We start from the raw sequence: 55,749 nt of genomic DNA on the forward strand, positions 1-55,749 counted from the left end.
ATCGGCGCCTTCGATACCGAAGTCGTCGCGCCAGATCGCGCTGACCACATGCACCACGATGCCCGGGTGACACCGGTGAAAATCCAGCAGTCGCGGTGCCAACCATATCTGCTGCATGACCGGCGTGGCGCGCAATGTCACCGAGGCCTGCGGGTGCGATCCGAAGACTTCCGTCGTGCCCTCGAGCAGGCGTCCGAATGCTTCCTGCACGCTGGGCAGCCAGGCCTGGCCAGCCGGGGTCAAGGACAGGCTGCGCGGATGACGCACGAACAGCCGCTGGCCCAGACGATCCTCGAGAAGTCGGATACGCTGGCTCACCGCCGACTGGGTCACGCCCAGTTCACGACCTGCCCGGGTGAAACTCAAGGTACGGGCAGCGGCCTCGAAGGCCTGCAACCAGAGGATGGGCGGTAACGCATTCATGGGCAAGCGGGCCATAAGTCAGGCTTGGGCATAGCCCCCAGATTAATCGTTTGTCGCCATGACGTACAGGCGACATCCTCGGGGCACCGCGGCAGACAAGACTCACGATTCACCGGAGAAGACTTTGATGAACACGCCCGTTACCGAGCCAAGCACGAACCAGCCCAGCCTCGACATGGGCGAGCTGTCGCCCCATGCCGAAGGCCCGAGATTGATCGCCGCGACGTCGTCCGGCGATCACCTGGCGCTTCATTGGGTCGACGGCAGTCAGGCACACTTTCCCCTGCTGTGGCTGCGCGATCACTGCTCCTGCAGCGAATGTCGCCACCCCTTGACCCGGGAACGCCTCTTCGTGCCCCTGGAGGATATCGACGAAGCGCCACGATCGACCCTGGTCGAAGGGGGCCTGCGCCTGCAATGGGCCGATGGCCATGTCAGCCTGTACGACGCTGTCTGGTTGCACCAGCGCCGCCCGGGTGACGATGCCGATCCCAACGGCACACTGACACGCCTTCAGCGCCCCTGGCCCGAGGCGTTCGCTCCCGAGCATGTGAAATACAGCGATTTCATGACCACCGACGGTGAGCGCCACTGGCTGGAAGTGTTGTTGCGCGACGGCCTGGTCGTGCTCGACGACGGCCCGCTGATCGATGAGGAGGTCAGTCGTATCGCCGGTCGCATCGGCCCGATGCGCGCCACCAACTTCGGCGCGCGCTTCGATGTCTACTCCAAACCCAATCCCAACAATGCCGCCTACACGGCGATCGGCCTGGCGCTGCATTCCGATCTTCCCAACTGGCGCCAGCCACCGGATATCCAGCTGCTCTACTGCCTGCAGAACGAGGCGGAGGGTGGCGAATCGCTCTTCGCCGATGGTTTCGCCGTGGCCGAGCGTCTGCGCGTTGAAGCACCGGAGGCCTTCCGTGTACTGAGCGAGACGCCCATCGATTTTCGCTTTCAGGACGAGGAGCAGGACATCGCCGCGCGAGCCCCGGTCATTGCACTGGATGACAGGGGCCGGCTGAAGGAGATCCGCTTCAACAACTGGATTCGCGACACCCTGCGCCTGCCGCTGGACACGATCGATGCCTGGTACCGCGCCTACCGGCAATTCTGGCTGCTGTTGCATGATCCGCGCCACCAGATCGAATTCGCCCTCGAGCCCGGCCAGATGGTCGCCTTCGACAATCGTCGGGTGCTGCACGGGCGGCGTGCCTTCGACCCCTCTACCGGCAGGCGCCACCTCCAGGGCACCTACCTGGATATCGACATGATCGAATCGCGGCTGAGAGTGCTCCAACGCCGGACATGACGACTACAGGCATTGGCCGGCGCACCCGGCACGCGTATGCTAGGCGCGACTCCCATGAGCGGATTCGTCTATCGTCATGTCTCGTCCACTGGCTACCGTCATTGCGCTGCTGGCCGTACTGGCCGGCCTGGGTCTGCTGTGGCAATGGCTGGCCATGCAGGATGCGTTGAAGCCCGAGCGCCTGCTGGGGCTCATCGAGTACACCCTGGCCTGGCGCGATTCGCCGCTGGCGGTCCTGGTGGTGATCGCCGTCTACGTCGGCGCCTCGCTGGTGATGTTTCCCCTGAGCGTTCTCGTGGCGGCGACCGGGCTGATGTTCGGCCCGTGGTGGGGGTTCGGCTATGCGCTGATCGCCAGCATGGTGACCTCGGCAGTCACCTTCTGGCTGGGACGCAGGCTGGGGCGCGAGGCGTTGTTGCGCCATGGCGGCAAGCGGCTGAACGGGATCGCCCGGCTTCTGGCGGGCCGTGGCATTCGCACCATGACGTTGATCAACCTGCTGCCCCTGGCCCCCTTTACCCTCACCAACATGATGGCGGGCGCCTTTCATCTGCGCTTTCGCGACTACATGCTGGGGTCGTTCATCGGCATCATTCCCGGCCTGCTCGGGATCGCCCTGCTGGGCAGCCAGCTGGGGTCGTTGATCACCGCCGAGAATCAGACCGAACTGTGGGTCGCTTTGGGCGGAATCGCCCTGGCAGTGCTGGTACTGGCGGGGTTGAAGCGCTACAGCATGCGCAGGCAGCGCCTGCGCCGCTGACCCTGTTCACTTGCGGAAGGCCTCGGGCTCTTCGGGTTCGTCGGAACGCTCGATCAAGCCCCGCATGGGCTCGTCCTGAAAGACCGAACGCAGCACCCGGCCCCGGTGCCGCAACAGCTGCCATTCCGCTCCCAGACGGCCACGCACCCGCTCCCAGGCATCCTGATCGGCATGGCTTATCGGCCCACCGGCGGCAATGGCTCGGCGGTAGACCTCGATACAGCGTGCCGCGCAACAGCCCTCATCGAACGCCCTCGCGGTCTTCAATGCCCCTTCCCGCAACAGGTCGCGGTGGTCCTTGTCCTCGAGATTGTGCAGCGCACTGGCCAGGGCCTGGGCGTCGTTGCCGACGAGCAGATAGCCGTTTTCACCGCTTTCGACCACTTCGCGCACCCCCGGGGCCTCGATGGCGACCACCGGCAGGCCGGCGGCCATCGCCTCGACCAGCACCATGCCCTGGGTTTCGCTGTGGGAGGCGAAGGCGAACACGTCCATGGCGTGATAGGCATCGATCAGCGCCTGGTCGTGCAGCTTGCCCGTGAAATGGAAACGATCGGCGACGCCGGCGCTCGCCGCCGCCTCATGCATCGCCAGACGGGCATCGCCGTCGCCGACGATCAAAAAATGCGCCTTCGGTGCCGTGATCAACAGGCGCGTCACGGCCTCGGCGAGGAAAGGCAGGTTCTTCTCCCGGGCCAACCTGCCGACATGGCCGACCACGAAGGCCTCCCGGTCGAGCCCCAGGCGTCGGCGCAGCCATCTGCCATCGCCTCGAGAGAAGCGTCGGGTATCGACGCCGCTGGGCACGACATGGATGGCCTCGTTGGCCCCCCGCTGCAGCAGCAGCTCGCGCACGCTGTCGCTCGGGGCGATCACCGCATCGCACAGCTTGGTGTATTCGGTGGACAGCGCCACCGCGAAGCGCTGCATGCGCGGCGAGCTGCCCGGCACGTAATGCGTGTAATGCTCGTACAGCGTGTGGTGGGTGAAGATCAGCGGCAGACCGTAGGTCTCCGCCGCCCGGGCGGCGGTATCGCCAAGCAGGAACGGATGATGGGAATGCACGATATCCGGCTCGAAGGCCTCGATGGCTTCGTAGAGCTGGCCCGGGATCGGCACCGGGAGAGAGAAGTCGCTACCGTTGAAGTGCTGAACCGCCGCGACGCGAATGACGTCTGGCTCATGCCGTGGCTGCCCTTCCAGCTTGGGCGCCACCACCAACACCTGATGCCCTTCTGTCTGCAGGCGTGTCTTGAGCCGCTGCACGGACTCGCTCACGCCCCCCACGATGGGACGGTAGGTATTGGTAAACATGAGAATATTCAAGCCATCGTCTCCCTTGGCAATTCACGATATGCGCACTCGATGCCGCCATGATGCGCCTTGTCGTTCGCCCGCCCTGGCCATTTCCTTTGCCGTTCGCGATCATCACGTGAGCAGGCTCCCTCAGGATAGGCGACAAGGAACGTCGAAGCGTAGCCTCAGAGGCATCGATTACATCTGGCTATACAAAAAATGCCTTTACCCATCACCCTGCCCTGCCGGGAGGGTGGTGGCCGGCGAGAATGCTAGACTGCACACTATCTTATTACCAACCCGACGAGGACAGCTTCATGACTCACCGTATCGCGGTCATTCCCGGCGATGGCATCGGCACCGAAGTGATGCCGGAAGGAGTACGGGTGCTGGAAGCCGCCGCAGAGCGCTTCGGCGTCTCTCTGGCGTTCGAACATTTCGACTTCGCCAGCTGCGACTACTACCTGGAACATGGCCAGATGCTGCCGGACGACTGGTTCGATACGCTTTCCGGATTCGATGCCCTTTACTTCGGCGCGGTGGGCTGGCCGCAGAAGGTGCCGGATCATATCTCGCTGTGGGGCTCGCTGCTGCAGTTCCGCCGGGCCTTCGACCAGTACATCAACCTGCGCCCGTGCCGCCTGATGCCGGGCATCCGGAGTCCACTGGCCGACCGCCAGCCAGGGGACATCGATTTCTACGTGGTGCGCGAGAACACCGAAGGGGAATATTCCAGTGTCGGCGGCAAGATGTTCGAGGGGACCGAACGCGAAGTGGTGATCCAGGACACGGTCATGACTCGCGTGGGCATCGATCGGGTGCTCGAGTACGCCTTCGAACTGGCCTCGAGGCGCCCGCGCCGCTCCCTGACCTCGGCGACCAAGTCCAACGGCATCTCCATCACCATGCCCTACTGGGACGAGCGGGTGAAGGCCATGGCCAAGCGCTACCCGGACATCAGCGTCGACCAGTTCCATATCGACATCCTGGCCGCCAACTTCGTGATGCATCCCGACTGGTTCGACGTGGTGGTCGCCAGCAACCTGTTCGGTGACATCCTTTCCGACCTGGGACCGGCCTGCACCGGCACCATCGGCATCGCCCCCTCGGCCAACATCAACCCGGAGGGCCGCTTCCCGAGCCTGTTCGAACCCGTGCACGGCAGCGCGCCGGACATTGCCGGCAAGGGGCTGGCCAACCCCATCGGCCAGATCTGGTGCGGCGCCATGATGCTCGAGCATCTCGGTCACGAGGATGCCGGCAAGGCGATCATCCAGGCCATCGAGAACGTGCTCGCGGACAGTGCCCAAAAGGCAGCGCTGACCCCGGACATTCGTGGCGAAGGCACCACCCAGACTCTGGGCAAGGCGATCACCGAGGCGGTGTCATCGGCATGAAATCACCGGCCGTTCCGATCACGCGCACGAAGATGCCTTCCTCGATGCTACAGGACGCGCCTACTTGTACAATAATTATACAAGGGTATAATCCTAGTGTGACTGGATACCGCAAACGTTGCACGACAAGGAGATGACCATGACGCTATTCGAAGCCCTGCGTGGCGATCATGACACGCAACGCACGTTGCTCGACCTGCTGGTCAAGACCGAAGGAAACAGCGAAGGCCGTGACGAGTTGTTTCACAAGGTCAAGGCCGAGCTTCAACAGCACGCTGCCGCCGAAGAGCGTGCGCTCTACATCCCGATGATGGAGCACGACGCGACCCAGGAAAAGGCGCGCCACAGTATCGCCGAGCATCACGAGATCGACGAGCTGATCGAGGCCCTGGAAAGCACCGACTACAGTTCGCCGGGCTGGCTGGCCTCGGCCCAGAAGCTTCAGCACCTGGTGACCCATCACCTCGACGAGGAAGAACAGGAGGTCTTCCAGGCCGCCGGCAGAGTGCTCAGCGATGGCCAGAAGCAGGACCTGGCCGGGGTCTATCGCCAGGAAATGGACGACCAGCGCAAATGAACGATGCGCGATCCGATGCGCCTGGCACGGCAACGGCCAGGCGCTGCACCGCCCCGCGGGGCGCCGCGATACTCGTCGCCGCCTCCCTGGGCGCCGGTTGTACCGGCATTCCCGAGGGCACCCAGGCGGTGCGTGATTTCGAACTCGAGCCCTACCTGGGGCGCTGGTACGAGATCGCCCGGCTCGATCACTCCTTCGAGCGCGGCCTGGACTGTGTAACGGCAGAATACAGTCGCCGTGAGGATGGCGGGGTCAAGGTGATCAATCGTGGCGTGAATCTCGAAGAAGGCGAGCCGGACGTCGCCGAGGGCAAGGCCTACTTCGTCGAAGACGAGGACGTGGGACGCTTCAAGGTCAGCTTCTTCGGTCCCTTCTATGGCGGCTACAACATCCTCGAGCTGGATGCGGACTACCGTCACGCGCTGATTGCCGGCCCCAATCGTGACTATCTGTGGATACTGTCACGTACCCCAACCTTGGAGGACGACGTCTACCAGCGCCTGGTAGCGCGCGCAGACGAACTCGGCTTCGAGACCGACGCGTTGATCGAGGTCGAACAGGGCCACTCTTGTGCGCCTTATCGACGCTAGCCACCCTGCCGCCTCCTGACGAAAGACGCCTGAATTTCATCTTCGCACCGGCTTTTTTCATCCGCTCGACCTGGCCCCTTGCGGCCTGGCCCCGGGATGGGGATGGTGATCCGATCGGAATCACACCTCGATTTCACCCAAGGGCAAACAGCGAACATGGATATTCAGCAGTTCTTCGATCGGCTCTGGGACGACTACGTTTCCATGGCCCCGCAGGCGCAACGGATTCATGATGCGTTCGTCGCCGAAGGCGAGACGATCCTCAACGATCACGTGGCCTTTCGCACCTTCGACCGGGGCATGATCACCCTGGCCGATCTCGAACCGCACCTGCTGGCCCTGGGGTATACCCGTCTCGAACCCTACGAATTCAGTGCCAAGAAACTGCGCGCCTACGGCTATCTGCCACCGACCGACGACCAGCCCCGGGTGTTTCTCTCGGAACTCAAGTGCGACGAACTCTCTGCCGCCGCCCAGCACATTATCGACGGCCTCGTCGCCCAGATCGACGCAACGCGTGTCAGGACACCCGACGTGCTGTGGGCCGGTCGGCTGTGGAACGCACCGAGCTTCGAGGCGTATCAGGCATTGATGGCCGAGAGCGAGTATGCTGCCTGGCTGTCGATCGTCGGCCTGCGCGCCAACCACTTCACCATCAGCGTCAACCACTTTCATACCTTCGATAGCGTCGAGAAGGTGCTGGCCAAGGTCGAATCCCTGGGACTCGGCATCAATGCGTCCGGAGGCCGCATCAAGGGCTCGCCGCAGGTGTTGCTGGAACAGGGCTCGACCCTGGCGGATCGCGCAGAATTCACCTTCGCCGGCAGCCAGGTCGAGGAAATCCCCACCTGTTACTACGAGTTTGCCAAACGCTACCGCACGGTGGACGGCACGCTTTACCAGGGGTTCGTCGCGGCCAGCGCCGACAAGATCTTCGAGTCCACGGACATCCGGAACCCGTCTCATCGGAGCGTCCTGCATGCTGAGTGACTGGCTCAACCTGACGCTTGACGGCAGCGAGTCGGGCGCCCGCGAAGGACGCCTGGCCAGCGGCCGTTATGTGATCCATCGCCCAGGCATCCTCGAGCTTGTGCCGCAGGAAAGCCGGTCTCACGCCAACGCCTGTGTGATCTCGGCAGGCATTCACGGCAACGAGACGGCGCCCATCGAACTGGTGGGAGACCTGCTTGCGCGGCTGGAGGCCGGCCTGCTGGCCATCGGCGCGCCGGTACTGATCATCCTCGGCAACCTGCCGGCCATCCGCACCGGCCAGCGTTTCTGCACCACCAACCTGAACCGGCTGTTCCGACGCGACCTGGCGGAAGAGGGCGATGAGCCCCAGCGTGCCCGGGAGCTGATGGCGACGGTCGACGCCTTCTATGGACGTCATCCGCAACCGCGGCTGCATTACGATCTGCACACGGCGATTCGCGACAGCCGCTACCCGCGCTTCGCCGTCGAGCCGTTCGGCGACACGGCCACGCGTCCCGAACAATGGCGCTGGCTGGCTGCCGCCGACATTCAGGCCGTGCTGCATCAACATCAGCACAGCTGGACCTTCTCCCACTACTCGAAGCACTATCATCAGGCCCAGGCCTTCACCCTCGAACTGGGCAAGGTGCGCGCCTTCGGCGACAACGACCTGGCGACCTTGCAGCCGATGCGCGCGCTGCTCGAGGCGTTGATTGCCGGGACCGAGCCACCGGCGACGGATCCCGGTAACATGATCTTCTTTCGTGTGGCCCACGAGCTGATGCGTGAATCCGAGGATTTCGCCCTGTGCGTCCCGGACGAGACGCCCAACTTCACTCGCTTCGAGGTCGGCACCCGTCTGGCGCGGGATGGAAAGGCCGGCGACTGCATCGTGAGCGATGCACCGTTGGCGGTGGTCTTTCCCAATGCCAACGTTGAAATCGGCGCCAGGGCGGCCTTGCTGGCCCGGGAGACCCGGCCGCCGGACGACTGACCCGGCTTCGTTCCGGCTGCTTGCCCCCTGAACAACAAGTAAATAAAAAACAAAAAGTTAGAGGATTTACTCATGTATCACCCAGCCTCATCGAACTCCTTGTCACCGCTTCGTGTGGACAGTAATTCCTGAACGCAAGGCAAACGCCTGTTAGAATCGCTGCCTTTTCGCACCGACTGCTTTCGCAATCCTGGCACGCTCGCCACACCGGAGCCTACACATGGTCGATACCCCCTTACCCCTCGAAGTGCGCAATCTCAAGAAGCGCTTCGGCAGCAACGAAGTCCTCAAGGGCCTGTCGCTTCAGGCCCATCAGGGCGATGTCATCACCCTGATCGGCGCCTCGGGTTCCGGCAAGAGCACCTTCCTGCGCTGCATGAACCTGCTGGAACAACCCAACGAAGGCGAGCTGATCGTTCACGGCGAGACGATTCGCTTCAAGGAAACGCGTCACGGACGTGAACCCGCGGATTGGCAGCAGGTCGTCAACATGCGCGCCAAACTGTCGATGGTCTTTCAGAACTTCAATCTCTGGGCGCACATGACGCTGCTCGAGAACGTCATCGAGGCGCCGGTGCACGTGCTCAAGAAGCCGCGCAAGGAAGCCATCGAGCATGGCCGCGCCCTGCTCGACCGCGTCGGGCTGCTGGAACGCGCCGACTACTACCCCATGCAGATGTCCGGGGGGCAGCAGCAGCGCGGCGCCATTGCCCGGGCCCTGGCCATGGACCCGGAGGTCATGCTGTTCGACGAGCCCACCTCGGCGCTGGACCCCGAACTGGTCGGCGACGTGCTCAAGGTCATGCGGGACCTGGCCAAGGAAGGACGCACCATGATCGTGGTCACCCACGAGATGGCCTTTGCCAAGGATGTCTCCAGCCAGGTGATGTACCTGCACCAGGGTATGGTCGAGGAAGCGGGCCCGCCGGCCGAGGTGCTCGGCAACCCGCGTTCCGAACGCTTGAAGCAGTTCCTGGCCCCCAAGCATTGAGCGGGAGAGAGACATGATCGACCTGCAGGGTTACGGCCCGCGCCTGCTCGAAGGCGCCCTGGTCACCATCGAACTGGCGCTGCTCTCGCTGGTCGTGGCCATCTTCCTGGGCCTGTTGACCGCCAGTGCCAAGATGTCGCGCAGTTGGCTGCTGCATAAGATCGGCACCCTCTATACCACCGTCATTCGCGGCGTGCCGGACCTGGTACTGATGCTGCTGCTGTTCTTCGGTGGCCAGATCGGCATCAACATGGTGACCGACTGGCTCTACGACCGGTTCGGCATCGACATCTTCATCAACATCAACGAATTCGTGGCGGGGGTAATCACCATCGGCCTGATCTTCGGCGCCTACATGGGTGAAACCTTCCGTGGTGCCTTCCTCGCGGTGGACAGCGGCCAGATCGAGGCCGGGCGCGCCTACGGCATGTCCGAGGCCCTGATGTTCCGCCGCATCCGCTTCCCGCAGATGATGCGTCACGCCCTGCCCGGTCTTTCCAACAACTGGATGGTGCTGCTCAAGACCACGGCCCTGGTCTCGATCATCGGGCTGACGGACATGGTGCGGGTCGCCGCCGAGGCCTCCAAGGCGACCCACGAGCCGTTCACCTTCCTGATCCCGGTGGCGGTCATCTACCTGCTGATCGCCAGCGTCTCGGAATGGATCTTCGCGCGCCTGCAGAAACGCTACAACGTCGGATTCGGGGAGGCTGACGAATGGAACAACTAAGCGCCTGGTTCACCGAACTGCTCGCCGACAACAGCATCTTCACGGCACGGACCCTCGGCTATTACGGCGAAGGCCTGGTCACCACGGTGCAACTGGTGTTCCTGTCCCTGGTCATCGGCCTGGTGATCGCCGTGCCGCTTTCCATCGCCCGGGGCTCGAAACGCAAGTGGATCAAGATGCCGATCTTCTTCTACACCTACGTGTTCCGCGGCACACCGCTGCTGATCCAGCTCTACATCATCTACTACGGCGTGGTCTTCATCGAAGGCATCCAGGACACCTGGCTGTGGGTGATTCTCGAGGAACCCTTCTACCCGGCCCTGATCGCCTTCACCCTGAATACCGTGGCCTATACCACCGAGATCTTCCATGGCGCCATCAAGGCGACCTCCAAGGGGGAAATCGAGGCGGCCCGGGCCTACGGCATGTCGAAGAGCCTGATGATGCGACGCATCATCCTGCCCAGCGCCTTTCGCCGTGCCCTGCCGGCCTACGGCAACGAGGTGATCTTCATGCTGCACGCCAGCGCCATCGCCAGCGTGGTGACGATCATGGACCTGACCGGCGCCGCGCGTCTGGTGTATGCGCGCTTCTACGCGCCCTTCGATGCCTTCCTGTTCGTCGCCGCGCTCTATCTCTGCCTGACCTTCGCCATCCTCTATCTGTTCCGCTATCTGGAGAGGCGAATGCTGGCCCATCTCAAGCCACAGAGTTGACAAGGAGCAATCGTCAAACGATCGTTGGAAAGCGGTTCCATTCAGGTGCTTGCCCCTCTATCACCGAGGGGCAGGGTACGCTAATGTGACCCTGTGCTTACCCCCATCAGCGCCACGCGCGTAGAACAAACAAAAGGGATACTGACTCCATGAAGAAACTGCTGACCGTTACCCTGTTGAGCGCCACCATGCTGGCCGGTACCGCCCAGGCCCGCGACTACGAGACCGTACGCTTCGGTGTCGACGTCCCCTACGAACCGATGGAATACCGCACTCCGGATGGCGAACTGACCGGCTTCGACATCGACCTGGGCAATGCCCTGTGCGCCGAGATCGGCATCGAATGCGAATGGGTCGTGCAGGGCTGGGACGGCATCATCCCCGGCCTGATGGCGCGCAAGTACGACGCCATCATGTCCTCCATGACCATCAACGAGGAACGTCGCGAGCAGGTGCTGTTCTCGGACCCCTACTTCACCCCGCCCTCCGCCTGGTTCGTCCCCGCCGACAGCGAGATCGGCAAGCCGAACGAAGAGGCACTGAAGGACAGGAACATCGGCGTGCAGCGGGGTACCCTGCAGGACAACTATGCCACCGACATGTATGGCGACGTCGCCGACATCAACCGCTATGCCACCGCCGACGACATGGTGCTGGACATGGAAGCCGGTCGACTCGATGCCGTCTTCCTCGACTTCCCGGTCGGCAAGTCCACGCTGCTCGACAGCGAGGACAACGACTACAAGGTGATCGGCAACATGATCACCGAGCCCAAGGAATACTTCGGCGACGGCTTCGGCATCGCCTTCCGCAAGCGCGACGAGGATCTCGCCAAGAAATTCAACGAGGCCCTGGCCACGTTGAAGGAAAACGGCACCTACGACGAGATCTTCAACAAGTATTTCTGATCGACGCCCCATCGGAAAGAACCGCGTGCCTTGGCTCAAGGCACGCGGACGAGAACACTGCCAATGAGCCTTCTTTCACGTTTTTACCTCTTCCGGGTCGAGTATGCCCACGTCGTGCCCTTCTATCTCAGCGAATGGTTCGACGAATAAGACCACCCCCTTCCGTTGGTCACTACGCCCGATACGCTACAGCGCCTGGCCGATTGCCTCGGTTGGCGCATCCTGTGGCCCAGCCATGCTTCAAGAGGAGTCATCATGCAAGCTTCCCGACTGTTTTTCACCGCCGGCCTCCTGGCCATCAGCGCCTCGCTTCTGCCCGGGCAGGCATTCGCCCGGGATTACGACGAGGTACGCCTGGCCGTCGACGTGCCTTACGAACCCTTCGAGTACAGGACGCCCGAGGGCGAGCTGACCGGTTTCGAGATCGACCTGGGCAATGCGGTCTGCGCCGAGCTCGACATTCAGTGCACCTGGGTCGAGCAGGCCTGGGACGGCATCATCCCCGGCCTGATGGCGCGCAAGTACGATGCCATCATGTCGTCGATGGCGATCACCGAGGAACGCGCCCAGCAGGTGCTCTTCTCCGAGCCCTACTACACCACCCCGAGCGCCTGGATCACCTCCAAGGGACGTGACATCGACATCAGCGACAAGGAGAGCCTCGAGGGCCTGACCGTGGGCGTGCAGCGGGCCACGCTGCAGGACAACTACGTCACCGACCTCTATGGCGACGTCCTGGAGATTCGCCGCTACGCCAGTGCCGACGACGTGATCACGGACATGGAAACCGGCCGTCTCGACCTGACCTTCATGGACTACCCCATCGCCGAGGCAGCCATCGACATCGACACCGAGGAGAGCGAATTCAAGCGCATCAGCGACTTCATCAAGGAGCCCGAGAAGTATTTCGGCAAGGGCGTCGGCGTGGCCTTCCGCAAGCGTGACAAGGAGCTGGCCGGGATGTTCAACGAGGCGCTCGCCACCCTCAAGGAGAACGGCACCTACGATGAGATCATGAAGGAGTATTTCTCCTACGACGTGAAACTATAAGGCATAAAACGGTACGACGGACAGTCACCGCCATCGTCTCGACTTTCGATGGCGGTTTTCTGCTGCTCAAGGAGGCTCGATGCTGACACTGCTGCGCAACGCCCTGCTCCATGCCCCGGAACCGCGTGGCTTGAGCGATCTGCTGATTGCCGATCGCCGGATCGTGGCCATCGCCAGCGCGGGCGAGGCACTGGCCAAGGGCCCCCGCGTCCGGGAGATCGATCTCGAGGGACGGCGGGTGATTCCCGGGCTCGTCGACCCGCTGGTGCATTTCATCGGCGGCGGCGGCGAGGGTGGCTTCGGCACGCGCACCGCCGAACTGACCCTCGACGATGCCCTCTCCTCGGGGGTCACCACGCTGGTCGGAGCGCTGGGCACCGACGCCCTGACCCGGACCCCGGCCAATCTGCTGGGCAAGGCCCGGGAACTGGCTGCCGCCGGTCTTACCACCTATGCCTATACCGGTTCCTATCAACTGCCGCCGGCGACGCTGACCGGCGCCGTCAACAGCGACATCCTGTTCATCCCCGAGTTCATCGGCGTCGGCGAGGTGGCCATCAGCGATCACCGCGGCTCCCAGCCAAGCTGGCAGGAACTCGCCCGGCTGGCATCCGAGGCACGCACCGCCGGCATGCTGGCGGGAAAGTCCGGCATCGTCTTCGTGCATCTCGGCGATGGCCAGACGCTGCTCGAGCCGCTGCGCGACGTCGCCCGCTACAGCGAGATCCCCCTGGGGCAGTTCTATCCCACCCATGTCAACCGGACCGCCACGCTGTTCGAGGATGGCCTGCGCTTCGTGCGCGAGGGGGGACGCATCGACTTCACCACCAGCACCACGCCAGAACTGCTCGCCGACGGCGAGGTGCCGGCGGCAGAGGCGGTCGACCGGGCCCGACACGCACGCCTGGCCATGGACCGGGTCAGCCTTTCCTCGGACGCCAACGCCTCGCTGCCGCGTTTCGATGACGAGGGCCGCTTCGTCGGCCTCGAGCCCGGGCGGCTGGCCAGCCTGTTCGAGACCCTGGGGCAGTGCGTCCAGGAGATGAACATTCCCCTCGAACAGGCTCTGCCCTGTGCGTCGCGCAACGCCGCCGAGGCGCTGGGCCTGCCCCACAAGGGGCGCTTGCAGGAAAACGCCGACGCCGACCTGCTGGTGCTCGCCGACGAAGGCTGGAAGATCGACGAGGTGTGGGCCGGCGGGCGTCGGGTCTGCGACCTCAGGGCGTGAGCTTCACGCGTGTGACGGCTCGCTCCGCAACACCCGGCGCATGAAGTTGAGCGCCCAGCGCACCATCAGCTGGTCGTCAATCGTTCATCACGCCCAGCCCGTACTGGAACCATATTCAATATGATGAGCAAGAGGCGTTGGGCTAGCCAAGTTGAAAGAAATCGGTATTTCCAAAGGAGATTTTTTCAAAGAAATTTTGAAGAACAGCTACAGTGACTAGAAAGCGCCACAAGTCGATGGCTTGTGGCGCTGCTTCTTTCGATTAAACGAACTGCTGTCGATAAGAACGTAGACTACGTGTGAAGTGAACGAAAAACACCACAACGGTGCCGACTATACCTCCCAATATCAAAGCAAGAATGAGGATCAATGAGCGACTTGCCCCCACAGGTTCGGCAGGTGGGTAGGCGTACTCGACCACATCGACTACTCTCTCGGTGAAATTTGCCTCTACCCCCTTATCTACCCCATAAAGGCGCCCATCAGAAAGTAGCTCAGCGATTCTCAACCGCTTCTCTAGCTGTTCCTCGGTAGCACGTATCTGACCATTGCTCAGGTCCTGCTCAAGAGCATTTTTCAATGTATTGTGTTCGGCTTCAAGCGCCTGGTAACCCATAAAATAAAGTGGCAGAGAGCCATCACCGCTGATACTTGCATAAATGACTTCACTTCCGCTTGGCTGACGTCCAAACTGTTGTGGAGTCGTCGGTGTCTTAATATCTAGCTGTCGTGCCACCTCGATTGCTTGCTCAAGGGTAAAGAGGCGATCTTCTCGAGCAGTCTTCAGAGTCTCTCGCTGAAGCTCTAAGCTTGTGCTCAGACTGGCAATCTGCGCTTGGTTATAGTCATCGAAACGGCTCCGCAGCGCCTTCCAGACGTCTTTAGAGGTATCACGTATATAGGCATTTATGATTTCAGCACCGTTTTCGCTATCCGGATAACTGTATCTAACCTTCAACACCAGCCCACCATCATTGTTCCCGTACAACCCATCAACTGTCAGACGATTGCTAAACACCTTTCCAAGATCATATTTTTCAGGCAAAACAAACTTGTCAGAATTTTCTTCAAAGAAGTTTTCAAAATTTTGAAAACTGGAAACCCGGTTACCTAAAAGCCTATAGGCCTCAACAGAACTTATGGAAAAACCATCAAACAAATTAAAACCTGAAAAGTTCGCGCTCGACGCAGGAACGGCACGAAATTGTGTTTCGTAATTCGATACATTTATAGCGATAAATGCGACAGCAGCAACCAACACCAAAAAGGCAGTACCAACGATCCACTTCCAGCCATCAATCAGAATGATAACAATATCACGAAGATCGATTTCATCATTAGTGCCATGATAGTTATACTCGCTCATAGCGCTCCCCTTTTACAGCCAAAACAGCTGAAACAGAAACAACATGGATGCAAAATAAAATCGCGAGCGACAAAATCATGTACTTGCTTGAAAGTCTTTCCGAAATCAAGGCCCAGCAAAAAATTATTACCGGCGACAATATAAGAACAGACGATTTCCACATTTTTAAATAGACAAGATAAAACCCCGGTATAAGTAATGCTGGAGGAAATACTAAGGCGGCTTGAATTACTGCTTTTGCTTGATGGGTCTTCACGTAGTGTGTACCGAGCTATGGACTAGTCTTGATAGATTAGAAAAACCATCATATCACATTGTTACCGAGACATGAATACCACTAAAAAGTATGAATTTATGTGACTCCTTGAAATCCTAGCCCACCCCCGATGACGCTGACGCCCGTAAAAAAGACACCAACGTTACAGCTATTTGTGTTTACAAATTTTCGCCAGATGACACGACCACGGGCCTGAGAAAAACGGCTCCTCGACGCTGAGTGTGGAATTTGTCCCCTGAGCGGGAGCAGGATATGACCGTTCTCGCCGCCAAGGGGTAGGGCATGGACGATTCTGATGCACGGACCGGGCTCACGGACCCATCGCTCGCTGAAGCGAGCTCCCACAGATGGTTGATATCAAAGGATTTTATAGGAGCCAAATTTATCGAGCGATGGGTCAAGCCGAATCCACATGAAACGGCGAAGAGCCAGAAAATCAGCCCATGTAACTCAAGTGGCTAGTGGCTCGCTCCGCAACACCCGGCGCATGAAGTTGAGCGCCCAGCGCACCATCAGCTGGTCGTCCACCGGGGCGTTGAGCGAGGCCATGCCTTCGCGAACCCGGTTGCCGGGGATGGTGCCCTGCCTCAACGCCATCAGGTCCGCCGAGTAGGCCTTGCTGAACTCGGGGTGGCCTTGCACCCCCAGGAACGTCTCGCCGATCTGCATCACGTAGAAGGGGCAGAAATCGCTTTCCGCCAGCACCACCGCGCCCTCGGGCAGGCGCGACACCTGATCCTGGTGGCTGACCACCAGATCGAGCCCTTCCTGCCAGGGTTCCATCCACTCGGCGCGCTTCACGAGGCGATTGAAGGACATGCCCACGCCCCAGCCGCGCTCGCTCTTGACCACCTCGCCGCCCAGGGCCTTGGCAATGACCTGGTGGCCGAAACAGATGCCGACCAGTGGCTTGCCCGCCGACCAGAGCTCGCGCACGAAGCCGCAAAGGGCCTCGATCCAGTCGTCGCCATCGTTGGCGCCGTACTTGGAGCCGGTGGTCAGCCAGGCATCCACGGCATCGACATCCGTGGGTATCTCGCCGTCATGACAGCGCCAGACCCGAAACTCCAGCGTCGGGTCCACCGCGGTGAACAGCCGCTCGAACATCTCGGGATAATTGCCGTGGCGGGGCTGCAGCTCTTCTGCCACGTCGTCGCACTGCAGCAGGCCGATTCGCATGGATCTTCACTCCTTGATTCGATCATTGACGATGGTCCGGCCTTTATAACCTGCCTTCCAACGCGTTGACGAACAGGTCGCGGTACTGATCGGCATCGAGGTCGCCGGGATTGCTGGCCGCGGAGGGGTCGACCACCGCCATCTGGCCGACCTTGTCCGCCTGGGCGGCATCGATCCCGAGTTCGGCCAGGGTGTGCGGAATCCCCAGGCGCTCGCGCAGGTCGAGCACCCAGTCGATCACCGAGGCGGTGCCGGGCTGACGCAGGTCAAGATAACGCCCCAGGCGCACCATGGGCTCGCCGATGACGCACTCGTTGGCCCGCAGCACGTAGGGCATCAGTATGGCATTGAGGGTTCCATGATGCGCGTCATACAAGGCCCCCAGCGGGTGCGCCAGGGCATGCATCGCGCCCAGCCCGCGCTGGAAGGCGGTGGCGCCCATCATCGAGGCGACGAGCATGTGCTGACGCGCCTCGAGATCCTGACCGTCGTGGAACACCGCCGGCAGGTAGTCGCGAATCCGCCGCATGCCCTCCACGGCGATGCCCTCGGCCATGGGGTGATAATTGGGCGAGCACCAGGCCTCCATGCAATGCGACAGGGCATCCATGCCCGTCGCCGCGGTGATCGATGGCGGCAGGCCCAGGGTCAGTTCGGGATCCAGGAACACCGTGGCCGGTGCCATGCGCGGGTGGAAGATGATGCGCTTGACCCGGGCCTGCTCGTCGGTGATCACCGCGGCACGCCCCACCTCGGAACCGGTACCGGCGGTGGTGGGCACCGCGACGATCGGCGCGATGGCGTCACCATCGGCGTTTTGCCAGTTGTCGCCGACATCCTCCAGCGACCACAGCGACAACGCTTCATGCTGTCCGGCCATCAGCGCCACTGCCTTGGCCGCGTCCAGCCCCGAGCCACCGCCGAAGGCGATCACCCCGTCGTGACCGCCGTCGCGAAACGCCGCCACGCCGTCGAGCACGTTCTTGCCGGTGGGATTGCCCCTGATGTCGCTGAACACCGTGCAGTGCAGGCCGGCATCGCGGCAGGCGCCGAGCGCCTCATCGATCATCGGCAGGCGGGCCAGCCCCGGGTCGGTGACCAGCAGCGGCGCCTGCATGCCCAGGCTACGGCACGCCTCGGGCAACTCCTTGATGCGCCCCGCACCGGTACGAATCTGCGCCGGGTAGTTCCAGGTGGTGGTGAAATGCTCGCGCGTCATGATCTGCTCCCCTTGGATACTCGGTGTCTGGCTCTCGACACCCGCGCCGCTCAGGCATGTTTCAGATGGAACGACTTGGGCCGGGTCAGCATCTCGTAACCGATGCGCGACAGTGAACAGCCCCGCCCCGAGTACTTGATCCCGGTCCAGGCCAGTTCCGGGTCGAGGTAGTCGCAGCGGTTGGTGAACACCGTGCCTGCCTCGAGACGTCGGGCGATCGCCTCGCCGGCTGCCAGATCGCGGGTGAAGACCGCCGCGGTCAGCCCGAACTCGCTGTCGTTCATCAGTGCGATGGCCTCGTCGTCGGAGCTCACCGGCATGATGCCGACCACCGGGCCGAAGCTCTCCTCACGCATCACCCGCATCGAGTGGTCGACCCCGGTCAGCACCTGAGGCGCCAGATAGGCATTGCCGGGTGTCGATCGAGGATAGTCGGTGGGGTCGATCCATGCCCTGGCCCCGGCGGCCACCGCCTCCTCGATCTGACTGCGCACGAAATCCGCCGCCTGCGGGTGGATCAACGGTCCCAAGGTGGTCTGTGGCTCGGCGGGATTGCCCAGCCTGAGTTGCCGGACCCAGGCCACGGCGCGCTCGACGAAGGCCTCGACGATCGAGTCATGCACGTAGATGCGCTCGATGGCGCAGCAGCTTTGCCCCGAATTGAAGAAGGCACCGTCCATCACGCCCGGCACCGCGTCGTCCAGGTCGACATCGGCACGGATATAGGCCGGGTCCTTGCCTCCCAGTTCGAGCCCGGCGGGAATGAAGCGCCCGGCCAGATTGCGCTCGACCACCTCACCGCCGGCCACGGAACCGGTGAACGACACGTAATCGACACGTGGATCGCGCATCAACGTCCTCGCCGCTTCGTGAGAAAGATGAAGGTGCTGGAACACCCCCTCCGGCAATCCGGCACTGTCGAAGGCCTGCTGCATGCGTTCGGCACACAAGGGGGTCTGGGCCGAGTGCTTGAGGATCACCGTGTTGCCGGCCATGATCGCCGGCACCACCGCATTCACCGCGGTCATGAAGGGGAAGTTCCAGGGCGCGGCGATGAATGCCACGCCCAGCGGTTCGCGGGTGATGTAGCGGGTGGAGCCTGGCTTCTCGGCCAGGCGGATCGGGGCCAGGGCTTCCTCGGCCAGGGCGATCATGCCCCGCGCCCGCTCCTCGAAGCCGTCGATCTCGCCCCCCGCCACGGCGATCGGGCGGCCCATCTGCCAGGTCAGTTCCTCGGCCAATTGGTCGCGTCGGGCGACGAGGGCATCGACCATCGCCGAGCACAAACGTGCGCGTTCGGCCAGCGCCACCTCGCGCCAGGCCCGCTGTGCCGCCTTGGCCCGGGTCAGCGTCGCCTCTATCCGCTCGGTATCGGCCAGCTCCCGCTCCACATAGACGCTGCCGTCCACCGGAGAAATCGTCTTTTGAATCGCCATCGTATTCGGGCCTCTACTAATCGCAACCAGAGGGCCGAGCGAACGTCGTCAGAGCTAGGCGGAGCAACGAGAAATCGCGGAGTTGGCTGTAGCCAATAAGCAGATTTCGCGGCGCTCCAACGCTGCTCTGGCGTCGTGCAGCCGGCCAAACCACTAAATTATCTCGAAGTAGCGGGCAAGCTCCCAATCGCTAATATGTTTTCTAAATTCCCGCTCCTCCCACTCGCGAGTCGCCGCGAAGTGCTCGACGAACGCATCGCCGAACAGCTCCCGCGCCGGCTTGGATGCCTTGAGCCGCTGGGCGGCCTCCCACAGGGTGCGCGGCAATGCCTGGTGCTCGGGATGCTCCAGGGCGTAGGCATTGCCGGTGACCTGCTCGTCGGGCTCGAGCCGATGCTCGATGCCGTAAAGGCCGGCCCCGATCGCCGCCGCCAACGCCAGGTAGGGGTTGGCATCGGCACTGCCCAGGCGGTACTCGACCCGTTGCGACTTGTCCGAGCCGGGAATCACGCGCAGTGCACAGGTGCGGTTCTCCACTCCCCAGGTCGCCTCCGTGGGCGCCCAGAAGCCCGGGATCAGCCGCGTGTAGCTGTTGATGGTCGGCGAAAACATGGCCAGGAATTCGGGCATCAGCTTCTGCTGGCCGGCGACGAAGTGGCGCTGTACATCACTCATGTGATACGGCTTGTCGGCGTCGAAGAACGCCGACAAGCCGGAGTCGCGCTCGCGCAGCGACAGGTGGATATGCCCGCTCTGGCCAGGGTAGTCCGGCGACCACTTGGCCATGAAGGTGGCCATGAGGCCACGGCGCTGCGCCCAGACCTTGGTGAAGGTCTTGAACAGCGCCCCCTTGTCGCCGGCAGCCAAGGCGCCATCAACGCCGATCGCCGCCTCCAGCACGCCGGGGCCGGTCTCGGTGTGCAGCCCCTCGATGGGAAAATCCATGGCTTCCGACAAGGCCAGCAGTTCGTGATAGAGCTCGCTGTGCACCGAGCTCCTGAGCATCGAATAGCCCATCATGTCCGGGGTCAGGGGCGTCAGGTTGCGAAAGCCCTTGTCGCGGATCGACTCCGGCGTCTCCCGGAACATGAAGAACTCGTACTCGAGAGAGCCGAAGACCTCGAAGCCCAGCTGGGTGCCGCGGGCCAGGACCCGCTTGAGCAACCCCCGTGGGCAGATCTGCGCCGCCGGCCCCTCGAATTCGGCGATGAACAGCAGCATGTCACCCTCGAAGGGGATGTCGCGACAACTCTCCGGCACGATCCGGAGCGGTGCGTCCGGGTAGCCAGTATGCCAGCCGGTGAACTGCACGTTGTCGTAGAGCTCATCCTTGCTGTCCCAGCCCAGCACCACGTCGCAGAAGGCGAAGCCCTCCTCCAGGGCGGAGAAGAACTTATCGCGCTGCATGTACTTGCCGAGCATCACCCCGTCGATGTCGAACAGGCCGACCTTGACGTGGGTCAGCCCGCGCGCCTCGACCAGGCGCCGGGCGTCCTCGACACTCTTGACGTCTCTTGCTTGCATTCGACTCATCAAACGCCTCCCACCGACCATTCTTCCGTTTCCCGACGTCCTTGCGATCAGCCATAGCGATAGGGAGGGCCGGCTTTCTGCATGGTGGCGCGGTACTCCTTGAGGATCTGCACGACCCGGGCGTTGCGTTCGCTCTGGGCGGCGATCTCGTCCCAGAACTTCAGCGCCTCCTCCTCCACCGTCTGCCACTCCGACTCGGGGATCGAGGTCAGCTCCAGCTTGCCGCCGGTGGTGCGATAGTGCGCCTCGCCCCACCAGTACCAGTGTTGGCGATAGTAATGCGAGCTGTCCATGCACAGCCTGAACAGGGTCTTCAGGTGCTCGGGCAACTCTTCCCAGCGCTCGGTATTGGCGAAGTAGGAGCCCGCCCAGGCACCGGAAATGTTGTTGGTCAAATAGTAGTTGGTCACGTCGGCCCAGCCGACGGTGTAGTCCTCGGTGATGCCGGACCAGGCGATGCCATCCAGTTCGCCGGTCTGGATGGCCACCTCGATGTCCTCCCAGGGCAGCGTCACCGGCACCACGCCGAAGCGCTGCAGGAACTTGCCGGCGGTCGGGAAGGTAAAGACCCGCTTGCCTTCGAGGTCCTCGAGGCTGCGGATGGGCTCGACGGTAACGAAGTTGCAGGGGTCCCAGGCCCCGGCGCTCAACCAGGTGACGCCCTCCACCTCGCCGTAGGCCTCCTCCCAGATCTCCTTGAGCCCGTAATGGTTGAACAGCGTGGGCACGTCCAGGCTGTAGCGCGAGGCGAAGGGAAAATAGCCGCCGAACACGGAGACGTCCACCGGCGCGGCGATGGAATCGTCGTCGCTCTGCACGGCATCGATCGTGCCGCGCTGCATGGCCCGGAACAGCTCGCCGGTGGGCACCAGCTGGTCGGCATAGTAAAGCTCGATCTCCATCTCGCCGTTGGCCGCCTTGTTGAAGGCGTCGATGGAGGGCTTGATGACGTGTTCCGCCAGGGCGGGCCCGGCATAGGTCTGCAGGCGCCAGCGAATCTTGGATTGAGCGTGGACGTAGGGGGCGGAGATCGCCGAGGCGCCCACCGCGGCGGCACCCGCCAGCCCAGCCTTCTTGAGGAAATCGCGTCTATCGGTCATGTCGAGTCACTCCTAGGGTTGTTGTTGTTTGGCAAGCCAGCCTCTTGGCCGGCCGGTCATCGCATCTGACTCATCGTGCGTAGTACAGCTCCGGCAACCACAAGGCGATCTGCGGGAAGGCCGTCACGATCGCCAGCCCCACGACCATGATCGTCACGAAGGGCCACACCGAGCGATAGATGTCGCCGAGGGAGACTTCCGGCGGCGCCATCGCCCGCATCAGGAACAGGTTGTAGCCGAACGGCGGCGTCATGTAGGCGATCTGCACGGTGATCGTGTAGAGCACCCCGTACCAGACCGGATCGAAGCCCAGCTCGATCACCAGCGGCACGTACAGGGGCGCCACGATGACCAGCATCGCGGTATCGTCCAGGAACATTCCCATCAGGATGTAGGAGAGCTGCATCATGATGAGTATTTCCCAGGGCCCCAGCCCCCACTGTTCGAGAAACAGCGACCCCAGGGCGCGACCGGCCCCCAGGCCGTCGAACACCGCACCGAAGCTCAGCGCGGCGAGGATGATCCACATGAACATGCAGCTGATCCCCAGGGTCTTGCGGATCGTGTCTTCCATCACCTGGCGGGTCAGCCGGCGCTTGACGATGGCGGCCACCGTCGCCGCCGCGGCACCCACCGCCGAGCTTTCCACCAGGCTGGTCACTCCCATCAGGAACAGGCCGGTCATGGAGAAGAAGATCAGCAGCGGCAGGATGCCGGCCTGCAGCAGCTTGAGCTTGTCGCCCCAGCGCATCTGCCGTTCCTCGAGGGGCAATGCCGGACCGAGGTGCGGCTGCAGGCGACAGCGGATCACGATGTAGAGGATGAACAGGCCAGCCAGCAGCAGCCCGGGAAAGACGCCGGCCAGCCAGAGCTTGCCCACCGGCTGCCGGGCGATCATGCCGTAGAGCACCAGCACGACGCTGGGCGGCACCAGGATGCCCAGGGAGCTGCCGGCCTGGATCACGCCGGTGACCATGATCTTGTCGTAGCCGCGCCTGAGCATCTCGGGCAGCGCGATGCTCGCGCCGATCGCCATGCCGGCCACGCTCAGCCCGTTCATCGCCGAGATGGCGATCATCAGGCCCACGGTACCGATGGCAAGCCCTCCGTGGAGCGGCCCCATCCAGACGTGGAACATGCGGTAGAGATCACTGGCGATGCCCGATTCGGAAAGCATGTAGCCCATGTAGATGAACAGCGGCAGGGTCAGTAGCGGGTACCAGTTCATCAGCGTGAAGCTGGCATTGAACGGCATCTCGAAACCGCCATCGCCCCACAGCCACCAGGAGGCCGCCGCAGCCACGAAGCCGATGGCGCCGAAGATGCGCTGCCCGGTCAGCAGCAGCAGCATCATCGAGGAGAACATCAGCAGCGCGATCATCTCGTCGCTCATCACAGCGTCTCCCCCCTGGCCTTGGCCACATCCTTGAAGAAGGTGGCGATCGCCTGCAGCAGCATCAGCGCGACGCCGCAGGTCATGATGATCTTGATGGGTGCCAGCGGTGGCGCCCAGGAGGAGTAGTTCGTCTGCCCATACTCCAAGGCGTAGAGCGTGCTGGAGATCGCCCCGATCAGCAGGAAGACCAGATAGAAGAGCAGGAAGAGGATGGTGACGGCATCGACGATCGCCCGGGTCCTGTCCGACCAGCGGCCATAGAAGAGATCCATGCGCACGTGGGCATCCAGCTGCATGGAGTAGGCGCCACCGAGCAGGAAGTAGGCCACCATCATGAACTGGGCGATCTCCACCACCCAGATCAGCGACACGTCGAAGACGGAGCGGGAAATGGTCGAATAGAGCAACACGCCGATCATCGCGAAGATCATCAGCATGGCCAGCCGTCCCACGAATCGGTTCATGGTCTCGACGTAGCGCACGTAGAGTCTGACCGCTCTTGGCATTGTTGTTGTCTCTTGTTCCAAGATGGGAAGCGGATTTTGCGCTCTCTGGTGCCTGCCGTGTTGCGCCTCTGCGACCCGATGAGTTCAGTTAGGGCGACACCCCTGGGTTTCACAAGGATCATCGTTTTCAACGCAGCGGCGACTATCGGAAAAACCGATAGTGCTCAGCTTCAAAGTGGAAAGAGAGGCGATTGCGCCGCGATCAGACGGCGGTCGAGGTCATCCCCGGGGAATGGTGACGCGTTCGGACAACCAGGGCAGGTGGCGTTCAAGCGCCCCGAGGTAGCGCGTCTCGAGCAGCCGGCGGCTGTCCCGGGCCAGTTGGGAAGGCAGGTCGCCGAGCTCGTCGCGGCGCGCCACCAGGGTGAGCTCCCGGGTCAGAGGCGGTACGGGCAGCGGCACCACCTCGACGTCGAGTCGGTCCAGGCCGGCCTGGTAGAGACACAGCGGTGTGCTGATGGTCCAGCCGACGCCGGCATCGACCAACCGCAGCACCGCGAAGGTGTTGTCCAGATGCAGGCGCGCCGGCAACTCGAGACGATGGAGGCGCAGATGCCGCTCGATGGTCTGGCCGATCAGCGACTGGGGGGTGTAGCGCACGAAGTCGAGCTGCCGGGCCAGCCAGCGCAGATTGTCCCGAGGCCCCGTCCAGATCTTGGGCAGCACCAACACGAAGGGTTCGTCGAGCAGGGCATGACGTTCCAGCCCGTCGTAGTCTTCCAGGCGGTCATCGGAAATGATGATATCCACATGGCGGGTCAGCAACGCGTGGCCATGCATGTGCGACAGGCCGGTGGTCAGGGTGTAGTCCCGGGTATGCCGCTTGATCGCCTCGATCAGCGGCTGTCCCACCGCCGTGGCCAGCGAATCGACCAGGGCCATGCGCACCTGATGCAACTGCTGGAAGGCACCGGAGCAGAGTTCGCGACGCGTCGCCCGGGCGTCGGCGAGCATCTTCTGGGCACGATCGTAGAAGAAGCGCCCGGCGGCGGTGGGCTCCAGCGGCCGGGAGCGGCGCTTGAACAGCGGTGCCCCCAGCGCTTCCTCGAGGTTCGCCAGGCTTTGCGACACCGTCGACTGCTTGAGCCCCAGGCTCTCGGCGGCAGCCGTCTGGCTGCCGCGCTCCAGCGTCTCGACGAATATTTCCATGCTGCGCAGGTCGAAACCGAAAGCCCCTCGCATACCACGCCCTCCGCCTGGAACCATCACTCTTGCTCTACACGCCTGGCAGGGGGCGTGCGTCTGCGAATTGCACCGCCACCCCACTGACCCAGCACGCGTCTTTCAAACCGCTGCGCTCGCTGGCAGTTTTCGACGACAATCGCTATGGTACCGCGATTGTCATGATCAAGCGGAGCCGACGATGCCCCTGCCATCCCCTACCCTGGCTACCCAGCAGACACAGCGCCCTTCCTCCGCCTGGACCGCATGGGGCCAATGGCTTGCGCTGATCACCATGACCGTCGACCACGTGACCCGCTACCTGCTTCCGGGCAGCTGGGACGCGGGCTGGGCCAGCTCCTCCATCGGCCGTATCGCCTTTCCGCTGTTCGCCGGCATGGTCGCCTGGCACGGCCTGTTCAACACCCGTGACCCTTTACGCTACGCCCGGCGCATCCTGATCATCGGCCTGGTGGCGCAACTGCCCTACATGACCATGCCCCGGGACGGCTTTCAGCTGAACATCACCTTCACCCTGGCCCTGGGCCTGATCTGGGGAACCTGGTTGCGCGACCTGTCACGACGCTCCGGTGTCGATGCGGACGCCCCCCTGCAGACGCCCCTGCTGATCGGTGGCTCCCTGGTCCTCTGGTGGCTGCTCGGGTCCTGGGTGGAATATGGCCATCTCGGCCTGTTGCTGGTGCCGCTCTACATGTTCGCGCTTCAGGCGCTCTCCCAGCCTTCGCACGCCCTTGCCGAGCGCCTGATGGCCGCCGGCGCGGCGCTGCCGGTGCTGCTCGTCGCGGGCCTGATGAACAGCTCCGACATGGCCAAGTCGTTTACCGTGGCGACCACGCTGTTCGTGCTGCTGATGGCCGCCGGGGCGGCCAGCCGCATACCCCGGATCACCCCGGGGGCCAGAATGCCGCGCAAGCTGTGGCTGGCCTGGTACCCGGCGCACTTCGCGGTGATCGCCATTCTCTTGCACTGGCCCCGTTGAGACGCTATAGAGCGAGACCGGCCTCGCGCTTGCGCAAAGACCGCTGCCGAGCAGTGCCGGCAGCGGTCTTTGCGTTTCCAAGGGTCGATGATCCGGCGGTGTCGTCGTCAGCTCCCCACGCCACCGACGAAGATGAAGCCCAGCACCAGCAGCAGCAGGAAGAGGGTCTCGACCACCATCAGGATGATCGGCTTCCAGCCGACGACGGCGAGCTTCTGGAAGGAGGTCTTGATTCCCAGCCCGGCGATGGCCGTCACCAGGCACCAGCGGGACAGATCGGTGAACCCCTCGACGGCGACTGGCGGGATGACCCCGAAGCTGTTGATGATCACCAGCACGATGAAGGCGACCAGGAAGGTCGGCAGCATGGGCACCTTGCGAGCCCCTTCCCCCTCACTCTCCGCCTGGCGCTGCCGGCGATAGAGGAAGATGAAGGCCATCACCGCCGGCACCAGCATGGCGACCCGCAGCAGCTTGACGAAGGTGGAGACATCGCCGGTATGCTGGGAAATGATGTACCCCGCCCCGACCACCTGGGCCACGTCGTGGATGGTCCCGCCCAGGAAGATGCCTGCCTGGTCGTTGCTCATGCCCAGCACGCTGACGAACAGCGGATAGATCACCATGGCCACCGTGGAAAGCGCCGTCACTGCCACCACCGTGAGGATGGTATTGCGCTCGTGGTTTTCGTGCCGGGGCATGACCGCCGACAGGGCCAGAGCTGCCGAAGCGCCGCAGATCGCCACCGAGCCACCGCTCAGGAGCCCCATGTCGCGGGGCAGGCCGAGCAGCCGGGCCACCATCACCCCGGTCAGGATCGTCAGGGTGACCCCGGCAACCACCGTGATCACCGGCCCGATGCCCAGCTCGGTGATCTGTTCGATGGTGATTCGCACCCCCAGAAGGGCCACACCGATACGCAGGATGGTGCGCGAGGCGAATTCCACCCCCGCCAGGCAACGTCCCTCCTCGGAGAGGAAGTGCAGCGACATGCCGAACAGCAAGGCGTAGAGCATCACCGGGCCACCGTAATGGTCGGCGATGAAGGTCGTCGCCAGGGCGATGGTGACGCAGATCAGCACGCCGGGCATGAGCGCGGAGGCGCGTTCCGCCCGGCGCCCGCCGACGCGATGAAAATGTTTCTTCAGCGCGTTCTCGGGCTGGGGGTTGGGGTCTTGCTGAGTCATGACATCACCTTTGAAACGAAACCATTCCTGTCGTTGTTCGGCACGCCGCTCAAGCGGGTCCCGGCACCACCATGACGGGCACGAGGGAGCGCTTCAGCACCCCCTTGGCCACCTTGCCGGCATAGGAGGCGGTCAGCCCATGCTTGTTGGCGGCGATCACGATGAAGTCGTGACCGCGTTTCGCGGCGACCTCGCTGATCACCGAGGCAGGGTACCCCTCGAGAACCTCGAGCGCTTCCACCTGGGCGCTCAGGGCCTGCCGCTGGTCCGGATGGCGCTCGAGGAATTCCTCGATCTTGGTTTCCAGCCGCTCCCGTGCCTGATCGATACGCTGACGCAGGAAGCCCTCCAAAGACTCCCGATTGCGAATGTTGACCTTGAGGGTGTTCATGACATCCTCGGCGAGGGGCTTGACCACGTGCAGGACGTGCAACCGGGCGCCGGTCGCCAGCGCCAGCTTGGTCGACTGCTCCAGGACCCCGTGGGAGTCGCCGCGCAAGCCCACGCAGCAGAGAATGCTCGAAATATGCTGTTCCATCTTGCCTCCTCGATATTGTCTTCGTAGAGCCGCAGTGGCCTGACACTAATACCCCATCATTCTCGGCAACCACAAGGATATCTCGGGGAAGTAGGCGATGATGAACACGGCAAATATCGAGCCGGCGGCGAAGGGCAAGGCCTTCAGGGAGATCTCCTCTATCGAGGCGCCTCCGATGCCCGAGGCCACGAACAGATTCTCGCCCAGGGGCGGCGTCTGGAAACCGATGGCCAGGGCACAGACGACCACGATACCCACCTGCACCGGGTCCACTCCCAGCATGTACATGATGGGCAGCAGCACCGGGGTCAGGATCATGATGGCCGCCAGGGTCTCCATGAACATGCCGACGAAGAGCAGAAAGAAGATGATCATCCCCCAGATCAGATAGAGGTTGTCGGTAAAGGCCAGCATGGCCTCGGCAATGTGCGCCGGCACGCGCTGTTCCACCAGCAACCGGCCGAAGACGGTCGCGGTGAACAGGATGAGCAGCACCCGACCGGTGATCCAGGTCGTCGTCTCCAGCGTGCGCATGGCGGGCTTCCACTTGAGTTCCTTGTGCAGGAAGATGCCCACCACCAGGGTGTAGGCGATCGCCACGATGGCCGATTCCGTGGGCGTGAACAGCCCCGTGTAGATGCCGCCGAGGATGATGATCGGTGCCAGGATCGACCACACCCCCCGGCGCAGGGTCTTGCGAATGTCGGGGAACGACCAGCGATCGGTCAGGCCTCGATAGCCTTTCTTGCGAGAAATGATGTAATTGATGCTCAGCAGGCAGGTGGCGATGACCACACCCGGCAAGATGCCCGCGATGAACAGCTTGGGAATCGACAGGGTCTGGAACGAACCGTGCATTTCCACCGCCTCCGGTGGTGGTTGCAGGCCCATGCCGGAAATACCGAAGATGACCATGGGAATGGAGGGGGGAATGACCACGCCAAGCCCTCCGGATGAAGCGGTGACCGCTGAACCGTAAGCGCGGTCGTAGCCGCGATTGGCCATGGCCGGAATCATCAGCATCCCGACCGCGGCCGTCGTTGCCGGCCCTGAACCGGAAATGGCGCCGAAGAACATGCAGGCAAACACGGTGGCCGCGGCCAAGCCGCCGGTAACCGGCCCGGCAAAGGCCTCGGCGATATCCACCAGGCGCTTGGATATTCCCGCCGCCTCCATCAAGGCACCGGCGAGGATGAAGGCAGGCAATGCCATCAAGGGGAAGGAGCCCACGGACGTGAACGCCATCTGCACGAAGGCCATGGGGTTTTCGCCAATCGACAGATAGGTAATGAGCGCTGCCACCCCCAGCGAGACCGTGATGGGAGCCCCCAGCAGCAGCAACAGCAAGAATGCGCCGAACAGAATGTAGACGATCATGGTATCGCTCATGGCTCAACGCTCCCGGTCATTGGTGTGGGTGGCGTTCTTGCCACTGGAACGTTGCATGTCCTGAACATCCCGGGTTTCGGGATCGACCAGATCCACCTTCTTCACATACTTCAGATAGTCGTTCTGGATGATGCGAAAGGTCATCGCCGCGAAGGCGATGGGCAATATCAGATAGAAGTACTTCATGGGCACGCCCAACGTCTGGGATTTCCAGAACAGGTTCATCTTGTTGAAGACGAAATCGTAACTGAGGTAAACGAACACCGCGTTGAACACGATCCAGATGATGTCCGTGAGGAGGGTGCAGAACGTTTCGACCCAGCGGGGAAAGAACTTGAACTGAAAGGTGACACGATTGTGTGCCGACATCTTGGCCGCGTAGACGGCTCCCAGATAGGCAAACCACACGAACGCGTAGGTCGCCAACTCATCTCCCCAGGCCAGGGAATAGCTGAACAGGTTTCTCAGCACGATCTGGGCAAAGAGGATGGCGACGAAGGACACCAGGAGAAACTGGCAGATATAGTTCTCCAGGTTGTTCAGTATCTTTAGCGTTACATGCTTCATGACGGCTGGCCCCTCCGGAGCATGGAGTCTGGCGATTGCGATCTTGCGGAGTCACGGGGGTCTGCACCGGCTCCCGGGAGCCGGTGCAGTGGCTTGCGTCCTGAGATGAGCGTCGGGCCTATCCGGCGGGGGCGGGATCGCGTCCCAGGGCCTCGAGCGCCTGATCGAGCTTTTCCTTGCCACCGATGCTGTCGTAGAACTGCGGCCAGACCTGGGTGGCCTGCTCGATCCACTCCTTCTCGTCGTTGGCGGGCTGGGTGATGGTCATGCCATGCTCTTCGACCAGTTTCTTCTTGATGGAATCCTCGGTTTCGACGAGGTAGTCGTAGCTATGCTCGGTGGCCTCTTGGCCTGCCTCCAGCACGGCTTCCTGCATCTCCGGACTCAGGCTCTGGAACTGACCTTCCCCCATGATCAGGGGTTCGAGCAGGAACACGTAGCAACTGTCGGTGGCGTGATTCTGCACCTCGTAGAATTTCATGGCATCGATGGTGATGTAGGGGGTGTCCTGCCCATCGACCACGCCTTGCTGGAGAGCGGTAAAGGTCTCTGTCCAGGCCAAGGGATTCGGATTGACGCCCCAGGCCTGATAGGCGGCGATCATGATCTCGTTCTTGGGCACGCGGATGACCAGGCCCTCGAGATCCTCGGGCTTTTCGATAGGTCTCTCGGAGTTGGTCAGGCGACGGCAGCCGGAGTAGGACCAGCCGAGAATCCGCACCCCGGCGTCACGGATGGTGTTTTCCGCGAGCTGATCGCCGATTTCACCCTGAGTGAGCTTCTTGGCATCCTCGGCGTTCTGCATCACGTAAGGCAGCGTCAGCACGCCGACGGTCGGTGAAAACGGCGTGATGTTGTTGATGGCCAGAATCGACAGGTCCAGCAATCCCATGCTGGCGTTGTTGACTGTATCCTGCTCGCTGCCCAACTGACCGTTGGGGAAGATGTCGACCGTGGTATCACCATCGCTCTTCTCTTCGATCAGCTCGGCGAATTTGGTGGCGAGCTCGTACTGGGTTCCCCCGGCGGCGTCGCCGACAGCCATCTTCCAGGTTTGCGCCAGGGCATTGCCGCTCAGGGCGACGCTCGCAAGGGAGATAGCGGCAGGTAGCATCAGTCTTGTTAGTTTCATGTCATACTCCCAACGTTGTTGTTGTCCAAGTATGGATAATGGGTGCAAGGCAAAAGGCACCAACAGGACCAGATTGACACTGCATGTTGGGCCAGTTTACACAAGTCTCGGTAATTCAATGCCTTGGCGGCAGGAGAGTGGCGAGGGGCTTTGACCTAAGTCGTAGGCACCCAGAGCGGCGATGAGTACCAAACGAATAATGAGTATCCGGCGATGACCGGTTCCAAGGCGACATTCATGAGTCAACTGCTTTTTCATCTCGACGCCAGCTTGCGCACCAGTCTTCAGCAGCAGCTACGCGAACAGGTGGCGCGCGCCATCCTCGATGGCCACATTCCCGCAGACAAGGCACTCCCCTCGAGCCGCAAACTCGCCCAGGAACTGGGGATCGCACGCAATACCGTGATGCTGGTCTACGAACAGCTGCTCGACAGCGGTTATCTGGTGGCCAAGAGCCGCAGCGGCTACTTCGTCAATCCGGAAATCCTTCAGGGGCATGCCCCCACCCCCGAGCGCCTCAACGACATCGAGGCCGAGCACCTGGCCTGGGAAGAGCTGCTGACCATGCATCCCTCTCGGCAAAGGACCATCAACAAGCCCAACGACTGGGCCAGCTATGACTACCCGTTCATCTACGGGCAGACCGACCCGGAACTCTTCCCGACCCAGCACTGGCGAGAATGCAGCCGCGACTCGATGAGCGTACCGGCCATTCGCAGCTGGTCCGTCGATCACCTCAACGACGACGACCCCCTGCTCATCAACCAGGTTCGCACCCGCCTGCTCCCGCGACGCGGCGTATGGGCCTCGTCCGAAGAGATATTGGTCACGGTAGGCGCCCAGCAGGCGCTGTGGATCGTCGCCATGCTGTTGCTGAAGCAGGGCCGGCGTTTCGGCATAGAGAATCCCGGCTATGTCGACATGTACAACATTGCCTCGATCTTCACCAAAGACATCCTGCTGCTGCCGGTGGATGAACAGGGCATGCGACCCGAGCCTCGGGTCAGCGCCTGCGACCTGGTCTACGTGACCCCCAGCCATCAGTCGCCCACCACGGTCACCATGCCCCTGTCCCGCCGGCGCCAGCTGCTCGACATGGCGGAGTTGGACAACTTCCTGATCGTCGAGGACGACTACGAGAGCGAGACCAACTATCTCGACAACCCCACCCCGGCGCTCAAGAGCCTGGACAAGCACCACCGCGTCATCTACGTCGGCAGCCTGTCCAAGACCCTGGCCCCCGGCCTGCGGGTGGGGTACATGGTCGGCCACCCGGCCCTGATCCGCGAGGCCCGGGCGCTACGCCGGCTGATGCTGCGCCACCCCCCGACCAACAACCAGCATGCCGTGGCGCTGTTCCTCGATCGCGGTTACCACGATGCGCTGCTGCGCCAGATCCATCGCGTCTATCATCGTCGCTGGCAGTGCATGGGCGAGGCGCTGGCCAGGCACATGCCCCACTCCACGATTCCGTCCGCCTACGGTGGCGCCAGCTACTGGGTCAAGGGGCCGGCGGGGCTGGATTGCGACGCCCTGCGAGAACTGGCCCGCCAGGAAAGCATTCTCATCGAGCGTGGTGGCTTGCATTTCTTCGACGAGCCGCACAGCGAGTATTTTCGGCTCGGTTTCTCGGCGATCCCCGAATCACGCATCGAGCCGGGCATCGAACGACTCGCCAGGCTGATTCCCCAAGCCACACGGGATCATCGAAAAGCCGGTTCGTCTTGACAAGAGAACCGGCTTGGGGACCCTGGCGTCTGTTCATGATCGCTACGGACGAGTGCAGTGGGTCATGGGCAAGTGCTCACAGCACCTCGTCCTTGAGATAGTACCAGCGGTACAGGAAGCGCTGGCCGATCCGCCGGAACGGCGCGAACACCTCCGCCTCGACCTTCTCCCTCAGGTTGGGAAACGGCAGCCGCGAATTGAAGATCGGCAGATCCAGTTCCTGGCCCTGGCCGGCGATCCACTGCGCCAGGCGGCGCCCGGCCTGAGCGGAATACATCACCCCGTTGCCGCCATAGCCCAGCGCATAGTAGATCGTCTGGTCGGCATCCGGCTGATAGATCCGCGGCATCATGTCGTGACTGACATCCACCCAGCCCCACCAGGAATAATCGATCTGGACACCCTCCAGCGCCGGGAACTTGCGGTGCAGGTCACGAATCAGCATCGCCTCGAACTTCTTCGCCGGCGCATCCTTGCCGGAGATGGCACTGCGGCTGCCGATCTGCACCCGGTTGTCCGGCAGGCGGCGGTAGTAGTGGCGTAGCACCCGGGTATCGGTGATCACCTGCGTGGTTTTGAAGTTACAGGCATCCAGTTCTTGCTCGGTCAGCGGCCGTGTGACGATGGAGTTGGACAGGATCGGCAACAGACGGTTCTTGAGTTCCGGATGCAGGCTCTGGGACGTGTATCCCCCGGTGGCGATTCCCACCGCCCGGGCCTTGACGGTGCCTCCCGGTGTCTTCAGGTAGTGCACGCCATTGCGTGTTTCCCACCCCTGTACCGGGCTCGAGGGATGAATCTTCGCCCCCAGCGCCCGGGCCTTCCGGTGATAGCCGAAGGCCAGCTTGCCGGCATGAACGCCGATGCCCTCGGGCTCGTGCATGGCGCCGGCCGCCTCGGTGTCGCCCACCCAGTCGCGCTTGACCGTCTCGCCGTCCAGGATCCGAGCATCGTAGTCGAAGGTCTCGCGCAGCAGCTTGGCCTCCTTCTCCAGAGTCGGCATGACCTTGTCCCGGTGCGCCAGGTACAGGTGGCCACCGTGCTGCGGCTCGCAGTCGATATCCTGGATCAGCTCCTTGAAGGTCTGCATGCCGGCAACGCACTCGGCATGCATCCTGAGCGCGGTCTCCTTGCCCCAGCGCTCGATCCACTGGGAGCGCTTCAACCGGCCCGAGGCGCACTGCGCCTGACCGCCGTTGCGGGTGCTGCACCCCCAGCTGGCGCGGTTGGCCTCGAGCACGGTCGCCTTGATGCCGTGTTCCTGGGCCAGGAAGATGGCCGCGGTCAGGCCGGTGAATCCCGAGCCGATGATGACCACATCGACATCCATGTTCTGGGTGACGGGGCCATCGTCCGCCGGCGGCTCGCCCGCGGTGCCGATCCAGTAGGTGGGCGCATACTCGCGCCCTTGGCCCGGGGTGGCGCTCTTCAGGGGATCGTAGGCCGGATCATAAGGCTGGGAAGGAGCGGTGCTGCGCTCTCCCTCCACGCCTGCTTGTGCTGTTGTCTCCATGATCTGACTCCTCAGGATGGGGATGCCGTGATGTACGGTTTATCAAGCGTCCTGGTTGAGCGGCGGACGATTCTTGCGGAAGGCGTTCTTCACGGCGATCTTGCCGTCTCGGAAGGTGAACGCATCGATCATGCGCGCCTCGGAACGCACGCCCTCGGTGGTGGTGCCCTTGTAGGTGCTTTCCGAGAAGCCGCGGTCGCCGATCACGAAATGCTCGCCATCGACCCACTGCGCGTCCGGCGCGTTCTTCCAGGCGGCTTCCAGCCCCTGGCGTACCTCGTCCTGGCCCTTGAAGGTCTTGCCCAGCAGGTCCGGGCCGGCCACGGCATGAAACTCACAATCGTCGGTCATCATGCTCATGACCTGGTCGATGTCGTGATCGTTGAGGGCCTGGCTGAAGGCTTTCAGGAAATCGACGTCGGGCTGGCTCATGGCGTGCTCCTGGTGGTTGTCGTTAATGGCATGGACATCGCGGGTTCGGCGCGACCCCCTCGAGTCCGACGAGAGTATGGCATCGCCGGCAAAAGGCTTAGCACCAGATGCCCAGCGCGTGTTGGGCCAGTCCCTGGATCCCACCGACACCCCATGCAAATTTCACAATCTGGTACGATTTGCCTATTTTTTAGAAATAAAACTATGATAGACAGGGACGACACCTCGCTTGACAACCTCGCCGACGACAAGCCATCAGGGCGATATCAGGTTCGAGCCTCCAGGAGAGCAGAGAAGTGACCGACCTCATGAACGCCAAGCCCGACAAGATGCAGTCCGTGCGCACGCTCTTCGGTATCGACAGCGACCTGGAAGTGCCCACCTTCGGTGAACGCGCCGACCACGTCCCGGAAATCGACACGGCCTATCGCTTCAATCCGGATGTCACGCTGGCGATCCTCGCCGGCTTCACCCGCAACCGTCGGGTCATGGTTCAGGGGCTGCACGGCACCGGCAAGTCGACACATATCGAGCAGGTGGCGGCGCGCCTGAACTGGCCCTGCCTGCGGGTCAACCTGGACGGGCACGTCAGCCGCCTGGACCTGGTCGGCAAGGACGCCATCGTGGTGCGCGACGGCCTGCAGGTCACCGAGTTCCAGGAGGGCATCGTGCCCTGGTCGCTGCAACGGCCGGTGGCGCTGATCTTCGACGAGTACGATGCCGGGCGCCCGGACGTGATGTTCGTCATCCAGCGCATCCTCGAGCGGGAAGGCAGCTTCACCCTGCTCGACCAGAACCGGGTGATTCATCCGCATCCCTACTTTCGTCTGTTCGCCACCGCCAACACCGTGGGCCTGGGCAACCTCGACGGCATGTACCACGGCACCCAGGTGCTCAATCATGCCCAGATCGATCGCTGGAACATCGTCGCCAAGCTCGACTACCTGCCCCACGACGAGGAGGTCAGGATCATCCTGGCCCGGGTGCCCGGCAAGGACAGCGAGAAGGGCCGCAAGCTGATCGACGCCATGGTCGAAGTGGCGGACCTGACCCGCAAGGGCTTCGCCGCCGGAGACCTGTCGACGCTGATGTCGCCACGCACGGTGATCACCTGGGCGGAGAACTGCGAGATCTTTCGCAATCCGGCCCGCGCCTTTCGCCTGTCGTTTCTCAACAAGTGCGACGAGGCCGAGCGCCCTATCGTGGCGGAGTACTACCAGCGCTGCTTCGGCGAGGAACTCGACGAGTCCTATCAGCGCACCCAGGAAGCCCCCTAGTGGCCAGCCCGCAGCAACTCGCCCGGCGCCAGCAGCATATCGAGGAACTCTGTGCCGCCTCGCTGCGCGCGCTGACCGGGGAGCGCGACCTGCACTATCGCGGCAGGCGCCTGCATCGCGGTACCCAGCCGGTGCCGGTGCACGCACCCCACCTGCGCCTGGACGACGACAATCTGGATTTCACCGCCTACCGGGGCGTCGCGGACGCCACGGCGCTGCGCTTATTGCATTCCGACATCGATCTGCACCGCCGCTTGTGCCCGGAGGCTCCGGTGGCACGGCTGATCTTCGAGCTGCTGGAACAACTGCGGGTCGAGGCCCTGGTACCAAAAGGGTTGCCCGGCATGGCGGACAATCTGGATCAGCGCTTCGAGGCTTGGTCCCAGGATTTTCATAACTCCCGATTGACGGAAGGCGTCGTCGGCCGGCTGGTCTACGCCACCGCCATGATCTGCTGGACGCGCATCACCGGCCGCCCGCTATCCGAGGAGACTGGGGATTTCATCGAAACCATCCGCGGCCGCCTGGTGCCGATCATCGGCGCGGATCTGGCCGGACTACGGCGTCATCGTGAGAATCAGGCCGCCTTCGCCGAGCACGCTTTGAGAATTGCTCAGATCACCGCCGAAGGTGTTGCCGAGGCTCGAGAGGCGCTAGGCGATGACGACGAGCAGAATGAAGACGAGGAATCGGAAGGTTTCGCCCTGCTGCTCGATTTCGACGAGGAGGGCGACGAAGGCTTCGCCACCGCCCTTTCCGGCCACAGCAAGGTCTTCGCCGACAGCGAACAGCGCTATCGCGTCTACACCGACGCCTTCGACCGCGAAGATGCGGCGCGGGACCTGGTACGCGACGCCAAGCTCGAGGAGTACCGCCAGCGCCTCGACAAGCGTCTGGCCGAACTGGGTATCAACCTCCGACGCCTGGCCCAGCTATTCACCGCTCACCTGAGCAACGTCGAACGCGACGGCTGGAGCTTCGGCGAAGAGGAAGGCCACATCGACGGTCGCCGCCTGGCCCAGTTGATCACCTCCCCGGCCGAGCGCCGCCTGTTTCGTCTCGAGCAACACAAGCCCCGTGCCAACAGCATGGTCAGCTTCCTGATCGACTGCTCGGGTTCGATGAAGACCTACAGCGAGCCTCTTGCCCTCGTCCTTGACCTGCTGGCCCGGGCCCTGGAGATGGCCGGCGTCGCCACGGAAATCCTGGGCTTCACCACCACCGCCTGGAACGGGGGCCGTGCCCAGCAGGAGTGGACGAGCAAGGGCCGGCCGGCCCACCCGGGGCGCCTCAACGAGGTGCGCTACCTGGTGTTCAAGGAAGCCGCCCAGCGCTGGCGCCGGGTGCGTCGCAACATCGGCGCCCTGCTCAAGCACGACCTCTACCGCGAAGGCATCGACGGCGAAGCCGTGGACTGGGCCTGCAACCGCATGCTCGGGCGCGACGAGCAGCGCCGCATCCTCATCGTCGTCTCCGACGGCTGCCCCATGGACACCGCCACCCACTTGGCCAACGACAAGTTCTATCTCGACAACCACTTGAAGGACGTGGTGGCCCGCCGCGAACGCCAGGGCGACGTGGAGATCCGTGGCCTCGGGGTGGGGCTCGATCTCAGCCCCTTCTATCGTCATAGCCTGGCGCTGGACCTGGCCCACCCCCTCGACAACGAGATGTTGATGGAAGTGGCCCAGTTGATCGTGGGTCGGGTGCGTCAGCGCTAGCCTTTTTACGGCCTATTTCACTCGCAAGGCATTGCCACACCCTTGACGAAAAACCATATTGAAACCGCCGTGCTCATGCATACCAGAGTAAAGGCCATGGCATCCCTGACCGTAAAAAATATCCCCGATGAGCTGTACGATCGGCTCAAGACCTCGGCAGCACTTCATCGGCGGAGCATCAATAGCGAGCTGCTCATCTACCTGGAGCGCGCCCTGCTCCCGTCCAACGCCACACCGGAGCAGCACCTGGACAAGGCTCGCGAGTTGCGTCAGCAAGTACGCACTGACCGCCTGCTGAGCGAAGCCGACATCACCGACGCCAAGAATGACGGTCGCCAATGATCGTTGCCGATACCAACACCATCGCCTACTTGTACCTGCCCAGCGAACATACCGAAGCCGCCGAGGGTGTGCTGAAAAAGGACGCTCAATGGTTGGTACCCAGGTTATGGCGCAGCGAATTACGCAACATCCTCGCCTTGTATATGCGAAAAGGGCTACTTGAACTCGCTACGGCCTATCAGATTCAAGACCAAGCGGAAAAGAGGGGTTGAGCGATGCGCTTACCCCCTGTTGAATCGTTTGCGGGAATGATACCCCTCGACGCGTCTCTGCGTCATACCTTGTGCAGACCTATGCTAGCCCCAGTGCATACGAAACCAGCGGTGAGTCGGGCTCTTGCGTTGTCTGGCGCTCCAGGGCATCGATGAGCGCGCCGCACTTCTCATCGATCACGTCCTGCCCATCGAAAATCGCATGACGGTAGCGACACTGCTCAACGATATACCCATGGCATCGTAGATAACTGGCAACCCGAGAAACCGGCTACTCTTTTATCTCATGGCACCAGCACGATCTTCGCCGCCGAGGTACGCCCAGCGACGAGGTCGGCAAACGCGCCGGCGCCCTCGTTCAAGGGACGGGTTTCCACCCATTCGAGACTCCCCAGCGCGCCGGAGTCGAGCAGCGCCACCGTGGCCCGAAGGTCGCTCGGCGTGTAGGTATAGGCCCCCAGGAAGGCGATCTCCTGCAGGGTCAGGGTGCGCACATCCAGCTCGCCGGCGTTGTCCTGCAGGCCAACGTGCATGATGGCGCCGCCGGGACGCGCCGCGTGGGTCGCCATGGCCCGGGTGGCGCCGGCGCCGACGCAGTCGAAGACCGCCTCGACACTGTTTTCCTCGGGGCCGGCATCGCGAGGGTCGAAAGCCTCCAGGCCGACGTGCTCGGCCGTCTGGCGACGCAGCGGATTGGTGTCCGCCAGGCGCAGACGACGCACGCCGCGCTGGCGCAGCATCAGGCCGGTCAGAAGCCCTACGGCGCCGGCGCCGATCACCAGGGCACTCGCTTCCGCCAGGGGCCTCGCCAATACGCGCTCGAGACGCTGGATGCCGTGCAGCGCGGTGGCGGCGGGCTCGGTCAGGGCGGCGGCCACCGGCGACAAGCTGTCGGGCACCTCGATCAGGCAGTGATCGGGAATGGTCAGGGATTCGGCGAAGCTCCCCGGCCGGGTCATGCCGATCATGGTGCGATCGCTGCACAGGTTTTGACGCCCGCTCAGGCAGTAGTCGCAGCGCCCGCAGACGATCAATGGATTCATGGTCACCCGCTTGCCCGCCAAGGCGCCCTCGGTGACCTCGCCCGCCGCCTCGTGGCCCAGGATCAAGGGCGGCACGCGGCGAGGATCGTGGCCGTGATAGGCATGAAGGTCAGAGCCACAGATGCCGGTGGCGAGAATCCGCACCCGGGACTCGCCCGGTGCCAGGGGGGCTTCGGCCACCTCGCGCATCTCGAGGCGTTCCGGGCCGGTGTAATAGAGTGCTTGCATGTTCGGTTCCTCGTTCAAGAGCAATGGGCATTCACCGCGCGGTGAAACCGCCATCGACGAACAGCGTCTGGCCGGTCACATAGCCCGCTGCCGGCGAGGCCAGAAACACCGTCGGCCCGGCGATATCCTCCAGCGTGCCGTTGCGCCCGATGGCGGTTTTCGCCGCCATGGCCTCGGCGGTTTGCGGGTCGTCGAACACCGGCGCGGTCAACTCGGTGGGAAAGAAGCCCGGGGCGATGGCGTTGGCGTTGATGCCGTCTTTCGACCAGGCCTCGGCCATGGCCCGAGTCAGCTGCACGATGCCGCCCTTGCCGGCACCGTAGGGTGCACTGTTGGCGAAGGCCCGCTGGGATTGCAGGGACGCCAGGTTGATGATGCGACCATAGCCTTTGTCGCGCATGCCGGGCACCAGGGCGCGGGAGAGGAAGAACGGCGTGCCCAGGTGCAGTTGCAGGGTCAGTTGCCAGGACGCCAGATCGACCTCGTCGATGGGCTGGCGCAGGTTGACGCCGGCGGCATTGACCAGGATGGTCACGGTCCCAAAAGGTTCCGCGGCCTGTCGTGCCACGGCGTCCAGCCCCGCCGGATCGGCGAGATCGGCCTCCAGGGCGGCGGCCCGGCCGCCCTGCGCCTGAATCATGGCCACGCTCTCCTCCAGCGCTTCGCGGCGTCGGGCGGCGACCACCACCGCGGCCCCGGCACCGGCCAGGGCCATCGCCATGGCACGCCCCAGCCCGCTGCTGCCTCCGGTGACCAGGGCCACCCGGCCGTCGAGATCGAAGCTCGGCTGCATCTCACACCTCCTCGGCGATCACCAGCTCGAAGGTCTCGTCCGGGTAGTACTTGGCCAGGCGCACGTCGCCGGTGCGGGCGTGCCCTTCCATGCCCTCGCAGCGCGACAGCCGCGCGGTGACCGCGGCCACGTCGCGGGTCGCCTCCCGGCTCTGGCGCTGGTAGGTGACGATCTTGAGAAACTTCTCCGCGCACAGACCGCCGGTGTAGCGGGCGGCCCCCTTGGTCGGCAGGATGTGATTGGTCCCCGAGCACTTGTCGCCGAAGGCCACCGTGGCTTCCTCGCCGACGAACAGCGAGCCATAGCTGTTCAGGTTGGCCATCCACCAGTCGTGGTCCTGGGCCTGGATCTCGAGATGCTCCGAGGCGTAGCGATCGCTCACCTCGACGACTTCCTCGCGGCTGTCGCAGAGGATGATCTCGCCGTAGTCGCGCCAGGCCGCATCCGCCGCCTTGCGCTGGGTCTCGGGCAGTGCTTCGATCAAGCCAGGCATGCGCTCGGTGACCGCATCGGCCAATTCCCGCGACGTGGTGAACAGCCAGGCCGGCGAATCCGGGCCGTGCTCGGCCTGGCCAACCAGATCGGCGGCAACGATATCCGGGTCCGCCGACTCATCGGCGATGATGCCGATCTCGGTGGGACCGGCGAACATGTCGATGCCGCAGCGTCCGAACAGCTGGCGCTTGGCCTCGGCGACGAAGCGATTGCCCGGGCCGACAAGGATGTCGGCGGGCTTGCCGGTGAACAGGCCGAAGGCCATGGAGGCAATGCCCTGCACGCCGCCCATCTGCAGGATGATGTCGGCACCGGCCAGATCCATGGCGTAGAGGATCGCCGGGTGGATGCCATTTTCGTCCCGGGGCACCGAGCAGGCCACGACGTTCTCGACGCCGGCCACCTTGGCCGTGGCCACGCTCATGATCGCCGAGGCGATGTGCGCGTAGCGGCCCCCAGGCACGTAGCAGCCGGCGGTCTCCATCGGGATCAGCTTCTGGCCGGCGAACAGCCCGGGCGAGAGCTCGACCTCGAACTCGCCGATGCTGTCGCGCTGGGCGGCGGCGAAGCGGCTGACCCGTTCGTAGGCAAACTCGATATCCCGCTTGAGCTGTTCCGGCACCCGGGCCGACGCCGCCTTGATCTGCTCCCGGCTGACCACCACATCGCCTTCCCAGCCATCCAGGGTCCGGCAGTACTCCTTCGCCTTGGCCTCCCCCTCTGCCTCGATCTCCGCCAGCATCCGGGCTACGGTCTCCTGGGTTTCGCCGTAACCGGTGGAGGCGTTCTTCTCGGCCTTCTTGTAGTACTGAATCGTCATGTCGGTCACTCCTCTCATTTTTTCATTCACTGTTTGGCTGTCGCGTTCTTGTCATCTTATGTAAGCGCTTACACTACTAACCGACTCCCATTCCTTTTTGCTTGGTCAATCGCACCTTGCCGTGAATGGCTGTTGGGTAGCAGGAGCCCGATTCATCCAGCATAAATGGCAAGGCACATCGCTCGCTGAAGCGAGCTCCTACAAAAGCCCAGATTTCGGGTCTGGTAGGAGCCCGATTCATCGGGCGAACGCCGCGTAGCGGCGCCTGCTCGACTCGGGTGCCTGCCGGCGTCTTTCGCGCAGAGAATCTGCGCTCCTACGCTACCCTTATGGAAAAGCAACGGCGTCACACTAATCCGCGATTACCCTTTTTCTTGCTTGGACGCCTCTCTCGAGTTAAGGAATCGCTGAATAAATCGGCGAACCGGATGAAACGATAGGCGCACGGAACACAGAAGGCGAGACATAACATGGGGTTAGGCGAGCCTTCGAGTACCGCGCAACGCAGCGATTCGCCGGTGCAGCCATTTATTCACCCAAGCCCCCAGGTCGACAACCACGGCACAAAGGCAATCAGCAGCACCACCAGCAGCATGCCCAGCACGAAGGGGAAGGCGTAGCGCGCAATGGCCAGCACCGAACATCGCGTCAGCCCCGAGACCACGAACAGATTGAGCCCCAGCGGCGGCGTGATGAACCCCAGCCCCAGCGTGGTCACCATGAGGATCGCGAAGTGGAACTCGTTCATTCCCACCGATTGGGCGAGCGGCAGCAGTAGCGGTGACAGGATCACGATATTGGGGGTGGTCTCCATCACGCAGCCGGCCAGGATCAGGATGCCGATCATCAGCAGGATGATGACGGTCGATGAATCGGTGAGACTGCCGATGCCGCCTACCAGAGTCTGGGGAATATCGAGGCTGGCAAGTGTCTGGGCCAAGGGCAGCGACACAGCAATGATCGGCACGATCACCCCGCAGACCCGGGCGGAGGACTCCAGCATGCGCGGGATGTCGCCGAGCCCGAGTCGGCCCTGATAAAGCCCGATGATGACCACCACCACCACCGCCACGGACGCCGCCTCGGTGGGCGTGAAGATCCCGGAATAGATGCCGCCGAGGATCACTACCGGCACGAACAGCGCCCAGCGCGCGTCCCACACCGTCGCCAGCCAGCGCCGCCAGGAGAAGGGAGCACGCTCTCCCTCGAAACCGTGCAGACGATTCAGCACCATGTTGGTAATCATCACCGACATCATCACCATGACCCCGGGGATGGCGGCGGCCAGGAACAGTGTCGAGGCCGACATGCCCAGCACCAGGCCGATGACGATGTAGGCAATCGACGGCGGAATCAGGATACCGGTGCAGGCCCCGGAGGCGACCAGGGCACAGGCCGCGGGCAACGGATAACCGCGCTCCACCAGCCGGTGAATGGTCATGCGCCCCACCGCTGCCGCGCCGGCGGCATCGGAGCCGGAGATACAGGCGAAGAAGCCGCAGCCCAGGGTCGTGGAATTGCCAAGCCCCGTGCGCAACCCGCCGACGCTGGCCTCGGCCACGTCGAGCAGCTTGTCGGAGAGCCCCGAGCGCACCAGGGCATCGCCGGTGAGAATGAACAACGGTACGGCGATCAGGGCGAAGGCATCGATACCGTCGAACAGGGCCTCACCGAACATCGACTGGGGCAGCGTCTCGGTGAAGGTCAACATGCCGAGCGTCCCCAGGCCGATGGATACCCAGATGGGCACTCCGAGCACGATCAAGGCAATCAGCACCGTGAGGGGAACGTAGAAGGTCCAGTCCAGGGTGGCCGCGGCCTGCTGAATGGCGAGAAATTCCATACCCGACTCCTTCAGTCGAAGAGCTTGTGCCCGGCGAACGGTGGTTCACCGCGACGCATGCGTCGCACATCGGCGAACATCGACTGCACCACCCGTGCGGCCACCACCAGAAAGCCGATGGGGATGGCGGCGAGAAACAGCGCCTGGGACACGCGCAACCCTGGCGTCACCGAACCGAACTGAAGCGAGGTCAGTACCGGCGAGAGCGAGAGCCACAGCGCCCACACCGCCAGCACCAGGGTGGCGATGTCGGCAAGCCACCAGGCAAGCCGCTGGATTCGCGGGCCGCCGAGGTTGACCAGCACATCGATGCGGATATGGGCGCGATCGCGCACCGCCGCCGCAGCGGCGAGCCAGGCCAGATAGATGAAGGCGTAGCGCGACAGCTCCTCCCCCCACACCGAGGAGTAATCGAGGGCGAAGCGGCGAACGACCTCGATGGCGACGGTGAGGATGATCAAGGCATAGAAGGTCAGCAGCAGCCAACGCTCCACCCCCCGGTCGGTGCGATCGAGCTTCAGTCGCAGGGCGCGATACTTGCCCGGCTTAGCCGTTGCTGTCGACGTAGTAGCCATTCGACACCTCCGTGGCCGCCAGGAGCTTCTCGAAGTTTTCCAGGGAGCCGGCCAGCTCGACCTTGGTGTCGTCCCAGGTCGCCAGCTGATGGCCGCAGCTTTCCCGCCACTGGGCCAGCTCTTCATCGCTCGGGGAGTAGATCGATACACCGGCCTTGCGCATCTGGTCATAGGCATAGGCCCGGGCGGCCGGCACCTTGGCGAGATTCTCGCGGAAGGTCACCTCGGCGGCCCGCAGTATGCCCTCCTGAACCTCCTGGGGCCGTTCCTCGAACCAGGCCTTGTTGCAGGTGTACACCTGGGCATCCGGCACCGACTGGATGGTGGAGATGCTGGACAGGACATCGGTGAAGCCGAACACCAGCAGCGCCTCCACGCTGGGGTCCAGTGCATCGGCGACGCCCTGCTTGATGGCCGAGGAGGTCTCGCCCCAGGCGATCGGGGTGGGGTTGGCGCCCGCCAGGCGGTAGACCTTCTGCAGGATCTGGGACGACGGCACCCGGAACTTGATGCCCTCGATGTCCTTCGGGGTACGCACCGGGCCATCGAGCAGACCGTCACGAACCGCCACGGTACGCGGATCGATGCAGATATAGTTGAGTATCCTGAAGCCCCGGGCCTCGACCTTGTCGTGGACCGTGTCCGCCCAGGCCTGGGAGGTGACCAGGTTGACCAGTCGCTGATTTTCGCCGCACCAGTAGGGAATGTTGATCAGGTCGACCTCCGGCGCGAAGGCCGAGAGATTGGAGATCGAGTGCTGGGCCATGGCGATGGTGCCGTTCTGCACCTTGGTGATCAGCGCACCGCCGGCCCCCAGCTGACCGCCCGGCGCCAGCTTCACGTAGAGACGGCCGCCGGTGAAGTTCTGCAGGTTCTCCTTGAAGTTGAGCTGCATGATGGGATAGGCCCGGGACGCCCCCAGCACGTACCCCGTGGCCATGGTCAGCACGGTGTCGGCGGCCTTCTCGCGCTCGTTCTCTTCCTGGGAAGCGGCGGCCATGGCGGACTCCGAGAATAGCCCCCCGCCGACGGCACCTATCACGGCGACGGTGAACCCGTAGCGGGCCACCGAGTTGAAGAACTCCCGGCGCTCCGGTTGACTCGGCGCGCCCGGGGAATCGGATACTCGGGATAGCATCTTGGCTAGACGTGACATGCTGACATCCTCTTGTGACTTGTTGTTGGATTCGTGTTTTCAGCTTCGATTGGTCGGGTTCAGGTCATGGAACATGGCGTGGCTGTCATTCGCCGACGGCACGGCGACGCTCGATGCTCAGGCAACCGCTGATGAAGCAAGCCGTGGCCACTACCAGCAGGCAGGCCTCGGCCACCGGCGCCACCTCGATCAAGCCCGGCCAGTGACTTTGCACCGCCACATTCGCGAAGAACGCCACGTACAGGCCCAGGGCGAGCCAAATCCACCCACCGAGGGGACGGCGACCTGACGCTTCCGGTACGGAATTCACCATGGCGAGACTCCTGTTGTTGAGCGTTGTCGTATTTGCTGCTTTCTCACGCGTTGCCCTTCAGTTAGAGTCGACTTGTAAGCGCTTACAAATCGATCTCTTAAAGCTAGACTCCTCTATAGGACTTGTCCAGAAAAAAGTTCGCTAAAATGACGGCTGACTTACCTTCCCCGCGACATGGTGTTCAGGATGACAGCAAAAAAACGAACCCTGCTCGGAGACGTGGCACGCGCCGCCGGGGTCTCCACGGCCTCTGTCTCGCGGGTGCTCAATGGCGCGCCTCACGTCAGCGAGCGCCTGCGCGAGAAGGTCGAGGCCGCCGTCGAGCGGCTCGGTTATGTCCCCGACGGCACCGCCCGTGCCCTGGCCTCGCGGCATGTCGGCGCCATCGGCGCCCTGGTGCCGACGCTGGACAACCCGATCTTCAGCGCAATGATCGACAGCCTGGAGAGGCGCCTCAAGCATCACGACTGTCGTCTCTTGATCGCCACCTACCATTACAATCTCGATGACGAACTGGAAGCCCTGCGTACCCTGCTCCAGCAGGGCATCGATGGTGCCGTGCTCATTGGCCACGACCACCGACCGGCGGCCCTCGCCCTTCTCCGGCAGTATGCGCTTCCGTACCTCAGCTGCTGGCACAGCGAGGAGGACCCGGACTGGCCCAGCATCGGGTTCGACAACGCCGCCCCCGCCCGCCGCCTGGCCGAGCATCTGCTCGAGCTCGGCCACCGACGCATCGCCGTGGTCACCGCGCCCACGGTCGGCAACGACCGCGCTCGCGCGCGTCTGCGCGGGTTCCGCGATGCCCTGGACGACGCCGGGGTCGCCCTGCCCATTGATCGCATCGTGACCGTCGACTATGGCATCGAGGAAGGCGCCTATGCCCTGCAACTGCTGATGGGCCTCGACCCGGCCCCCACCGCCATCCTCTGCGGTAACGATACCCTCGCCTTCGGCGTGATGCTGGCGGCTCAGAAAGCCGGCATTCGCATGCCCGAGGAGCTCTCGGTCACCGGCTTCGATGACCTGCCCCAGGCGCGCTTCATGGTCCCGCCGCTGACCACGGTGGCCGCCCCTGCCGGCGATATCGGTCGTCGCGTCGCCGACGCCCTGGCGGCGCGTATTCATCGGCAGCCCGCGCTACATTGCCAGGTGATCGAGGCGCCGCTGGTATTGCGCGGTTCTACCGCAGCCCCGCCTTCAGATCAGTGAGTCATGCCGGCCTGCCGCTCCAGGGCCGCCACCAGCTCGCCGGGCAATCGCAGCCGGCCATCGAACTCGCGACGCAGCTGATGACGCCGTTCACCCGGCAGACGCACACCGGGTTGTTCGAGCATGGCGGCGAACAGCGTCTCGGCGTGCGCGAGGAAGCCGTCGGAGAAGCGTGCCGGATCGAACAGCAGGATCAGGTGGGCGGTATCCGGCGCCTCGCCCTCCGCCTCGAAGAAGGAACTGGCCTGGAAACCGAAGTGACTGCCGGCCAGCCCCGCCGTGAGCAGTTCGACCATCAGCGCCAGGGCCGCCCCCTTGGCGTCCCCTGCCGGCACCATGCTGCCGGCGATGGCGGCATCCGGGTCGGTGGTCGGCTTGCCGTCGACATCCAGCGCCCAGTCGTCCGGGATCTGCTTGCCCGCCTTCTTGGCCAGCATCACCTTGCCGCGTGCCACCTTGGACAGCGACAGGTCGATCAGCAGCGGCTCGGCGTCCCGTCGCGGGCAGGCGAAGGCGATGGGGTTGGTGCCGTAGAGCGGTCGATTGCCGCCCCAGGGCGCCATCGCCGAAGGCGCGTTGCTGAAGGCCAGGGCCATCAGCCCCTGGCGTGCGGCCGCTTCCACCGGGGCCCCGGCCACGCCGAAATGGTGCGAGCGGGCGATGGAGATCGCCGCCAGACCACTCGCGCGCACCTGATCGATGCCCACCGCCAGCCCTCGCGCTATCGCGGGAAAGGCCAGACCATGGCACGCATCGACCCGCACCACGGCGCCATCGATCTCGACCCTGGGCACCGCCGTGGCATCGACCTTGCCGCTGGCCGCCTGGTCCAGATAGAACGGCAGGCGCGACAGGCCATGGGACGGCAGGCCGTCGCGCTCCGCATTCAACAGTGCCTCGACAGTATCGATGGCCTCGGGCTCACCGAAGCCATGCGCGCGCATCGCCGCCATCGCCAGTTCCCGCGCCGCATCGAAGGTCATGATCGTCGGCTCGCTCATGCGCCGGCCTCCCTGGGCTTGTGGGCCAGTACCGCCCGCACGTTGTCGGCGGTCATCCGGCTGATGCGGGCGTTGGACTCCTCGGTCACGCCGGCGATGTGCGGCGTCAGGATCAGATTGGGCGCTCCCTCCAGCACGGAGCCCTCAGGCAGGGGCTCCTGCTCGAAGACGTCCAGCATGGCCCCGGCCAGGCGCCCCTCGCGCAGGGCCGTCGCGAGTGCTGCCTCGTCGACGGTGCCGCCGCGGGCGGCGTTGATCAGCACCGCCGACGGCTTGACCCGCTGCAGGCGGTCGGCATCGATCAGATGATGGGTGGCCTCGGTCAAGGGAACGTGCAGGCTGATCACGTCGGCGTCCTCGAGCAACGAGTCGAGGCTGTCATGGCGATCCACGTCGGCCCAGGCGGCATCCTCGGCGGGCAGATGCGGATCGAAGGCCGCCACCTGCATGTCCAGGGCGCGGGCCCGCCGCGCCGTCTCCCGGGCGATGGCGCCGAAGCCCACAAGCCCCAGCACGCTGCCGGATACCTCCCGGCCGATCAGCGCCTGACGCGGCCACTCTCCCGCCAGCATCGCCGCGCTCGAGAAATAGGCGCCGCGCCGCAGCATCAGGGCACCACCGATCACGTATTCGGCGACGGAGCTGCCGTTGCCGCCGACCGCCGGCTTGACCTCGACGCCGCGCGCCGCGCAGGCCTTCAGATCGATATTGTCGAGACCCACGCCGAGACGCCCCACCACCTGCAAGTCGGGAAAACGTGCCAGCAACGCCTCGTCGACCCGGGTGCGGTTGCGCACGATCAAGCCTCGAACCCCTTGCCCCTGATCCAGCAGCTGCTCGCGCGCTTCCACCAGGGTGGGGTCGAAGCGCACCGAAAAATCCTGCTCGAGGCTTTCAACGGCCCCCTCGTCCATGAATTCGCTGATGACGATGTCACTCATCTTCGTCCTCGTTGTTAGAGATCGCGCCATAGCAGACCCACCGGCAGCGGCACGTTGAGCAGGATGGCGAACAGGGTGTAGAAAAACGCGATGATCCCGGCCAGCACCAGGCCATAGGCCATCGCGCGCTTGAAGGTCCAGCCGTGATAGTGGGCCAGCAGTGACAGCGCGACGGCGGCGAGCGTGCTGGCAGCGATGAACCCCAGCCACTTGAGCGAGAAGCTCCACGCCAGCATCACGCCGACCAGCCCCAGCCGGCGCCCCACGCTACCGGGCTGTGGTTTCGGCATCTGCGGCCGCGCGATAAAGGCACGCACCAGCAACGCGACACTAAAGATCAGCAGCAAGGTGGCGATGGTGCGCGGGAAGATACTGGCCATGATCGACATGTCGCGACTGAACCACAGCGCCCCGAGGGCGATGACGATCATGATCGAGGCCAGGACACGATCCGAGCGCCGGGCATCGACCCGGGGGGCGTTCAACTCAGTGCTCATGACGGGGCTCCTCGTTGCTGTTTTTCACGATACGGTCACGCCGAGCGCGCCACAGCGGATAGAAGACGGCGATCAACGTCAAGGCGATGATCGCCATCGAAATCGGACGACCGAAGAACACCGTCAGTACCGACCCCGAGGCATTGCCCATCAGATAGCCCTGCACGAAGCCCTGCTCGGCGATGGGACCGAGTATCAGCCCGAGTACGATGGGTGAGGCCTTGATGCCGTAGCGCGACAGCACCCAGCCCAGCACCCCCAGCACCACCATGACCACCACGTCGAAGGGATTGTTGCGGATGGCGTAGGTGCCGATGACGGTCATGAAGGCGATGCTCGGCACCAGCAATGCCTTGGGAATGGACACGATCGACTTGAAGGCGTAGCGCCCGATCAATAGCCCCAGCGGCAGCATGAGCAGCGTGGCGATGAACAGGCCGCCGATGAAGGTGTAGGTGACGTTGGCGTTGGTGGTGAACATCTCGGGGCCGGTGCGAAAGCCCTGCACCAGCAGCGCCCCGAGGATCACCGCGTCCGGCGGGGTGCCGGGGATGCCCAGCACGAAGGTGGGAATGAAGCCGCCGCCGACCGTGGCGTTGTTGGCAGACTCGGTGGCGATCACACCATCCGGCTCCCCGTGGCCGAAGCGCTCATGACGCGGTGACGTGCGCCGTGCCTCGGAATAGGAGACCAGGCTCGCGATCGAGCCGCCCGCGCCGGGCAGGATGGCGACGATGGTGCCGATCACCGCGCTGCGCAACGAGTTGAACTTGCTTCGCCACATCAGGCCCAGGCTCTCGTTGAAACGCACCCCGCGGCCCTCTTCCGGTGGCTCCAGATGGGCGCTGGGCGTGGCGACCAGATCGATCAGCACCGGGATGCAGTACAGGCCGATCAACGCCGAGATGATCTCCACGCCACCAAGCAGGAACTGCGAGCCGAAGGCATAGCGAATGTCGGCCCCGACGACCGCCACCCCCACGGTGGAGAGCAGCAGGCCGATACCGGCGCCGATGAAGCCCTTGAGGGTAGAGCCTTCCGAGAGCGCGGAAATCAGCGTCAGGCCGAAGATCGCCAGCCAGAAGTACTCCACCGGCCCGAACTTCAGGGCAATCTGGGCCAGCAAGGGGGCCAGGGTCAGCAGCGCCAGCGCACCGACCAGCCCGCCGACCATCGAGGAGAGCGTGGAGAGGGTGACCGCCAGGTCGCCGTCGCCCCGCTGGGCCATGGGATAGCCGTCGAAGGTGGTGGCGATCGCCGAGGGGGTGCCCGGCGTGTTGACCAGGATGGCAGCGTAGGAACCGCCGTAGATCGCGCCGGTATAGATGGCTCCCAGCATGATCAGCGCCGCTTCCGTCGGCATGCCGAAGGTGACCGGCACCAGCACCGCCACCGCCATGGTGGCGGAGAGTCCCGGCAAGGCGCCGATGAAGATGCCCGCGGCCACACCGAGCACCGCGAGAAGCAGGTTCATCGGAGAAAACGCGGCCGCCATGAAACCCAAGGTTTCCATGCACTATCTCCGTGCCGGACGGCTCCCGAGAATCGGGAGCCAATCTATAGAAATAGCCGCTTAGAACTTGTTCACGATCGTAGCGAGCGAAGGCGAGACGAGGCGGAATTGATCGAAGAAGCGCAGTTTACGTGCTGTAAATGAGCATTGTGAGATCGATTCCAACGTCGTATCGCCTAGCGCAGTAGATCGTGGAGAAGTTCTCGGGTTATTCGATGATGCCCATCTCCCGGGCAACCTCCTCGTACTCCTCCCGGCGCTCGGCCATGAACTCGTCCACTTCCGCGTAGGGCACGTCGATCAACACGAAGCCCAGGTCCTGCATTTTCTTGCGGAACTCGGCATTCTGATTGATCTGTCCGAAGATGTCGGAGAGTTTCCTGGTCACGTCTTCCGGGGTGTCCTTGGGGACCGCCATGCCACGATAGGCGCCGCCGGTCATGTCGTAGCCCAGTTCCTGGAAGGTGGGTACATCGGGGAATTGTGGGTGACGCTCATCCGCCGCCACGGCCAGCATGCGCACCTTGTCGCTGTGGTTGGCCGCCACGGTGGTATAGCCCCACTCGGCCTGGACCTGGCCGCCGAGCAGTGCGGCGACCGCGGCGCCGGTGCCCTTGAAGGGGATATAGGTCGTCTTGACGTCGGCCAGCGACTGGAAGCGCTGATTGGCAATGTCGTTGGCCGACTGGGTGCCGCTGCCGGATAGGGTGACGGCCCCCGGCGACTGCTTGGCAGCGGCGACGAAATCCTCGAGGGTTTCATAGGGACTGTCGTTGGCGACGATCAGCGCGTCCGGCGAGTAGTGGAAGAAGTAGAAATTCTTGAGATCCTCGGTCTTGAAGCCCGGGTCCTTGCCCATGGGCTTGAGCACGATATGCGGCAGGTTGGTGCCCATGATGGTGTGACCGTCGGCCTCCATCTCGTTTAGCTGGGACCAGCCCACGGCACCACCACCGCCCGCCATGTACTGGATGATCAGCTGCTGGTCGGTGATGTCCTGGAAGTATTGCTGTTGCAGCCGGGCGCTGATATCGGATTCGCCGCCGGGCCCGAAGGGAATGATGTACTGCACGTTGCGAGAGGGATAGTCCTCGGCGCTCTGGGCAGCCACAGGGCCGCTCAAGGCGACACTGGTCAGGACCGCGGTGAAGAGGGTGCCGAGCCGGAAAGTCTTGTTGGAGTTGGTATGGCGCATGGGTCTCTCCGATTGCTGTTGTTGTAGGCGCTGCTCGAGCCGCCTTACGGCGACTCGTCTTCCTTTTGTAGCATTGCTGGCACATTGCGTGCTTTTTTTCTTCAAACCTGTTCACGATCGTCACGAGCAAAGGCGAGCGCAGTGGATCGTGGACAGGTTCTCAGGCGCTTTCGTAGAGCCGGGTCAGCACAAACTCCCGATGCCCCAGCGCCTCGGCGGACGTATGGCGCCCATTGGCCGTGCGGAACATCATCTCGAGGAGCTTGTCGCCGGCCTCCTGCATGTTGATTTCGCGCTTCAGGATGCCGGTGACATCGACGTCGATGTGCTCGCTCATCGTGCGGAAGGTCCGCGGATTGGCGCAGATCTTGATCACCGGCAGGATCGGGTTGCCGATGACGTTGCCTTGCCCGGTAGGGAAGAAATGCACCACGTAACCCGAGGCGGCACACAGGGTGACCATCTCCGCGGCGGCCGACGAGGAATCCATGAACCACAGTCCCGGCTTGTCCGGCATCTCGGCCTTGTCGAGCACCCCATCGACCCGGCAGCGATGGCCGATCTTCTGGATGTTGCCCAGGGCCTTTTCCTCGATGGTGGTCAGGCCACCCTCGATGTTGCCCTTGGTCGGCTGCGACTCCGAGAGATCGCTGGTCTTATGGCGGTCGATCATCGCGCTGTAGCGATCGAACATCGCCTGGAACTTCTCGCGCACCTCGGGGGTGGCACAGCGCTCCGCCACCAGATGCTCGCCCCCCGTCAGTTCCGAGGTCTCGCCGAAGACCAGGGTGCAGCCGGCGTCATACAGCTTGTCGAAGGCATCGCCGACGGTCGGGTTGGCGCCGCAGCCCGAGGTGGTGTCCGACTCCCCGCACTTGGTCGACACCCAGAGTTCGCTGACATCGCACTCCTCACGCTGCAGTTCGGTAGCGTACTGCACGTATTCGCGCGCAACCTTGGAGGCGGCACAGATGGTGTTGTGATCGCCGTTCTGCTCGATCCAGAAGCCCGCCACCGGCTTGCCGGTCGCCTGGATGCCCTCGACCACCTTGTTGGTCCAGCCCGGTTCGATGCCGATGACCACCACCGCCGCCACGTTGGGATTGCTGCCGGTACCGATCAGGGTACGGAAATGCAGGTCCAGGTCGGCACCGAACTGCAGGCGACCGTAGGGATGCGGCAGCGCCAGGGTGCCCTTGATGTTGTTGGCCACCGCCTCGGCGGCGGCGTTGGAGATATCGTCCACCGGCAACACGACGACGTGGTTGCGAACCCCGACGCGGCCGTTGTCGCGACGATAGCCCATGAACTTGCGTCCCTTGAGTTCCATGCTTACCACCTCTTGGTCTTGACGTTGTGGACATGCAGATGCTCACCCTTGCTGATCGGCTTGACCACTTTGCCGATATCGACGCCGTACTTGATCACGGTGTCGCCTTCGGCCAGGTCGCGAATCGCCAGCTTGTGACCGATGGGAATCGGGTCCCGCACTTCGAAGGTGACCGTCTGGTCCTGATGCATTACCCAGCCGGTCAGGGTCTGTCCCGCCTGGATGCCTTCCACCACCACCACGCCGACACTGTCTTCGGCGTCGTGTACCACGAAATCGATACTCATCGATGCGTCCTCCGCATATAAGCCTGCCTTCTCGGCCTCGCCACGGCTCCGGCGAGGATGCCTCTGAATGGATTGTTGCTGCCGGCCTCAACTCATGTATATGATATATGACACAGGACAGTCAAGCATTCTCCCTGAAATTCGACAATCTGGGTTAAAATAAGCGGTACGCGTGCAGACACCCTCTTCATCGAGCCGTTGGGGAAATAAGGACTTACATGGACACTCAGGCGACACCGGCCTTTCGCCCGCTGTATCAGCAGATCAAGGACGTATTGCTTGCGCGCATCGTCTCCGGGGAATGGGCGCCCGGCACCTTCATTCCCAGCGAATCGGCCCTCTCCCGTGAATATGCGGTGAGCGTGGGAACCTTGAGAAAGGCGCTCGATGCCCTGGCCAGCGACCAGGTGGTCATTCGCTATCAAGGCAAGGGCACGGTGGTGGCGACCCACGATGCCGACCGCTCGCTGTTCCAGTTCTTTCATCTGGTGCGACTGGACGGCCAGCGCAGCCTGCCCATCTCCCGCGTGCTGCGCAGGGAGCGTCGAAAGGCCACCGCCGAGGAAGCGCGGGCTCTGGAGCTGGAAGCCGGTGAGGAAGTCATTCACATACGTCGGGTGCGCGAACTGGACGATCACCCGGCCCTATTAGAAGACGCGGTCGTCTCGGCACGCCTGTTTGCCGGGCTCGAGACAGCCCCGGAACCCTTGCCCAACACGCTCTATCATCTCTACCAGCAGCAGTTCGGCTGCAGCGTGGCCAGCGCCGAAGAACGATTGTTCGCGGTCGCGGCCGACACCCAGGACAAGACCCATCTGGGCGTCGAGGCCGGCACGCCGTTGCTGGAGATCCGCCGCATCGCCCGAGATCTTCAGGGCCGCCCGGTGGAATGGCGGGTATCACGCTGTGAAACCAGCCAGCACTGCTACGTCAATGCGCTATAGAACATCCAGCGAGGCACCGACGAGCCCGCCTCCGATCCCGACCAGTACGAGGAAGGCCAGGCGGCGCATCATCACCGCCGACAGCGGTGGTGGAAAGCGTCGCCCGACATAGGTGGCCATCGCAATCACCGGTATCGACCAGGCAGCCAACACCAGGATCTCCGTATCGAGCTGTCCCTGAAAGGCGATGAACAGGGTTCGCACAAGAGAGGTAAGGGAAAAGAACAGGATCAGCATGCTGCTGATGCCGATCAAGGGCAGCGGCTGGCGATAGCACTGATAGATCAGCGGCGGGCCGGGCGTGGCGAAGAGCCCGCCACACAGCCCGGACAGCACCCCGCTGACGAAGAAGCTCCCCGACGAGGAGAGCACCGTCTGACGGCTGGGTTGCAGCAGCATGCTGATCCCGCCATAGAGGATGAGACCGCCCAGGGCGAGCTGCAGTAGATTCGAGGCGCTGGCACTCAGATAATCGAGCAGCAGGACACCGCCCAGGATCGCCGGCAGAAGGCCGACAACCACCGCCCTGACCGCTGGCCAGTGGACGTGCTGGAGCTTGCCGGGCAGCGCCACGGCGCTATTGACCACCATCTGCAGGCTGACCACGGCCGCGACCGTCGCGACCGAGACGATGCCCAGGCTACTCGACAGTCCGATCACGATCATGCCCAGGCCGAAACCGGTCACCGTCTGGAAATAGCCGGCCATCGCCGTCACCACCAGAAACGGCAGCAGGTTCTCGGGTGTCATGACCGTGCGTGCCAGGCGGTACTCACCCCCGCTGCTCGAGGGCCTGGGCCTGTACCGCGGTCACGGCGATCACGTGGTAGACGTCATCGACACTACAGCCGCGAGAGAGGTCGTTGGCCGGCTTGGCCAACCCTTGCAACAGCGGCCCGATGGCCGTGGCGCCGCCGATGCGTTCCGCCAGCTTGTAGCCGATGTTGCCAGCCTCCAGGTCGGGAAAGATCAGCACGTTGGCCTCGCCCTTGACGCGCGAATCCGGCAGCTTGAGCCGGGCGATTTCCGACACGATGGCCGCATCGAGCTGCACGTCCTCGTCGATGGCGAGCTCGGGACGCTCGGCTCTCACCTTGCGAGCCGCCGTCACGACCTTGTCCACCGCCGCATGCTTGGCGCTGCCGCTGGTGGAAAACGACAGCATGGCGATTTTCGGTTCCTGGTCGAGCAGCGCCCGGGCGTTGTCGGCCGCCGCCATGGCGATCTCGGCCAGCTCCTCGGCACTGGGGTCGATCACCAGGCCACAGTCCGAGAAGATCATGCCGCCCTTGCGACGGTGATGCGGCTCCTCCATCACCATCAGAAAGAAACTCGACACCAGCCGGGTCCCAGGCTTGACGCCGACCAGCTGAATGGCGCTGCGCACCACGTCCGCCGTGGTATGTAC

At 63.4% G+C, this 55,749-nt stretch carries 55 protein-coding genes (2 of these 55 running past the window's edge); 21 read left to right on the forward strand and 34 right to left on the reverse strand.

What is annotated here, in order from left to right; translation table 11 throughout:
* On the reverse strand, positions 1-423 hold the start of the coding sequence (locus tag BUA41_RS02075; RefSeq protein ID WP_072819446.1) for a LysR family transcriptional regulator. The gene continues 435 nt to the left of window position 1, outside the view; 423 of the gene's 858 nt are visible here — the first part of the coding sequence; the start codon lies at positions 421-423; its stop codon lies off the left edge, out of view.
* 127 nt (positions 424-550) lie between these two features.
* On the opposite strand from BUA41_RS02075, the gene BUA41_RS02080 reads away from it, so the two are divergent.
* Together BUA41_RS02080 and BUA41_RS02085 are read left to right on the forward strand one after the other, a co-directional pair.
* Positions 551-1,735: a TauD/TfdA family dioxygenase gene (locus BUA41_RS02080; protein WP_084671045.1), complete on the forward strand. Its 1,185-nt coding sequence runs from the start codon at positions 551-553 to the stop codon at positions 1,733-1,735.
* A 76-nt stretch (positions 1,736-1,811) separates the two neighbouring features.
* The gene (locus tag BUA41_RS02085; protein ID WP_072819229.1) at positions 1,812-2,495 is read left to right on the forward strand and encodes a TVP38/TMEM64 family protein; all 684 of its coding nucleotides are present in this window, start codon (positions 1,812-1,814) and stop codon (positions 2,493-2,495) included.
* Positions 2,496-2,501: 6 nt separating this feature from the next.
* On the opposite strand, the gene BUA41_RS02090 is transcribed toward BUA41_RS02085, so the two are convergent.
* Complete coding sequence (locus BUA41_RS02090; protein WP_245791831.1) at positions 2,502-3,821, reverse strand: glycosyltransferase; 1,320 nt, start codon at positions 3,819-3,821, stop codon at positions 2,502-2,504.
* 287 nt (positions 3,822-4,108) lie between these two features.
* Here BUA41_RS02090 and BUA41_RS02095 point away from each other — a divergent pair, with 287 nt between their 5' ends.
* The 11 genes from BUA41_RS02095 to iadA all read left to right on the forward strand — a co-directional run bounded on the left by BUA41_RS02095 (position 4,109) and on the right by iadA (position 13,944).
* Positions 4,109-5,188, forward strand: coding sequence for a tartrate dehydrogenase (locus BUA41_RS02095; protein WP_072819232.1), 1,080 nt, complete (start codon positions 4,109-4,111; stop codon positions 5,186-5,188).
* Positions 5,189-5,327: 139 nt separating this feature from the next.
* Entirely contained in the window at positions 5,328-5,765 is a 438-nt protein-coding gene (locus BUA41_RS02100; RefSeq protein ID WP_072819233.1) for a hemerythrin domain-containing protein, read from the forward strand.
* Complete coding sequence (locus tag BUA41_RS02105; RefSeq protein WP_084671046.1) at positions 5,762-6,355, forward strand: lipocalin family protein; 594 nt, start codon at positions 5,762-5,764, stop codon at positions 6,353-6,355. The genes BUA41_RS02100 and BUA41_RS02105 overlap by 4 nt, the downstream gene beginning before the upstream one ends.
* 156 nt (positions 6,356-6,511) lie before the next feature.
* Positions 6,512-7,345 carry a DUF1338 domain-containing protein gene (locus BUA41_RS02110; protein WP_072819449.1) on the forward strand — a complete coding sequence of 278 codons (834 nt, stop codon included), beginning with the start codon at positions 6,512-6,514 and terminating at the stop codon, positions 7,343-7,345.
* On the forward strand, positions 7,335-8,321 hold the full coding sequence (locus BUA41_RS02115; RefSeq protein WP_072819234.1) for a succinylglutamate desuccinylase: 987 nt from the start codon (positions 7,335-7,337) through the stop codon (positions 8,319-8,321). Before BUA41_RS02110 ends, BUA41_RS02115 begins: the two co-directional genes overlap by 11 nt.
* Positions 8,322-8,541: 220 nt before the next feature.
* Positions 8,542-9,312: an ABC transporter ATP-binding protein gene (locus BUA41_RS02120; protein WP_072819235.1), complete on the forward strand. Its 771-nt coding sequence runs from the start codon at positions 8,542-8,544 to the stop codon at positions 9,310-9,312.
* 13 nt (positions 9,313-9,325) lie between these two features.
* Positions 9,326-10,042: an ABC transporter permease gene (locus BUA41_RS02125; protein WP_072819236.1), complete on the forward strand. Its 717-nt coding sequence runs from the start codon at positions 9,326-9,328 to the stop codon at positions 10,040-10,042.
* On the forward strand, positions 10,030-10,758 hold the full coding sequence (locus BUA41_RS02130; RefSeq protein ID WP_072819237.1) for an ABC transporter permease: 729 nt from the start codon (positions 10,030-10,032) through the stop codon (positions 10,756-10,758). Before BUA41_RS02125 ends, BUA41_RS02130 begins: the two co-directional genes overlap by 13 nt.
* 149 nt (positions 10,759-10,907) lie before the next feature.
* Entirely contained in the window at positions 10,908-11,666 is a 759-nt protein-coding gene (locus BUA41_RS02135; protein ID WP_072819238.1) for an ABC transporter substrate-binding protein, read from the forward strand.
* Between the two features lie 255 nt (positions 11,667-11,921).
* The gene (locus BUA41_RS02140) at positions 11,922-12,716 is read left to right on the forward strand and encodes a transporter substrate-binding domain-containing protein (RefSeq protein ID WP_072819239.1); all 795 of its coding nucleotides are present in this window, start codon (positions 11,922-11,924) and stop codon (positions 12,714-12,716) included.
* Positions 12,717-12,795: 79 nt separating this feature from the next.
* On the forward strand, positions 12,796-13,944 hold the full coding sequence (iadA, locus tag BUA41_RS02145) for a beta-aspartyl-peptidase (protein ID WP_072819240.1): 1,149 nt from the start codon (positions 12,796-12,798) through the stop codon (positions 13,942-13,944).
* A 262-nt stretch (positions 13,945-14,206) separates the two neighbouring features.
* Here iadA and BUA41_RS02150 read toward each other — a convergent pair whose 3' ends face one another.
* From BUA41_RS02150 to BUA41_RS02190, 9 genes are all read right to left on the reverse strand, one after another.
* A complete protein-coding gene (locus BUA41_RS02150) occupies positions 14,207-15,310 on the reverse strand; it encodes a Wzz/FepE/Etk N-terminal domain-containing protein (protein ID WP_072819241.1) in 1,104 nt (367 codons plus the stop codon).
* Positions 15,311-16,037: 727 nt separating this feature from the next.
* The gene (locus BUA41_RS02155; protein WP_072819243.1) at positions 16,038-16,766 is read right to left on the reverse strand and encodes a glutamine amidotransferase-related protein; all 729 of its coding nucleotides are present in this window, start codon (positions 16,764-16,766) and stop codon (positions 16,038-16,040) included.
* A 43-nt stretch (positions 16,767-16,809) separates the two neighbouring features.
* Positions 16,810-17,985 carry an iron-containing alcohol dehydrogenase gene (locus tag BUA41_RS02160; RefSeq protein WP_072819245.1) on the reverse strand — a complete coding sequence of 392 codons (1,176 nt, stop codon included), beginning with the start codon at positions 17,983-17,985 and terminating at the stop codon, positions 16,810-16,812.
* A gap of 50 nt (positions 17,986-18,035) precedes the next feature.
* Complete coding sequence (locus BUA41_RS02165; RefSeq protein ID WP_072819247.1) at positions 18,036-19,421, reverse strand: aldehyde dehydrogenase family protein; 1,386 nt, start codon at positions 19,419-19,421, stop codon at positions 18,036-18,038.
* 153 nt (positions 19,422-19,574) lie between these two features.
* Positions 19,575-20,954, reverse strand: coding sequence for a glutamine synthetase family protein (locus BUA41_RS02170; RefSeq protein WP_084671047.1), 1,380 nt, complete (start codon positions 20,952-20,954; stop codon positions 19,575-19,577).
* A 47-nt stretch (positions 20,955-21,001) separates the two neighbouring features.
* Positions 21,002-22,054 carry a TRAP transporter substrate-binding protein gene (locus tag BUA41_RS02175; RefSeq protein ID WP_072819253.1) on the reverse strand — a complete coding sequence of 351 codons (1,053 nt, stop codon included), beginning with the start codon at positions 22,052-22,054 and terminating at the stop codon, positions 21,002-21,004.
* A 70-nt stretch (positions 22,055-22,124) separates the two neighbouring features.
* Positions 22,125-23,447 carry a TRAP transporter large permease gene (locus BUA41_RS02180; protein ID WP_072819255.1) on the reverse strand — a complete coding sequence of 441 codons (1,323 nt, stop codon included), beginning with the start codon at positions 23,445-23,447 and terminating at the stop codon, positions 22,125-22,127.
* Positions 23,447-23,956: a TRAP transporter small permease subunit gene (locus BUA41_RS02185; RefSeq protein ID WP_072819257.1), complete on the reverse strand. Its 510-nt coding sequence runs from the start codon at positions 23,954-23,956 to the stop codon at positions 23,447-23,449. The genes BUA41_RS02180 and BUA41_RS02185 overlap by 1 nt, the downstream gene beginning before the upstream one ends.
* Before the next feature lie 219 nt (positions 23,957-24,175).
* A complete protein-coding gene (locus BUA41_RS02190) occupies positions 24,176-25,138 on the reverse strand; it encodes a LysR family transcriptional regulator (RefSeq protein WP_072819260.1) in 963 nt (320 codons plus the stop codon).
* A 181-nt stretch (positions 25,139-25,319) separates the two neighbouring features.
* On the opposite strand from BUA41_RS02190, the gene BUA41_RS02195 reads away from it, so the two are divergent.
* Positions 25,320-26,117 carry a TraX family protein gene (locus tag BUA41_RS02195; RefSeq protein ID WP_072819262.1) on the forward strand — a complete coding sequence of 266 codons (798 nt, stop codon included), beginning with the start codon at positions 25,320-25,322 and terminating at the stop codon, positions 26,115-26,117.
* Between the two features lie 107 nt (positions 26,118-26,224).
* Here BUA41_RS02195 and BUA41_RS02200 read toward each other — a convergent pair whose 3' ends face one another.
* The 5 genes from BUA41_RS02200 to BUA41_RS02220 form a co-directional block, all read right to left on the reverse strand.
* Positions 26,225-27,304: a YeiH family protein gene (locus BUA41_RS02200; protein ID WP_072819263.1), complete on the reverse strand. Its 1,080-nt coding sequence runs from the start codon at positions 27,302-27,304 to the stop codon at positions 26,225-26,227.
* A 49-nt stretch (positions 27,305-27,353) separates the two neighbouring features.
* On the reverse strand, positions 27,354-27,842 hold the full coding sequence (locus BUA41_RS02205) for a universal stress protein (RefSeq protein ID WP_072819265.1): 489 nt from the start codon (positions 27,840-27,842) through the stop codon (positions 27,354-27,356).
* Between the two features lie 45 nt (positions 27,843-27,887).
* Positions 27,888-29,231, reverse strand: coding sequence for a TRAP transporter large permease (locus BUA41_RS02210; RefSeq protein WP_072819266.1), 1,344 nt, complete (start codon positions 29,229-29,231; stop codon positions 27,888-27,890).
* A 3-nt stretch (positions 29,232-29,234) separates the two neighbouring features.
* The gene (locus BUA41_RS02215) at positions 29,235-29,798 is read right to left on the reverse strand and encodes a TRAP transporter small permease (protein WP_072819267.1); all 564 of its coding nucleotides are present in this window, start codon (positions 29,796-29,798) and stop codon (positions 29,235-29,237) included.
* Positions 29,799-29,916: 118 nt separating this feature from the next.
* A complete protein-coding gene (locus BUA41_RS02220; RefSeq protein ID WP_072819268.1) occupies positions 29,917-30,930 on the reverse strand; it encodes a TRAP transporter substrate-binding protein in 1,014 nt (337 codons plus the stop codon).
* Between the two features lie 237 nt (positions 30,931-31,167).
* On the opposite strand from BUA41_RS02220, the gene pdxR reads away from it, so the two are divergent.
* Complete coding sequence (gene pdxR, locus BUA41_RS02225) at positions 31,168-32,658, forward strand: MocR-like pyridoxine biosynthesis transcription factor PdxR (protein ID WP_072819450.1); 1,491 nt, start codon at positions 31,168-31,170, stop codon at positions 32,656-32,658.
* A 76-nt stretch (positions 32,659-32,734) separates the two neighbouring features.
* Here the strand turns inward: pdxR and BUA41_RS02230 are convergent, their stop codons facing one another.
* Both BUA41_RS02230 and BUA41_RS02235 read right to left on the reverse strand, forming a co-directional pair.
* Entirely contained in the window at positions 32,735-34,171 is a 1,437-nt protein-coding gene (locus tag BUA41_RS02230; protein WP_072819269.1) for an NAD(P)/FAD-dependent oxidoreductase, read from the reverse strand.
* 42 nt (positions 34,172-34,213) lie between these two features.
* Positions 34,214-34,603 carry a nuclear transport factor 2 family protein gene (locus tag BUA41_RS02235; RefSeq protein ID WP_072819270.1) on the reverse strand — a complete coding sequence of 130 codons (390 nt, stop codon included), beginning with the start codon at positions 34,601-34,603 and terminating at the stop codon, positions 34,214-34,216.
* Between the two features lie 296 nt (positions 34,604-34,899).
* On the opposite strand from BUA41_RS02235, the gene BUA41_RS02240 reads away from it, so the two are divergent.
* From BUA41_RS02240 to BUA41_RS02255, 4 genes are all read left to right on the forward strand, one after another.
* Positions 34,900-35,880, forward strand: a complete 981-nt coding sequence (locus BUA41_RS02240; protein ID WP_072819271.1) for an AAA family ATPase — start codon at positions 34,900-34,902, stop codon at positions 35,878-35,880.
* Positions 35,880-37,601, forward strand: a complete 1,722-nt coding sequence (locus BUA41_RS02245; protein WP_072819272.1) for a cobaltochelatase CobT-related protein — start codon at positions 35,880-35,882, stop codon at positions 37,599-37,601. The genes BUA41_RS02240 and BUA41_RS02245 overlap by 1 nt, the downstream gene beginning before the upstream one ends.
* A 96-nt stretch (positions 37,602-37,697) precedes the next feature.
* Complete coding sequence (locus BUA41_RS02250) at positions 37,698-37,943, forward strand: FitA-like ribbon-helix-helix domain-containing protein (RefSeq protein ID WP_072819273.1); 246 nt, start codon at positions 37,698-37,700, stop codon at positions 37,941-37,943.
* The gene (locus BUA41_RS02255) at positions 37,940-38,155 is read left to right on the forward strand and encodes a type II toxin-antitoxin system VapC family toxin (protein WP_072819274.1); all 216 of its coding nucleotides are present in this window, start codon (positions 37,940-37,942) and stop codon (positions 38,153-38,155) included. The genes BUA41_RS02250 and BUA41_RS02255 overlap by 4 nt, the downstream gene beginning before the upstream one ends.
* A 284-nt stretch (positions 38,156-38,439) precedes the next feature.
* On the opposite strand, the gene BUA41_RS02260 is transcribed toward BUA41_RS02255, so the two are convergent.
* The 7 genes from BUA41_RS02260 to BUA41_RS02290 form a co-directional block, all read right to left on the reverse strand.
* Positions 38,440-39,426: an alcohol dehydrogenase catalytic domain-containing protein gene (locus BUA41_RS02260; RefSeq protein ID WP_072819275.1), complete on the reverse strand. Its 987-nt coding sequence runs from the start codon at positions 39,424-39,426 to the stop codon at positions 38,440-38,442.
* Between the two features lie 31 nt (positions 39,427-39,457).
* The gene (locus BUA41_RS02265; protein WP_072819277.1) at positions 39,458-40,219 is read right to left on the reverse strand and encodes an SDR family NAD(P)-dependent oxidoreductase; all 762 of its coding nucleotides are present in this window, start codon (positions 40,217-40,219) and stop codon (positions 39,458-39,460) included.
* A gap of 1 nt (position 40,220) precedes the next feature.
* Positions 40,221-41,534, reverse strand: coding sequence for a histidinol dehydrogenase (gene hisD / locus BUA41_RS02270; RefSeq protein WP_072819279.1), 1,314 nt, complete (start codon positions 41,532-41,534; stop codon positions 40,221-40,223).
* 532 nt (positions 41,535-42,066) lie between these two features.
* Complete coding sequence (locus tag BUA41_RS02275) at positions 42,067-43,377, reverse strand: TRAP transporter large permease (protein ID WP_072819281.1); 1,311 nt, start codon at positions 43,375-43,377, stop codon at positions 42,067-42,069.
* An 11-nt stretch (positions 43,378-43,388) separates the two neighbouring features.
* Entirely contained in the window at positions 43,389-43,952 is a 564-nt protein-coding gene (locus BUA41_RS02280; RefSeq protein WP_084671048.1) for a TRAP transporter small permease, read from the reverse strand.
* Entirely contained in the window at positions 43,924-45,108 is a 1,185-nt protein-coding gene (locus tag BUA41_RS02285; RefSeq protein ID WP_217652755.1) for a TRAP transporter substrate-binding protein, read from the reverse strand. The genes BUA41_RS02280 and BUA41_RS02285 overlap by 29 nt, the downstream gene beginning before the upstream one ends.
* Positions 45,109-45,193: 85 nt before the next feature.
* Positions 45,194-45,421: a hypothetical protein gene (locus BUA41_RS02290; RefSeq protein WP_072819284.1), complete on the reverse strand. Its 228-nt coding sequence runs from the start codon at positions 45,419-45,421 to the stop codon at positions 45,194-45,196.
* 186 nt (positions 45,422-45,607) lie between these two features.
* On the opposite strand from BUA41_RS02290, the gene BUA41_RS02295 reads away from it, so the two are divergent.
* A complete protein-coding gene (locus BUA41_RS02295; protein WP_072819453.1) occupies positions 45,608-46,633 on the forward strand; it encodes a LacI family DNA-binding transcriptional regulator in 1,026 nt (341 codons plus the stop codon).
* Here the strand turns inward: BUA41_RS02295 and BUA41_RS02300 are convergent.
* The 7 genes from BUA41_RS02300 to BUA41_RS02330 form a co-directional block, all read right to left on the reverse strand.
* On the reverse strand, positions 46,627-47,634 hold the full coding sequence (locus BUA41_RS02300; RefSeq protein WP_072819286.1) for an Ldh family oxidoreductase: 1,008 nt from the start codon (positions 47,632-47,634) through the stop codon (positions 46,627-46,629). The two genes, BUA41_RS02295 and BUA41_RS02300, sit on opposite strands and share 7 nt — an antisense overlap.
* The gene (locus tag BUA41_RS02305) at positions 47,631-48,575 is read right to left on the reverse strand and encodes a hydroxyacid dehydrogenase (RefSeq protein ID WP_072819289.1); all 945 of its coding nucleotides are present in this window, start codon (positions 48,573-48,575) and stop codon (positions 47,631-47,633) included. The genes BUA41_RS02300 and BUA41_RS02305 overlap by 4 nt, the downstream gene beginning before the upstream one ends.
* A 14-nt stretch (positions 48,576-48,589) precedes the next feature.
* Positions 48,590-49,072 (reverse strand): tripartite tricarboxylate transporter TctB family protein, encoded by a 483-nt coding sequence (locus BUA41_RS02310; protein WP_072819291.1) that lies wholly within the window; start codon positions 49,070-49,072, stop codon positions 48,590-48,592.
* Positions 49,062-50,585, reverse strand: a complete 1,524-nt coding sequence (locus BUA41_RS02315; protein ID WP_072819304.1) for a tripartite tricarboxylate transporter permease — start codon at positions 50,583-50,585, stop codon at positions 49,062-49,064. Before BUA41_RS02315 ends, BUA41_RS02310 begins: the two co-directional genes overlap by 11 nt.
* A 208-nt stretch (positions 50,586-50,793) precedes the next feature.
* On the reverse strand, positions 50,794-51,780 hold the full coding sequence (locus BUA41_RS02320; RefSeq protein ID WP_072819305.1) for a tripartite tricarboxylate transporter substrate binding protein: 987 nt from the start codon (positions 51,778-51,780) through the stop codon (positions 50,794-50,796).
* Positions 51,781-51,940: 160 nt separating this feature from the next.
* Entirely contained in the window at positions 51,941-53,110 is a 1,170-nt protein-coding gene (locus BUA41_RS02325; protein WP_072819306.1) for a UxaA family hydrolase, read from the reverse strand.
* 2 nt (positions 53,111-53,112) lie between these two features.
* Positions 53,113-53,397 (reverse strand): UxaA family hydrolase, encoded by a 285-nt coding sequence (locus BUA41_RS02330; RefSeq protein ID WP_072819307.1) that lies wholly within the window; start codon positions 53,395-53,397, stop codon positions 53,113-53,115.
* Positions 53,398-53,615: 218 nt separating this feature from the next.
* Here BUA41_RS02330 and BUA41_RS02335 point away from each other — a divergent pair, with 218 nt between their 5' ends.
* Positions 53,616-54,341, forward strand: a complete 726-nt coding sequence (locus BUA41_RS02335; protein WP_072819308.1) for a GntR family transcriptional regulator — start codon at positions 53,616-53,618, stop codon at positions 54,339-54,341.
* On the opposite strand, the gene BUA41_RS02340 is transcribed toward BUA41_RS02335, so the two are convergent.
* Both BUA41_RS02340 and pta read right to left on the reverse strand, forming a co-directional pair.
* Positions 54,336-55,091: a TSUP family transporter gene (locus tag BUA41_RS02340; RefSeq protein ID WP_072819309.1), complete on the reverse strand. Its 756-nt coding sequence runs from the start codon at positions 55,089-55,091 to the stop codon at positions 54,336-54,338. The genes BUA41_RS02335 and BUA41_RS02340 overlap by 6 nt on opposite strands.
* Before the next feature lie 22 nt (positions 55,092-55,113).
* Positions 55,114-55,749, reverse strand: partial view of a phosphate acetyltransferase gene (gene pta, locus BUA41_RS02345; protein ID WP_072819310.1) — the 3' portion only. The gene runs 375 nt beyond the window's last position; 636 of the gene's 1,011 nt are visible here — the last part of the coding sequence; its start codon lies off the right edge, out of view; the stop codon is at positions 55,114-55,116.

This window comes from Modicisalibacter ilicicola DSM 19980, assembly GCF_900128925.1.
Lineage (GTDB): Bacteria > Pseudomonadota > Gammaproteobacteria > Pseudomonadales > Halomonadaceae > Modicisalibacter > Modicisalibacter ilicicola.

What these genes read in the sequence shown, in the direction of transcription:
- BUA41_RS02310 (WP_072819291.1), bottom strand. Translation starts at nt 49,072, where the DNA reads ATGAGCACTGAGTTGAACGCCCCCCGGGTCGATGCCCGGCGCTCGGAT.
- iadA (WP_072819240.1), top strand. Translation starts at nt 12,796, where the DNA reads ATGCTGACACTGCTGCGCAACGCCCTGCTCCATGCCCCGGAACCGCGT.
- BUA41_RS02180 (WP_072819255.1), bottom strand. Translation starts at nt 23,447, where the DNA reads ATGAGCGACGAGATGATCGCGCTGCTGATGTTCTCCTCGATGATGCTG.
- BUA41_RS02095 (WP_072819232.1), top strand. Translation starts at nt 4,109, where the DNA reads ATGACTCACCGTATCGCGGTCATTCCCGGCGATGGCATCGGCACCGAA.
- BUA41_RS02210 (WP_072819266.1), bottom strand. Translation starts at nt 29,231, where the DNA reads ATGAGCGATACCATGATCGTCTACATTCTGTTCGGCGCATTCTTGCTG.
- BUA41_RS02155 (WP_072819243.1), bottom strand. Translation starts at nt 16,766, where the DNA reads ATGCGAATCGGCCTGCTGCAGTGCGACGACGTGGCAGAAGAGCTGCAG.
- BUA41_RS02260 (WP_072819275.1), bottom strand. Translation starts at nt 39,426, where the DNA reads ATGCAAGCACTCTATTACACCGGCCCGGAACGCCTCGAGATGCGCGAG.
- BUA41_RS02080 (WP_084671045.1), top strand. Translation starts at nt 551, where the DNA reads ATGAACACGCCCGTTACCGAGCCAAGCACGAACCAGCCCAGCCTCGAC.
- BUA41_RS02235 (WP_072819270.1), bottom strand. Translation starts at nt 34,603, where the DNA reads ATGAGCCAGCCCGACGTCGATTTCCTGAAAGCCTTCAGCCAGGCCCTC.
- hisD (WP_072819279.1), bottom strand. Translation starts at nt 41,534, where the DNA reads ATGACGATTCAGTACTACAAGAAGGCCGAGAAGAACGCCTCCACCGGT.
- BUA41_RS02250 (WP_072819273.1), top strand. Translation starts at nt 37,698, where the DNA reads ATGGCATCCCTGACCGTAAAAAATATCCCCGATGAGCTGTACGATCGG.
- BUA41_RS02220 (WP_072819268.1), bottom strand. Translation starts at nt 30,930, where the DNA reads ATGAAACTAACAAGACTGATGCTACCTGCCGCTATCTCCCTTGCGAGC.
- BUA41_RS02165 (WP_072819247.1), bottom strand. Translation starts at nt 19,421, where the DNA reads ATGGCGATTCAAAAGACGATTTCTCCGGTGGACGGCAGCGTCTATGTG.
- BUA41_RS02110 (WP_072819449.1), top strand. Translation starts at nt 6,512, where the DNA reads ATGGATATTCAGCAGTTCTTCGATCGGCTCTGGGACGACTACGTTTCC.
- BUA41_RS02320 (WP_072819305.1), bottom strand. Translation starts at nt 51,780, where the DNA reads ATGCGCCATACCAACTCCAACAAGACTTTCCGGCTCGGCACCCTCTTC.
- BUA41_RS02185 (WP_072819257.1), bottom strand. Translation starts at nt 23,956, where the DNA reads ATGCCAAGAGCGGTCAGACTCTACGTGCGCTACGTCGAGACCATGAAC.
- BUA41_RS02195 (WP_072819262.1), top strand. Translation starts at nt 25,320, where the DNA reads ATGCCCCTGCCATCCCCTACCCTGGCTACCCAGCAGACACAGCGCCCT.
- BUA41_RS02085 (WP_072819229.1), top strand. Translation starts at nt 1,812, where the DNA reads ATGTCTCGTCCACTGGCTACCGTCATTGCGCTGCTGGCCGTACTGGCC.
- BUA41_RS02255 (WP_072819274.1), top strand. Translation starts at nt 37,940, where the DNA reads ATGATCGTTGCCGATACCAACACCATCGCCTACTTGTACCTGCCCAGC.
- BUA41_RS02190 (WP_072819260.1), bottom strand. Translation starts at nt 25,138, where the DNA reads ATGCGAGGGGCTTTCGGTTTCGACCTGCGCAGCATGGAAATATTCGTC.
- BUA41_RS02335 (WP_072819308.1), top strand. Translation starts at nt 53,616, where the DNA reads ATGGACACTCAGGCGACACCGGCCTTTCGCCCGCTGTATCAGCAGATC.
- BUA41_RS02340 (WP_072819309.1), bottom strand. Translation starts at nt 55,091, where the DNA reads ATGACACCCGAGAACCTGCTGCCGTTTCTGGTGGTGACGGCGATGGCC.
- BUA41_RS02125 (WP_072819236.1), top strand. Translation starts at nt 9,326, where the DNA reads ATGATCGACCTGCAGGGTTACGGCCCGCGCCTGCTCGAAGGCGCCCTG.
- BUA41_RS02105 (WP_084671046.1), top strand. Translation starts at nt 5,762, where the DNA reads ATGAACGATGCGCGATCCGATGCGCCTGGCACGGCAACGGCCAGGCGC.
- BUA41_RS02120 (WP_072819235.1), top strand. Translation starts at nt 8,542, where the DNA reads ATGGTCGATACCCCCTTACCCCTCGAAGTGCGCAATCTCAAGAAGCGC.
- BUA41_RS02205 (WP_072819265.1), bottom strand. Translation starts at nt 27,842, where the DNA reads ATGGAACAGCATATTTCGAGCATTCTCTGCTGCGTGGGCTTGCGCGGC.
- BUA41_RS02290 (WP_072819284.1), bottom strand. Translation starts at nt 45,421, where the DNA reads ATGGTGAATTCCGTACCGGAAGCGTCAGGTCGCCGTCCCCTCGGTGGG.
- BUA41_RS02170 (WP_084671047.1), bottom strand. Translation starts at nt 20,954, where the DNA reads ATGAGTCGAATGCAAGCAAGAGACGTCAAGAGTGTCGAGGACGCCCGG.
- BUA41_RS02150 (WP_072819241.1), bottom strand. Translation starts at nt 15,310, where the DNA reads ATGAGCGAGTATAACTATCATGGCACTAATGATGAAATCGATCTTCGT.
- BUA41_RS02285 (WP_217652755.1), bottom strand. Translation starts at nt 45,108, where the DNA reads ATGTCACGTCTAGCCAAGATGCTATCCCGAGTATCCGATTCCCCGGGC.
- BUA41_RS02265 (WP_072819277.1), bottom strand. Translation starts at nt 40,219, where the DNA reads ATGCAGCCGAGCTTCGATCTCGACGGCCGGGTGGCCCTGGTCACCGGA.
- BUA41_RS02330 (WP_072819307.1), bottom strand. Translation starts at nt 53,397, where the DNA reads ATGAGTATCGATTTCGTGGTACACGACGCCGAAGACAGTGTCGGCGTG.
- BUA41_RS02140 (WP_072819239.1), top strand. Translation starts at nt 11,922, where the DNA reads ATGCAAGCTTCCCGACTGTTTTTCACCGCCGGCCTCCTGGCCATCAGC.
- BUA41_RS02200 (WP_072819263.1), bottom strand. Translation starts at nt 27,304, where the DNA reads ATGACTCAGCAAGACCCCAACCCCCAGCCCGAGAACGCGCTGAAGAAA.
- BUA41_RS02325 (WP_072819306.1), bottom strand. Translation starts at nt 53,110, where the DNA reads ATGGAACTCAAGGGACGCAAGTTCATGGGCTATCGTCGCGACAACGGC.
- BUA41_RS02135 (WP_072819238.1), top strand. Translation starts at nt 10,908, where the DNA reads ATGAAGAAACTGCTGACCGTTACCCTGTTGAGCGCCACCATGCTGGCC.
- pdxR (WP_072819450.1), top strand. Translation starts at nt 31,168, where the DNA reads ATGAGTCAACTGCTTTTTCATCTCGACGCCAGCTTGCGCACCAGTCTT.
- BUA41_RS02100 (WP_072819233.1), top strand. Translation starts at nt 5,328, where the DNA reads ATGACGCTATTCGAAGCCCTGCGTGGCGATCATGACACGCAACGCACG.
- BUA41_RS02215 (WP_072819267.1), bottom strand. Translation starts at nt 29,798, where the DNA reads ATGAAGCATGTAACGCTAAAGATACTGAACAACCTGGAGAACTATATC.
- BUA41_RS02115 (WP_072819234.1), top strand. Translation starts at nt 7,335, where the DNA reads ATGCTGAGTGACTGGCTCAACCTGACGCTTGACGGCAGCGAGTCGGGC.
- BUA41_RS02130 (WP_072819237.1), top strand. Translation starts at nt 10,030, where the DNA reads ATGGAACAACTAAGCGCCTGGTTCACCGAACTGCTCGCCGACAACAGC.
- BUA41_RS02175 (WP_072819253.1), bottom strand. Translation starts at nt 22,054, where the DNA reads ATGACCGATAGACGCGATTTCCTCAAGAAGGCTGGGCTGGCGGGTGCC.
- BUA41_RS02300 (WP_072819286.1), bottom strand. Translation starts at nt 47,634, where the DNA reads ATGAGCGAGCCGACGATCATGACCTTCGATGCGGCGCGGGAACTGGCG.
- BUA41_RS02275 (WP_072819281.1), bottom strand. Translation starts at nt 43,377, where the DNA reads ATGGAATTTCTCGCCATTCAGCAGGCCGCGGCCACCCTGGACTGGACC.
- BUA41_RS02160 (WP_072819245.1), bottom strand. Translation starts at nt 17,985, where the DNA reads ATGACGCGCGAGCATTTCACCACCACCTGGAACTACCCGGCGCAGATT.
- BUA41_RS02305 (WP_072819289.1), bottom strand. Translation starts at nt 48,575, where the DNA reads ATGAGTGACATCGTCATCAGCGAATTCATGGACGAGGGGGCCGTTGAA.
- BUA41_RS02280 (WP_084671048.1), bottom strand. Translation starts at nt 43,952, where the DNA reads ATGGCTACTACGTCGACAGCAACGGCTAAGCCGGGCAAGTATCGCGCC.
- BUA41_RS02230 (WP_072819269.1), bottom strand. Translation starts at nt 34,171, where the DNA reads ATGGAGACAACAGCACAAGCAGGCGTGGAGGGAGAGCGCAGCACCGCT.
- BUA41_RS02295 (WP_072819453.1), top strand. Translation starts at nt 45,608, where the DNA reads ATGACAGCAAAAAAACGAACCCTGCTCGGAGACGTGGCACGCGCCGCC.
- BUA41_RS02315 (WP_072819304.1), bottom strand. Translation starts at nt 50,585, where the DNA reads ATGGAAACCTTGGGTTTCATGGCGGCCGCGTTTTCTCCGATGAACCTG.